The sequence below is a fragment of the Microbacterium sp. Ag1 genome (assembly GCF_001005635.1).
GTDB classification, from domain to species: Bacteria; Actinomycetota; Actinomycetes; order Actinomycetales; family Microbacteriaceae; genus Microbacterium; species Microbacterium oxydans.
In genome coordinates, this window is record NZ_LBCR01000033.1 from 337,931 (window position 1) to 381,965 (window position 44,035).

Below are 44,035 nucleotides of genomic sequence, written 5' to 3' on the forward strand. Positions count from 1 at the left end.
GTCGGTGTCGTCCCCGAACGACCGCCGAATGCGGAGCATCTCGACCATGGCTTCACGCAACCGCGGGGTGAAGCTGTCGAACAGGTCGAGGAGCACCGGGTTGTGCGCGGCGGCCACGATCGTCCGATGAAAGGCGGTGTCGGCGTCGACGTGTGCCTCGATATGGGAGCGGTGCGCGGCGCGATCGGCGAGAGCACGGCGGATGCTGCGCAGATCCGCGGGAGTGCGTCTCGCGGCGGCGAGCGCGGCGGCCTCCGTCTCGATCGCGATGCGTGCCTCGATCACCGCGACGATGTCGGCCTTGCGCAGGACAGCATCCCAGTCCTCCGGGGCTTCGAGCGCGGTCACATAGACTCCAGCCCCCTGTCGCGAAGCCAGCACTCCGCGCCCGGCGAGCTGCCGGATCGCCTCGCGCACGGTGGATCGACCGACGCCGAGCTGCAGGGCGAGCGTCGTCTCGCCGGGGAGCTTCTCCCCCAGCGCCCATTCCCCGTCCGTGATGCGTCGCCACAGCAGCTCGGCCGCCTGGTCCGCCAGCGGCGCCCGTCTCACCTGTGCCATTCGCGTGGCCTCTCGTCTACTTGTCTGAGGAGTTCTGCTACAGTCTAGCCATGTTCTCGTCAGAGCACCTCCTTCTTCGCCGCCACGGCGGGGTGTAGCCGGACCGGCACCCCGCCGTGGGGTCGAGTGTGCCGGTCGCCCCTCTCCGAGAAGGACGCCGCATCACCATGACCACGACATCGCCCATCCATGACTCCGCCGCCGGCATCGACGGCGCTCCCGCCTGGAACCGACAGAAGAACTCGCCGATGCCCTCGCACCGCTACCGCGACGTCTACTCACGCGTCGAGGTGCCGCTTACCGAACGGGACTGGCCCACCCATCGACTCACGGCCGCCCCGCTGTGGGTGCCGGTCGACCTGCGCGATGGCAACCAGGCTCTCGCCGAGCCGATGGATCCAGCCCGCAAGCGCCGGTTCTTCGAGCTGATGGTGCGGATGGGGTACAAGGAGATCGAAGTGGGATACCCGTCGGCGTCACAGACCGACTACGACTTCGTGCGGCTGATCGCGGACAGCGACATCGCGCCGGAGGACGTGACGATCGTGGTGTTCACCCCCGCGCGCCGCGATCTCATCGAACGGACGGTCGACTCGATCCGCGGCATCGCCAACCAGGTCGTGATCCACATGTACACCGCGACAGCCCCCGCGTGGCGCAGCCTGGTGCTGGGGCACGAGCCCGAGGAGCTGAAGCAGCTCATCCTCTCCGGCGGCCGCGACGTGTGGGAGCTCGCCGGGCATCTGCCGAACGTGCGCTTCGAGTTCTCCCCCGAGGTGTTCAACCTGACCGAACCCGACTACGTGATCGACATCTGCGATGCGATGACCGAGCTGTGGCAGGCCACCCCCGAGCGGCCGGTGATCCTCAATCTGCCGGCGACGGTCGAGATCGCCACCCCGAACGTGTACGCGGATCAGATCGAGTACATGCACAAGAACCTCGCACGCCGTGACTCCGTGATCCTCTCCGTGCATCCCCACAACGACCGCGGGACGGGTATCGCCTGCGCCGAGCTCGCGGTGCTGGCCGGAGCGCAGCGGGTGGAGGGCTGCATCTTCGGAAACGGCGAGCGCACGGGCAACGTCGACATCGCGACGCTCGCGCTGAACCTCCACGCGCAGGGCGTGGATCCCATGATCGACTTCTCCGACATCGACGAGATCCGCCGCACCGTCGAGCACTGCAACCGGATCGAGGTGCACGCCCGCCACCCCTACGTCGGCGATCTGGTGCACACGGCGTTCAGCGGCACGCACCAGGATGCGATCAAGAAGGGCTTCGCCGAGCACCGCGCCCGCGCCGCCGCGGAGGGCCGCGATGAGCGGGAGATCGAGTGGCGGGTCCCCTATCTGCCGATCGACCCCGCGGACATCGGTCGCGACTACGACGCCGTGATCCGCGTCAACTCGCAGTCGGGCAAGGGAGGTATCGCATATCTGCTGGAGAGCGAGTACGGGGTCGAGCTGCCTCGGCGCCTGCAGATCGACTTCGCCCGGCACGTGCAACGGCACACCGACGCGACCGGAGCCGAGGTCACGGCGGCAGAGTTGTGGGACGTCTTCGAAGCGGTCTACCTCCGCGCCGTTTCGGGCAGTGATTCCGGGATCTGCCTCATCTCCTACGACTCCGCCGACGGCGAGGGGAACCCACGCACGCGCATCACACTCCAGGTCGAGGGCCGCGAGCACACGACGGTCCACCGTGAAGGCGGCCCGATCGAGGCTCTCACTGCGGCGCTCTCCGCCCATGGCGTGCGCGTGAACATCGTCGGGCTCCACCAGACGAGCGTCGGATCGGGGGCGGAGAGCGATGCTCTGACATTGCTCGAGCACCGCACCTCGGCGGGAAGCTCGTGGTCGGCCGGCCGCGGACGGTCCGTGCTCTCCGCGAGTCTGTCCGCAGTCATGGCGGCAGTCGCCCGCTCCGGAAGCTGACTCCTGCCTCGAAGCTCAGTCCTGGTCACCGACGTGGCCGGGTGCCGTGAGGGAGAGCACGCGTTCGACGAAGGCGGCGTACTCCTCCATGTAGTGCTCGAGGAACTTCTTCGTGCCGGCATCCTCGACCGTGCCGTCGGGGCCGAACATCTCAGGACGGTAGGTCAGATACGCCTCGGGGGCGTTCAGCTGAGGGGCGTTGAGGAAGCTCAGCACACTGCGCATCGAGGACTGCATCACCGCGGTGCCGATGGCGCCGGTGGAGGCTCCGATGATGCCGGTGGGCTTGCGGGCGAACGAGTTGTGACCCCACGGCCGCGACCCCCAGTCGATCGCGTTCTTCAGGGCGCCGGGGATCGAGCGGTTGTACTCCGGCGACACGATCAGGAGCCCCTCCGCGCGCTCGACCGCGTGCTTGAACGTGGTCACAGCGGCGACCGGATCGAGTTCGTCGTCACGGTTGTACAGCGGCAGATCGCGGATCGGGATCTCGACCATCTTCAGGCTTGGCGGGGCCAGCTTCACGAGCGCGGTCGCGACGACGCGGTTGATCGAGTCATGGGCGAGGCTTCCGATGAGGTAGCCGATCCGGTGTGCCATGCGGATACTCCTTGCTTGTTCGGATGTGCTTGTGCGGATGTGTCCGTCGGATGTATTCGCGTTCAGGCTAACCCTGTGCCACGCCGGCGCAACCCCCTCCTGGGGCGATGAAGTGCTCGATTTCTGCTGAACACTCCGCGCGGCGACGGGTCGAGATCCCCGCGAGGGGCGACCCGGACCGCTACATTCGAAGGTATGAATCCCCGTCGCCCCACACGTCTGATCGCGGTCGTCGCACTCTTCGGCGCTCTGGCCACCGTTGCCGCCGGGTGTGCTGCGGAGCCGACAGCACCGACGTCCACCGCCACTCCCACCCCCACCGCCACCGCGACCTCGACCTCGACCCCCCAGCCCGAGCCGACCGGCGACCCCACCAGCACTCCGACGCCGCCGACCGATGACGCGGACTACGGGGCCTTCACCTACGACGAGCTGGCTCAGATCTGTGTCGATGCGACCGTGTCGACGTTCGCTCCCGACGTCCGGTTCGACCTCGACAGTGCCCGGATCGAACACCGCACGGTCGACCCGGAGTGGCTCGTGATCGTCCCCGCTCACACTGGAGGAATCGACGGGCACTCACTGTGCACGATCGGCGGCACCCCTTCCGCTCCCGTGCTCGAGCTCTCTTCCGGATCCATCACCGACCTGCCCGAAGACCAGATCCAGCGGCTGATCCGAGGCGAGAACGAGGGAGGCGACCGCTAGTGTGCGGCACGGACGCAGATGACTCGCCACCGACACCGCGACCACAGCCGACCCTCTCCCGGCGCGCCATGCTCTTCGGGGCGGGCACCCTGCTCGGCGCAGCCGCGGTCAGCGCGGACGTCCTCTCCCCAGGGCTGAGCGCCACCGCCGCCGGAACCTATCTCCGCCCCTGCGGCGATGTTCGCATCTCCGATTCGTGGCAGGGACACAAGAACCGCAATCCCCCGTCCGCGGAGCCGGGGACGGACTACGCGGTCGAGGTCGGCACCGCCGTCAGGGCCGCGACGGACGGTGTGATCATCGACCGCAAGGACTCCACGTCGACGGCGACCGGTCGATACCTCGCCCTTCGCGCAGACGACGGAAACTATCTCCGGTATCTGCATCTGTTGTCGAGCATCGTTGCCGTCGGGACACGGGTCACGCGCGGGCAGGTCATCGCATACTCCGGCGCCTCCGGATTCGGCAGCGAGAACGGGTACGGGGCCCATGTGCACGTCTCACTCTGGGTCAACGGCACACCGTCGCAGCAGGGGTTCGCCGCGTCGGTGGACTTCGAGAACTACGTGGTGGGTCCCACACAGCCCAGCGAGCCCGTGAAGTACTACGTCACGAGGTACGACAACACCGTGTGGGCCGTGACGCCCTCGGCGATCATCCCGCTGACCTTCGCCCAATGGCAGGCGGCCGGCTCTCCCCCTCCGTTCTCCGCACCGACCGACTACGTCAGATACCCCTGGTCGACGACGATCAGCGCCGTCACGATGTTCGGCACGCCTCAGTCGCGCTGGATCTGGCGGCACCTCACACTCGACGAGTGGAACAGGGTCGGGCGCCCAACTCCGCGAATCGCCGGCTGGATCAAGGACTCGGTCTACTACCAGTGGGCCGGGTCGTCGCAGATCTTCGTCCAGGACGCGGGCGGGGTGAAACACGCGCTGACCTACGCGGAGTGGCAGGCGTCCGGGTTCCAGCCGTTCGAGAAACGCTCGACGCAGGGCTTCGTGAAGCTCTCCTGGGATGGGAACATCGCCTTCCTGACAGACTTCGCTGCGGGCAAGGGCGGGCCGATCACTCAGAAGCAATGGGCGGCTGAGGGGTATCCGACTCCGACGGTCGCGATGCGCTTCCCCGGAGATCAGCTGTACAAGTTCAATGGCGACCCCACCATCTGGTACGCGGGCCCCACCGTGAACAGGCCGATCACCTACGCGGAATGGGGCATGCTGGGCTACCCCACTCCGACCATCCGTCGCTGAGGTCCGAAAGGGTCCGCTACTCGTGCGGAGCGAAGCTGATGCGCTCCGCTCCCCCCAGCCGCAGGGAGAGAATCGCGGCAGGGGAACGGGTCTGCCGCTTCGTCTCAGTTGCCTCTCGGCGCACAGAGGTTCACAAGAACGCTCACGCCTCCACTAACCCGCAAGGTCCGCGGCCGTCAGCGTGGGAGGCAGATCGTCGCCGCTGCCTCGATCGACGTGGGTGTACGTGACATCGCCGCCGCGCGCACCAGCGGAGCTCTCCGTTCGATAGATCCCTGCAGACACGCCTGTGACGTAGAACTGGGAGGCAGCGTCGCCCTCGAGCTTCGTCGAGGTGATGAAGAGGAGATATCGGTGTCCGACTTCCAGAAGCGGCGCAGGAACTTCCTCTTCGTCGACGGATCCCATCTGCCGGATGACGATCTGCTCCTCTGGAGTCACCTCTGCCGCCGCCTCCCTGTTCGAGGCGAGACCCTTGGGCCGGAGAGGTGCGATGACCGTTACCGTGGAGAGCGTGTACGGGATCTCTTCCTGCACGACCTCCTGGCTCTTCACGACGACGTCGACGATCGCCTCGCTGTCTCCCGAGAGCACGGACACATCCGAATAGAGGGTGTGGCGTGAACTGTCGATCGTCGTCGTCGTGGAGCACGCCACCATCGCGAGGGACAGCGAGACGAGCGCTACGAGAACGGCAGTCCGGCATCCAGCGTTTCGCATCTTTCTTATAAGCCCTCCGCTGATGGATCGTACCCCCGTTGTCACCAACCTAGGGAACACAGCGACCACCGTATGTAGGCCGTTCGGCGGACGCGCGAACGAGGTCATCGACGCCGCTGAGACGGCATGAAGAAAGCCCCGGAGTCCCGCGTGTTCTTGCGGTCCTCCGGGGCTTATCGGTCGGGCTGACAGGATTTGAACCTGCGACCCCTTGACCCCCAGTCAAGTGCGCTACCAAGCTGCGCCACAGCCCGTTGTTCTGCACTCTCGCGCAGGCAACTCCCCTATCTTAGCCGTATCCGCACCCCCTCCGCGAACCGAGGCGTTGCGAGTGTCGGATGCCCCGCGTAGCGTCGCGTCATGGCGACGATCACGACCGAGCTGGCGACGACGGCACGCTGGGATGATGTCCAGCACGCGCTCACGGGTGGCGGGGACGGCGCCAGTTGCCAGTGCATCTGGCCCGTACTGAGCAACAAGGACTGGAGCGCGACCACGACGCCGCAGCGCACCGAGATGTTCCGCACCGAGATCGACGAGGGGCCGCCTCCGGGGATCGTCGCCTACGTCGACGGCGAGGCTGCCGGTTGGATCCGCATCGGCCCCCGCACGCGCCAAGCCAGGGTTGCTCGCACGCGCATCATCGCGGCGGCGAGCACGGAGCCGTTCGATGACGAGTCGGTCTGGGCGGTGACGTGCTTCGTGGTGCGTCGAGAGCGCCGTGGCGGCGGGCTCAACCTGGAGCTCTTGCGCGCGGCCGTGGAGTACGCCCGAGAATCCGGGGCGCGCCTCATCGAGGGGTATCCCGTCGATACCCGCGGCGAGAAGCAGCGCTCCAACGACCTCTTCCACGGCACGCTCGGAACGTTCCTCGCGGCCGGCTTCATGGAACGGGTCGAGCTCAAGCCGGGCCGCACGCTCGTGGCACTCTCCTTCGATGACGACGGATGATCGCAACCGATGAGAAGCCGCTAGCGTGAAGTCATGAGCAACGAGACTCCGACCATCGACGATCCCGAGCTCGGCACGTTCACGCGTGCACGTTCGGAGCTCACCGATGGGACGGTGCTGACACACGATTGGTTCGTCGGCACGATCTCGGTCCACGGCACCGACCTCGAGTTGATGATGGAAGGCACGGCCCCTGATGAGGTCGAACCTCTGCTCCCCCGACTGCGCGACACGGTGAAGCGACTCGACATCGTGCGACGCATCGCCACGGATGCCGTCGTCACGAAGTTCAGCGCCGGCGAACCGGGAAGTCTCGAACTCGACGAGGCCAGCACAGACCTCGCCGTCGAGGCCATCGAAGCGGCCGCCGACGGCACGGTCGTTCTCCATCTGACCGACGGCTGCGGCGAGCACTTCCCCGAGGGATACTGGCCGGCTGTGCATCTCGATGTCGACGACAGCGTCGTCGAGGTCACCGTCGAATCGTGAACAGCAGCGCCATGAGGGACAGGTCGCAGGCCCCGTCGGTGCCGCGACACGACGACGAGTTCGAGCGGCGCCGCGTACTCTTCGCCTCCGCGTTCCTCCCCTACACCGTCGTGTCTCTCCTCCACGTCGTCCTGCTGGCGGTCGACAGCCCGCTCGCCGCACCCACCAAACTGCTCCTGATGCCACTGCTGGCCGTTCCGGTCGTGGTCTCTGCGCGACGCCTCGTTCCGCGCTCCGCGCTGATCCTGCTGCTTGCCGCCGTGTTCTTCTCCTGGCTCGGCGACGGAGCCGGGACATTCTTCCCCGGCGGCCCCGAACTGCCCCTGATGCTGCTGTTCTTCGGCATCGCCCACGTGGCCTACATCCTGCTCTTCGCACGTCACCTGTCGACCCGGCGCATGCCCTGGTGGGCTCTCGTGTACGCCGGCTGGTGGGTCGCCATGATCGCCGTGCTCGGTCCGCACACCGGTGGCCTTCTCGTCGCCGTCGCTCTCTACGGACTGGTGCTCGCGGGGACCGCCGCCTTGTCCGCGCGCTGCCATCCCGTCATCGCCGTCGGAGGGTCGTTCTTCCTCGCGAGCGACACGATCCTCGCTTTCCGACTCTTCCTCCCCGATTCCCTGCCGCCCTGGAGCAGCCCCGCCGTGATGCTCACCTACACGATCGGGCAGGGACTGATCGTCGCCGGCGCTCTCGTGGCACTGAGGAAGAGGAGTTCCTGATGGATGCCGCACGCATCGACAGCTGGCTCTGGGCGATCCGCGTCTACAAGACGCGCTCGGCGGCGACGACGGCATGCCGCGCGGGGCATGTACGCGTGAACGGAGACAGGGTGAAGGCCGCGCAGCAGATCCGGGTGGGCGACGAGGTCCGCATCAGGATCGCCGGGTTCGATCGAATCCTCTTCGTCCGCCAGCTGCTCGTCAAGCGTGTCGGCGCTCCCGTCGCCGCTCTCGCCTACGACGACCGGACGCCCGAACGAGAGCCTCAGGCAGCACTGGGCGTACGCGACCGCGGAGCGGGGCGACCGACCAAACGCGAACGACGCGACATCGATCGGTTGCGCGGCCGCAACGACGATCTCCCGAGCTGATATCTCGGCATGCATCGCGGCCGCACCTTCTCGTTTTCGAAGCTTTGTTCTAAACTGAGTGCATGGCGAACGATAAGAAACCCGACCTCGACCTCGATCTCGAGGAACGTCGTCGAGTTCTCGACGCCTGGGTCGCGACCCGTCGCCGCATCGCCGCACTCGAAGCTGAGGCAGCCGAGCTGCTCACGGAGCAGATCGCCATCCACGATGCCGATGTCGCCTCGAGCCCGTTCCACCGCGAGGCGATCTACCGGTCGATGGTCGCGGAGTTCTCGGCCGCCGGCCGCCTGCCGAAGGGGTCCATGGAGTTCGCCTTCGCAGACGCCCAGGCCCTGGTCGGCCATCTCCCCGCGACCCGCTCCTCGTTCTCGCGCGGCACTGTCAGCGCTGGACACGTTCGCGAGATCGCCAGGGCCAGCGCCATCGTGGCCGAGGCCATCCGCAACCGCAAGATCGATCCGGCAGTCATGGAGCTGTTCGAGACGGCGGTGCTGGTGGTCGCCGAGCAGGACACCGCAGCGCGCACCAAGGCGCACGCTCGACAGGTCGTCGCCGCCCTCGTCGGCGAGACGCTCGTCGACAGACACCGACGTGCGGCCGAGGAACGGTGCGTGACGGTGAAGTCGCTCGACGACGGGCTCGCGCTGCTCACCGCCGTGCTGCCCGAGTGGATCGCCACCGCCATCGCCGACCGACTGAATCAGATGACACGAGCGGTCGTACGCGCCCGGGATGACAGAGATGTCGTTCCTCCGCCCTGGTGGTTCGACGACGGGCGTGAGGGCATCAGCCCCGAGGACATCCCCCTCGACGATCCGGTGTTCGACATCCTCGATGACCGTGTGATCCGTGGCATCGACGTGAGCACGTTCACGGCCGACCCCGACGTCGTGCGTTTCCCGGCGGACACCCGTACGTGGGCACAGACCCAGGCCGACCTCTTCGCTGATCTGCTCCTCACGGCAGACCCGAGCGCCGCCCACGGGGACGGCCTCGACGGCATCCAGGCCCGCGTGCAGGTGACGATCGCAGCCAGCACCCTCACCGGCGCTGACGACGACCCGGCGGAGCTCGACGGGCACGGAGCGCTGCACCCCGACGTCGCGCGCGAGCTCGCAGCGCGCAACACGGGCTGGAGCCGCCTGTTCCTCGACCCGTCCGGCATGGTCGTGGAGACCGACACCTATACGCCGACCGAGGGCATGCGGCGTTTCCTCCGCGCGCGCGACCGACACTGCCGGTTCCCGGGATGCCGGATGCCGGTGCACCGCTGCGAGATCGACCACAACCACGATCATGCGAAGGGCGGCACGACCGCGCTCGACAATCTCGCGCACTTCTGTCGGAATCACCACACGCTCAAGCACCCGGACATTCCGGAGGCGCATCGGTGGACCGCTCAGCAGGAGAAAGACGGCAGCGTCACCTGGCACAGCCCACTGGGCCGGGACTACGCCGATTCGCCCCCTCGAAGGGTGATATTCGTCTGACGCCGGGCTTCCGGGTCGACGGTGACCGGACCGCGACGCAGGGACTCGACGTCAGCCCTGCGCGTCGAGCAACTCGAGCAGCCATCCCGCCGATCTGATGTACGCGGCACCCGCGTGCTCGGCCCGTTCCCGGAGGCCGCGGTCGCTGGTGACGGCGACGACGGATTCCTCGCCCGCGACCCGACGCTCGATCTCAGCGACGATCGCGTCGTCGCCCTCAGCCTCGGCACGTACCAGGCTGACGGGTCCCGGTTCGTCGGGGAGGCCTCGCGCCTGTCCCTCGACCACCAGCGAGACCTCGGGGAACCACGCATCTCCCCCGAGCTCCAGCTCCTCGGCGGGAACAGCCAAGCGTTCGAGACGGCCGCGAAGTCGAGCCGCCGCTCCGGCGCGGTCCTTCCACCAGCCGTCCGGGACCGAACCGACGACGTTCGCCGCATCCACCACGATCGCAGGACGCGTCCCGAGCAGCGCCCGCAGCGCAGGCCACGACGCCCCGAACCCCGGGTGCAAAGGGCGGGCGTCGACCTCATCCACCGGCACCCATTCCAGGGCGACGCTCTCGGGGTCGCTGATCACCGGCTCGAACGGCACCTGCACGTCGGCGATGACGGTCGTGTACGACCAGATCCCGAGGTCGAGCACGCTCGTGAACCGGGCGCGCACAGCACCGTCGGGCACGCCGGCCTCTTCCTGGGCTTCGCGGACGGCTCCGTCGATCGCGCTCTCCCCCTCGTGCAGCGCCCCGCCGGGAAGCCCCCACGTCCCCCCGAAGTGGCTCCAGGAGACGCGGTGCTGCAGCAGGATCCCGCGCGCGGGATCGTACGCGAGAAGACCGGCGGCGCCGAAGCGCCCCCAGTACTTCTCCCCCGACTCCGAGATCACCCAGGCATCGCCGGGATTCCGCGGCCCCTCGGGGCGACGCGGCTCACCGGAAGCAGGAGGTACGACAGTCACACACTCAGCCTTTCACAGCATCGGGGCGACGGCACCACGGCGCGACATGCGCCGGAACAGATCAGCGCTGACGCTTCTCGCGCACGCGCATGTTGATCACGATCGGCGTGCCCTCGAACGAGTAGAGCTCGCGCAGACGCCGCTGGATGAACCGGCGGTACCCGGGGTCGAGGAAACCGGTCGTGAACAGCACGAACGTCGGCGGGCGCGTCGATGCCTGCGTACCGAACAGGATGCGCGGCTGCTTGCCTCCACGCAGCGGGTGCGGGTGCTCCGCCACGAGTTCCGCGAGGAACGCGTTGAACTTGCCCGTCGGAATACGACGGTCCCAGTTCTCCAGCGCGGTCTCCAAGGCGGGAACGAGCTTGTCGAGGTGACGCCCGGTCTTCGCGGAGATGTTCACGCGCGGGGCCCAGGCGACGTGTGCGAGGTCCTGCTCGATCTCCCGCTCGAGGTAGCGACGACGATCGGCGTTCTCGAGATCGTCGTCGTTGAGGCGGTCCCACTTGTTGAACGCGAGGACCAGTGCACGACCCGACTCCAGCACCAGGTCGATGATGCGCACGTCCTGCTCGCTGATCGACTCGGAGACGTCGAGCACGACGACAGCGACCTCCGCCTTCTCCAGCGCAGCGGAGGTGCGCAGCGACGCGTAGAAGTCCGCGCCCTGCGCCATGTGCACGCGACGACGGATGCCGGCGGTGTCGACCAGACGCCACATCTTGCCGCCCAGCTCCACGACCTCGTCGACCGGATCGCGCGTGGTGCCGGCGAGATCGTTGACGACCACCCGCTCCTCGCCGGCCGCCTTGTTCAGCAGCGACGACTTGCCGACATTCGGGCGACCGAGGATGGCGACCCGGCGGGGTCCGCCGATCTCCTGCTTGGCGACCGCCGAGACCTCGGGAAGCTTCTTCATCACGGCGTCGAGCAGATCGGCGACACCGCGTCCGTGGATGGCGGACACCGGGTGCGGTTCGCCGAGACCGAGGCTCCACAGAGCTGCGGTCTCCGGCTCCTGCCGGGCGTCATCGATCTTGTTGGCGACCAGGAACACGGGCTTGCCGCTCTTGCGCAGCAGCTTCACCACGTGCTCATCGGTCGAGGTCGCACCCACCATGGCGTCGACGACGAACAGCACCAGGTCGGCGAGGTCGATCGCCACCTCCGCCTGCATCGCGACAGAGCGGTCGATGCCGCGAGCGTCCGGCTCCCACCCGCCCGTGTCGACGAGCGAGAAGCGACGGTCTCCCCACTCCGCCTTGTACGTCACGCGGTCGCGGGTCACACCGGGGGTGTCCTCCACGACGGCCTCACGGCGACCAAGGATGCGGTTCACGAGCGCGGATTTGCCCACGTTCGGCCGTCCGACGATCGCCACCACGGGAAGTGCGGGACTGTAGTGGATGCCGTCCTCGCCGAGCGTGATGCCCGCGAGGAGCTCCGCGTCCTCGTCGTCCAGCTCGTAGTCGGAGAGGCCGGCGCGGAGGGTCTCCGCACGCTGCTCGGCGAGATGCTCGTCGAGCTGGTCCATCTTCTCGGCGAGCTGGTCGGGGCCGCCTTCGTATTCGTCGTCAGCCACGGGGTGCTCCTTGGATTCGTTCGATCACCGTGAGGACGGCGTCGATGGTCTGGGGGAAATCGAGCTCCGTCGAATCGACGACCTCGACGCCTTCTGCAGCGTTCAGGAAGTCGACGACGGCACTGTCTGAGGCATCGCGCTTGTGCAATGCCGCGGCGACAGCAGCCGCATTCTCGCCGGCGAGTTCACCGGCACGTCGCGCAGCCCGCACTTCGGGGGCTGCGGTGAGAAGGATCCGTACAGGGGCGTCCGGTGCCACCACGGTCGTGATGTCACGTCCCTCCACCACGACGGCGGGGTACGACGACTCGGCTACCAGCCGGCGGAAGAGCTCGTTGACCTGTGCTCGCACCTCGGGCACGCGCGCCACGCCGCTCACCGCTCCGGAGACTCGCGGGTCGCGGATGGCCTCGGTGACCTCCACGTCTCCGACGAGCACCGTGCGGTCGTCGGGGTCGAGGCCCAGTCGCACGGGGAAGTCGGTCGCCGCAGCGAGGACGGCCTCGGAGTCGTCCGTGTCGGCCCCGCGGTCGAGCACATGCCAAGCGAGCGCACGGTAGGCGGACCCGGTGTCGAGGTACCCGAAGCCGAGCTTGCGCGCCACAGCCTTGGAAACGCTGGACTTGCCGGAGCCGGCGGGGCCGTCGATCGCGATGAACTTGTGCGCGTCGGTCACGTGCGCCTCCGCGGCGGAGAATGAGATGTCAGTCATTGGTGCTCCCCGCGATACGCCAGCCGCGTTCCTGGAGCCCGGTGATCGCGCCGTGCAGAGCCGCCGGGTCGACGCTGATCTCGGCGAGGCCAAACTGCGCTCCCGGCGAATGCTCGAGGCGCAGGTCCTCGACGTTGACTCCGAGTTCACCCAGCTCGCCGAAGAGCCGCCCGAGTTGCCCGGCGGTGTCGTCGATCATGACGACGAGGGTGTCGAAGCGCTGGTTCTGTCCATGCTTGCCGGGAAGACGCTCGACCCCGTCGTTGCCCTGGCGGATGGTCTCGGCTACCGTGCGGCGGGCGCCGGGGGCGGCCGGATCGCGCAGGGCGTCGGAGATCTCACCGAGGTCGGAAGCGAGGGCATCGAGGATCTCGACCACCGGTTCGGCGTTCGCCCCGAGGATCTGCACCCAGAGTTCCGGTGCCGACGCAGCGATGCGCGTCGTGTCGCGGACGCCCTGGCCCGCGAGACGGAGCGCCCCTTCCTCGGCCTCTGCGAGGCGACCGGCGAGCAGACTCGCCACCACCTGCGGCACATGCGAGATCAGCGCGACAGAACGGTCGTGCTCCTCCGGGGTCATCTCGAGCGGCGTCGCTCCCACATCGAGGGCGAGGGCCTCGACGAGCGCGAGATCGGAAGCTCTCGTCTCCGCGTCTCGGCACACGACCCAGGGGCGACCGATGAAGAGGTCAGCGCGGGCGGAGATCGCCCCACCGCGCTCACGGCCGGCGAGGGGATGCGAGCCGATGTAGCGGGCGAGGTCCACGCCGCGCGTCTGAAGAGTGCGGAACGGCTCGAGCTTCACACTGGCGACATCGGTGACCACCGCCTGCGGGAACCGGTCGAGCTCGGCCTGGATCACGTCTGCCGTGACATCGGGCGGAACGGCGACCACCACGAGAGAGGGGGCGTCGTCCTCCGCCGCGATCCGGCCGGCGCCGTAGTCGACCGCGAGGCGCAGTTGGGCCGGCGAGGCGTCGGACAGCACCACGTCGACCCCCTTCGCACGGAGGGCATGACCGATGCTCGCGCCGAGGAGGCCCGCGCCGACGATGCGGACGGTCCCGGAGAGACGCGGCGCGACGAAGCCCGCTCTCCGCCCCGCGGGCGCACTCGTCGTATCGGTCATTCGCTCTCCTGCTCGCCTGGCGCCTCGGCGACACCGGAATCACGGCGCGACAGGGTCAAAAGCGCGCCGAGTTCGATTTTACTCAGTTCCCGCGTCTTTCCGGCCGGGAGGGTTCCCAGGTGGAGCGGACCGAACTGTCGGCGGACCAGTTCCGTGACCGGGTGGCCGACGGCCGCGAGCATCCGACGGACGATGCGGTTGCGACCGGAGTGCAGTGTCAACTCCACCAGGCTCGACCCTCGTGAGGTGTCCAGAAGCCGCGCCTTGTCGGCGGCGATCGGTCCGTCCTCCAGTTCGATGCCCTTGGTGAGCTTCGAGATCGTCTGTGGCAGCACCGTTCCCTCGACCTTCGCGATGTACACCTTGGTCACGCCGAACGACGGGTGCGCCAGCACATGAGCGAGCGCGCCGTCGTTGGTCAGGATGAGCAGACCGCTCGTCTCGGCATCCAGCCGTCCGACGTTGTACAGCCGCTCCTCGTAGTCGGCGGTGAACCGGCGCAGATCGGGGCGGCCATTCTCGTCCTTCATGCTGCTCACGACACCGGTGGGCTTGTTGAGCATGACGTAGCGCTTCGAGACGTCGAGCTGCACGGCGGTGCCGTCAACGTCGACGAGGTCGTTCTCCGGGTCGATCCGTCTCCCGAGTTCGGAGACCACGATGCCGTTGACGCGGATGCGGCCTTCGGTGATGTACTGCTCGACCACGCGGCGTGAAGCGACTCCTGCAGCGGCGAGCACCTTCTGCAGGCGCACGCCTTCGGGTGCAGCCCCGGAATCGTTCGAGGCTGCGTTCGAGGCTGCGTTCGAGGCTGCGTTCGAGGCGTCGTGGCCGGTCATCGGATGGTCCCTTCGTCGAATCCGTCTGCACCATCGTCGAGCAGCGGGGAGATCGGGGGCAGCTCGTCGAGGGAGTTGATGCCCAGATGCTGGAGGAGCGCGTCGGTGGTTCCATAGTTGATCGCACCGGTCTCGGAGTCTGCGAACAATTCGGTGATCAGTCCGCGAGCGACGAGCGTGCGGACGACGGAGTCCACGTTCACCGCGCGGATGGAGGCGACCTGGCTGCGCGTGACCGGCTGCTTGTAGGCGATGACGGCCAGGGTCTCCAGGGCGGCCTGCGAGAGACGTGCAGGAGCCTGACCGCCGATGAATGCCGCCACCACGTCGTCGAGCTCTTCCCTGACGTAGAGACGCCACCCGCCGCCGACCTCCCGAAGCTCGAAGCCGCGTCGCGGCCCCTTCCCGCGCCCGTCGTAGTCCTCGACCAGCATCTCCAGGGTCTGGCGCACGGCCGGGACCGGCGAGCCGACCGCGGCGGCCAGGGCGACGAGACCGATCGGCTCATCCACGATGAAGAGGATCGCCTCGATCCGCTCGGTCAGAGGAATCTCCTCAGCACCGGCCAGGTCGGCGTTCGTCTCGTCCGTCACGTCATCGGTCATAGTCGGCTCCCAGGGTCGCCAGCGTCTCATCCGACCAGGAGTCGGCTGCCCAGCGCAGCGTCAGCTCGCCGAGCGGTTCCAGTTGTTCGAACGACAGCGCCGCGTGCCGGTAGAGCTCCAGCACGGAGATGAACCGTGCCACGACGATGCCCGGCTCGGTCACGCCGGCCACGAGTTCGCGGAAACTCACCGACTCGGTGCCGCGCAGCAGCGTCACCACGATCGCCGCCTGTTCGCGGATGCTGACCAGGGGCGCGTGCAGGTGATCGAGCCCGACGTGCGGGATCTCCTTCGGGGCGAAGGCCAGGAGGGCGAGAGCGGCGAAGTCGTCCACACTCAAGGACCACACGAGCTCCGGCGTCTGACGTCGGTGCTTCTCCTCCAGACGGACAGCGCGCACGTGACGACGGTCTTCGCGCTGCAGACAGCGGGCGAACCAGGTCGAGACCTCCTTGAAGGCCCGATACTGCAGCAGGCGCGCGAACAGCAGGTCGCGTGCCTCGAGCAGAGCCACCGCCTCGGCGTCGACCAGCTCGCCCTGAGGGAGAAGACCGGCGACCTTCATGTCGAGCAGGGTCGCGGCCACGACCAGGAACTCGGACGCCTGATCGAGGTCCTCGTCGTCGTCGAGTTGGCCGAGGTACGCGATGAACTCGTTGGTGACCGCGCTCAGCGATACCTCGGTGATGTCCATCTCGTGCTTCGAGATGAGGTTCAGCAACAGGTCGAAGGGGCCGTCGAAGTTCGACAGCGAGACCGTGAAGCCGCTGGCTTCGGCGGACGCTCCTTCGTCTGCGCTCTCCTGGAGCGACGGGTCGACGGGTGCTTCGTCAGGCGACGGCGCCACGGGCGACCAGCTCCCGCGCCAGCCGCAGATACGCCTGAGCGGCGGCATGCTCGGGGGCGAACTCGGTGATCGGCACGCCCGACACGGAGGCGTCAGGGAACTTCACGGTGCGGCCGATCACGGTTTCCAGCACATCGTCGCCGAATGCCTCGACCACACGCTCGAGCACCTCACGGGAGTGCAGCGTGCGCGGGTCGTACATCGTCGCCAGCAGGCCGTCCATCGTGATCGAAGGGTTGAGCCGGTCGCGGACCTTGTCGATCGTCTCGATCAGCAGCGCGACCCCGCGCAGGGCGAAGAACTCGCACTCGAGCGGGATGATCACACCGTGGGCCGCCGTCAGCGCGTTCACGGTGAGGATGCCGAGCGAAGGCTGGCAATCGATCAGGATGACGTCGTACTCCCCCGCCACCTGGCGCAGGACGCGGGCGAGGATCGTCTCTCGCGCGACCTCGTTGACGAGGTGCACCTCGGCAGCGGAGAGATCGATGTTCGCCGGCATGACATCGAGGCCCTCGACGCTCGAGTGCACGATCGCATCGTGGGCGTCGCGCTTGGTGTCCAACAGCAGGTCGTAGATCGTCGGCACGTCGTGGGTGGGGATACCGAGGCCCGCAGAGAGCGCGCCCTGGGGATCGAAGTCGACCGCCAGCACCTTCCGGCCGTATTCGGCCAGCGACGCGGCGAGGTTGATCGACGTGGTCGTCTTTCCGACGCCGCCCTTCTGGTTGCACAGCGCGATGATGCGTGCAGGGCCGTGGGACTTCAGCGGCTCGGGGATCGGGAAGCCGTGATACGGACGGCCGGTGGGTCCCATGGGGGTCTCGTCGGCCTTCTGCGCCTTCGCCCTGGACTTCGCCACTTTCTCAGCCACCCGTTCTCCTGCTCCGTCGTGCTTGGTCGATTGTACCGGCCATGCGGTTCTCCGGCCGCCTCGGCACGCGGCAGAGCGATCGGCGCGCGGCAGAGCGATCGGGCCGGTGCGGCACCCCTCATCGGGCGCGCGGGTGCGACGTCGCGTAGATGTCGCGGAGCGCGTCGACGGAGACGTGGGTGTAGATCTGCGTCGTCGCGACCGATGAATGCCCGAGGAGCTCCTGGACCACGCGCACATCCGCCCCACCCTGCAGGAGATGCGTCGCGAACGAGTGCCGCAGGGTGTGCGGGGAGACGTCGACCGTGATCTCCGCTCTCTCGGCGGCAGCGCGGATGACGAGCCAGGCGCTCTGGCGTGAGAGCGGGGCGCCCCGAGCGCCGAGGAACAGTCGGGCAGAGGCACGTCCCTTGGCCGCCAGTCCCGGACGCACGCGCGTCAGGTACGCGTCCACGGCGGCGCGCGCGTAGGAGCCCACCGGAACGATGCGCTCCTTGGCCCCCTTCCCCCGCAGTCGCAGCACGTCGCCGTGTGCCAGGTCGTCCACGTCGAGGTCGATGGCCTCCGACACCCGGGCTCCGGTCGCATACAGGAGTTCGAGCAGCGCGCGATCGCGGATGCCGAGCGGGTCCTCGGGCGATGGCGCGGCGAGAAGGCGCTCGACCTGCTCGATGGTCAGGGCTTTGGGGAGCCGTCGCGGCGCCTTGGGCGGGCGGAGCCGGCCGCTGGGGTCGTCAGCCTCGATGCCCTCGCGTGCCAGGAAACGGTGCCAGCCCCGGACCGACGACTGCAGGCGCGCGAGGCTCGTCGAGGCGGGCGGCGGCTGGGCAGATGCCCGCTCCGCGATGAACCGGTCGATCACGGCAGGGGTCACTTCAGCCGTGTCGGCGATCCCTTCTGCGACCAACCACTCCTGATAGACGCCGAGGTCACGCCGGTACGCCGCGACCGTGTGGGCACTCAGGCCCCGCTCGACCGTGACATGACGCAGGTAGGCGTCCAGGGCGCGCTCGAGCTGCATCGTCAGTCCCGGTCGCGCAGCCTCTGCGATGCCGCGAGCACCCCGATGGCGAGGATGCCGTTGCGCATCCGCCCCTCGAGCACCGCCGAGACGGCGTCCGAAAGCGGCACCCACGCAACCCGGATGTCCGCCTCCTCGTCCTCCCGGTCGTGTGCCGCGTCAGCCGAGGAGACCCCGGTCGCGAGGAACACGTGGATGATCTCGTCGTTCCCGCCCGGAGTCGTCCAGGAGGAGACCAGGGGTTCCCAGCGCTCGGCAACGAGGTCGGCCTCTTCGGCGAGCTCCCGCCGGGCTGCGGCAAGAGGCTCCTCCCCCTCCACATCCAGCAGTCCTGCAGGGAGCTCCCAATCCCGATGCCGAATCGGGTGACGGTACTGCTGGATCAGCAGGACGCGCCCCTCATCGTCCAGGGCGACGATCGCCACCGCGCCGGTGTGATCGACGTACTGTCGGACGATCTCACCGTCTCCGTAGCGCACACGGTCGGAGCGGACGTCCCAGACCCTGCCGCGGTATACGAGGTCGCTGTGAAGGACCTCCGGTTCGAACGGCTCGTCGCGGAGGTCCTGCGGCGACTCAGTCATCCGCACTGACGTCGAACAGCTCGCTCGCGCGGTTCCGCTCGATCGCTGCGCCGACCAGTCCGCGGAACAGCGGGTGCGGAGCGGTCGGACGCGAGCGCAGCTCGGGGTGCGCCTGAGTGGCGATGTAGTACGGGTGCACGTCGCGGGGAAGCTCGACGTACTCGACGAGGTCGAGCTCCGGGTTGAGACCGGAGAACACCAGTCCGGCCTCCGAGAGACGGTCACGGTAGGCGTTGTTCACCTCGTAGCGGTGACGGTGGCGCTCGGAGGCTTCGGGCGCACCGTACAGTTCACGGGCGAGCGATCCTTCGGCGAGGGCGGCCTGGTACAGACCGAGGCGCATGGTGCCCCCGAGGTCGCCTCCGTCGAGGATGTCGACCTGCTCGGCCATAGTGGCGATGACGGGCTCCGCCGTCTCCGGGTCGAACTCGCTCGAGGACGCGCCTTCGATGCCGGCGACGTCGCGTGCGTACTCGATGACCATGCACTGCAGGCCGAGGCACAGGCCGAGCGTCGGGATGCCCTGCTCACGCGCGAACTTCAGCGCGCCGAGCTTGCCCTCGATGCCGCGGATGCCGAAGCCTCCCGGCACGCAGATGCCGTCGAGCTGGGCCAGCTGCTCCCTGGCGCCCTCCGGGGTCTCGCAGAGGTCGGAGGGGATCCAGCGGATGTTGACCTTGGTCTCCTGTGCGAAGCCTCCGGCCTTGAGAGCCTCGGTCACCGAGAGATAGGCATCGGGGAGGTCGATGTACTTGCCCACCAGGCCGATCGTCACCTCGTGCTTGGGGTTGTGCACCGCGTGCAGCACCTTGTTCCAGCGTGTCCAGTCGACGTCGGCCGCCTTCTGGTCGAGGCCGAGGCGGCGCACGATGTACGAGTCGAGTCCCTGCTCGTTCAGCGTCGAGGGGATGTCGTAGATGCTCGGCAGGTCGACGGTGTTGATGACGCCCTCGACATCGACGTCGCACATCAGCGCGATCTTGTTGCGGTTGCTCGCGCTGACCGGGCGGTCGCTGCGGAGCACCAGGGCGTCCGGCTGGATGCCGACCTGGCGCAGGGCCGCCACGGAATGCTGCGTCGGCTTGGTCTTCTGCTCCCCCGAGGCGCCCATGAAGGGCACGAGCGACACGTGCACGAAGAACACGCTGTCGCGGCCGAGCTCGTGACGCAGCTGGCGCGCGGACTCGAGGAACGGCTGCGACTCGATGTCGCCGACGGTGCCGCCGACCTCGGTGATGATCACGTCGGGACGCGGGTCTTCCGACGCCTGCAGGCGCATCCGGCGCTTGATCTCGTCCGTGATGTGCGGAATGACCTGCACCGTGTCGCCGAGGTACTCGCCGCGACGCTCGCGGGCGATCACCTGCGAGTAGATCTGGCCAGTGGTGACGTTGGCCGCCTCCGACAGGTTGATGTCGAGGAAGCGCTCGTAGTGGCCGATGTCGAGATCGGTCTCGGCGCCGTCGTCCGTCACGAACACCTCGCCGTGCTGGAACGGGTTCATCGTGCCCGGATCGACGTTCAGGTACGGGTCGAGCTTCTGCATCACGACGCGCAGGCCGCGGGCCGTGAGGAGGTTTCCGAGGCTGGCCGCCGTCAGTCCCTTGCCCAAAGACGAAACGACACCACCAGTCACGAAGATGTGCTTGGTCGTGTCGTTCTTGGGTCCCGCAGAAGAAGAGTTCATCACGGGCTTCGATCCTATCAGGCGGTGGGCACTCGGAGGCTGAGAAGTTCACGCGCGTGGGTCAGAGCGGCGTCGGAATCGGTGAGCCCCGACAGCAGACGTGCCATCTCGGCTTCGCGCTCCTCCCCCTCCAGACGCCGCACGCTGGAGGCCGTGACCGCGCCGTCATTGGCCTTCACGACCGACAGGTGGTTGTTGGCGAAAGCTGCGACCTGCGCGAGATGTGTGACCGCGATGACCTGCGACTTCTCGGCGAGTCGGGCGAGTCGGCGTCCGACCTCGATGGCCGCAGCGCCACCGATGCCCGCGTCGACCTCGTCGAACACGAACGTCGGAACCGGGTCGGTCGCGGCGATCACGACCTCGATGGCCAGCATCACACGGGAGAGCTCGCCGCCAGAGGCTCCCTTCGAGACCGATCGCGGCTCGGCGCCGGGGTGGGGCGCGAGGAGGATCGCGACATCGTCTCGGCCGTGGGCGCTCTCGGTGCCCTCGGAGACCGCGACTTCGAGGCGGGCGTCCGGCATGGCGAGAGCGTGGAGCTCCTCCGTCACAGCGGCCCCCAGACGAGAAGCCGCCTCGGTGCGCACCGCAGTCAGTGCATCGGCGTGCGCGTCGAGCTCGACCCTGGCCGCATCGCGCTCGGCGATCAGCCTTTCGATGCGGTCACCGTCGTCGTCGAGCTCGGCCAGCCGCGCGGATCCGGTCTGCCAGAGAGTCAGAGCCTCATCGAGCGAGCCGTGGGCACGGATCAGGGTCCCGAGCGCCGCACGCCGCTCTTCGACCGCCGCGAGCTCATGCGGACCGGTCTCGTCGAGGTCGGCGAGATAGGCGGAGAGGAGCCCCGCCGTGTCGGCGATCCGGTAGCCGATGTCGGCGAGGTTCTCCCCGATCTCGGTCAACTTGGCATCAGAGGCTCGTTCGAGCACGCGACGTGCCTCCGCGACGAGCGCCGCGGCATCGGGCTCACCGTCTTCGCTCGACAGCGCGGCGTGGGCGAGAGATGCTGCGAGACGCAGCTCCTCGGCGTTGGCGAGACGCTCGGAGCGCTCGGTGAGCTCCTGGTCCTCCCCCGGCTCCGGCGCGGTCGCCTCGATCAGTGCGATGGCCTCCCGCAGTCGCGTGGCTTCCTCGGCCCGCCGATCCCGGTTCTCGGTGATCTCCGAGATCTCGGCGTCGAGCGCACGCCAACGAGCGAAAGCGGCCGCATAGGTGTTCACGGCTTCCGCGATCGGAGCACCACCGAAACGATCGAGCGCATCGCGCTGGGCGGTCGCTGATCGCAGCCGCAGCTGCTCGGACTGGCCGTGGACCACGACAAGCTCTTCCGCGAGCGAAGAGAGTACTCCCGCCGGAGCGGCGCGGCCACCCACACTCGCGCGGGAGCGCCCTTCCGCGCTCAGCGTGCGCGACACGTAGAGTTCGGCGCTGCCGCCACCCGCGGGCTCCAGCTCTCCGCCGGCGTCGGCGACGATCTCTGCGACGCTGCCCTGTTCGGGGACGATCCACACGCCGGCGACCGATGCCTGCGACGCACCGGCGCGCACCGCCCCGGAATCGGCGCGCTGGCCGAGGAGCAGCCCGAGTCCGGTGACGACCATGGTCTTGCCCGCACCGGTCTCACCCGTGACCGCGGTGAAGCCGGGGCCCAGCGGCAGAACGGCATCGGCGATGACGCCGAGCCCCTGCATCCGCATCTCCTCGATCATGACGACCTCTCGCTCACGACGTCGCTTCCGTCGCCTGGCCACGCCACCCGGCGACGGGCAGCTGGAACTTGCGCACGAGACGGTCCGTGAAGGCCGTGGGGTGCAGGCGCGCGAGCCGCACGGGACGTGAAGAACGACGCACCACCACACGAGCGCCCGGCGGCAGTTCGTGCGAACGGCGTCCGTCGCACCACAGGATGCCGGAGCCGTCCGTGCGCTCGAGCATCTCGATCGCGACCGACGCGTCCGGGCTGACCACCAACGGCTTGGCGAACAGCGCGTGCGCAGACAGCGGCACCACGGCGATCGCTTCCACACTGGGCCAGATCACGGGGCCTCCCGCCGAGAAGTTGTAGGCGGTCGATCCGGTCGGAGTGGACACGACCATGCCATCGCAGCCGAAGCTCGACAGGGGGCGTCCATCGATCTCCAGCACGATCTCGATCATCCGCTCACGGCTGGCCTTCTCGACCGTCGCCTCGTTGAGCGCCCAGGTCTCGTAGACGACCGTGCCATCGACATCTTTCACCCGCACCGACAGCGCGAGCCGTTCTTCGACCTCGTAGTCGCGATCGATCACACGGCGCACCGCTTTGTCCATGTCATCGCGGTCGATCTCCGCGAGGAAGCCCACGTGCCCCATGTTGATGCCGAGCACGGGTGCGCCGCTGTCCCGCACCAGTTCCGCGGCACGCAGGATCGTCCCGTCCCCGCCCAGCACGATCGCCAGCTCGAGGTCGGCCGGGTCGACGGAACGCCCGAGCACGTCGGTGTCGACGAAGAACGGGTCGACGGCCGCGAGGTCCTCGTGATCGTCGACGGCCAGAACGGGTCGCGCTCCGGCCTCTCGAAGAGCGTCGATCACCCGACGGGCGGCCTCGACGGTGTCGACACGGCCCGCGTGAGCGACGACCAGGATGCAGCGCTCGTTCATCGTCCTCCTGCCAGTCGGTTGATGGTGTCCAGCCATTCTGTCGGTGTACACTCAGAGGTACCAAAACCCGCGTGATTCCGGGGTTTTTCGAGGGCTTGAGACAACTTGTGCCCACGACGTGCCCACGAAATCTGAGGAGTAATCACAACACCGAGCGTACTAGGGCGTGTCTCTTAAAGCCTTGAGCCAGATGGTGATGGCGCGTAGGACGACGCCGCCGCGATAGGTCAGGGCGAGTTTGTCGTAGCGGGTGGCCAAGGCGCGCCATTGCTTGAAGATGTTGAATCCGCGCTCGACGACGTTGCGGCGCTTGTAGGCCTCGGTGTCGTAGGTGACCGGGCGACCACCCTTGGCGCCGCGGCGCTTGCGGTTGGCGATCTGATCATCGCGTTCGGGGATGACGGCCTGGATGCCGCGCCGGCGCAACAGCTTGCGGTTGGCCCGGGAAGAGTAAGCCTTGTCACCCAGCGCCCGGTCGGGCCTGGTGCGTGGCCGGCCCCCACCCAGGCGCGGTACCCGCAGGGCGTTCATCACGTGCTCGAACATCGGGGAGTCCCCGCCCTGCCCGGGCCCGAGCAGCATCACCAGCGGCCGCATGTTCCCGTCGCACAGGTGGTGGATCTTCGTCGACAGGCCGCCGCGGGAGCGGCCGATGGCGTGATCAGGCGGCTCGATGCGCAGATTCGTGTAATTCGTCAGGTCCCCCTGTGTCCCGGGGCAGGTTGGTGGCGTGCTGATGGGCGCGGTTGATCGTGGAGTCCACCGAGACTTCCCAGTCGATCAGCCCGGCGGCGTCGGCATGGGCCAGCAGGACGCTGTGGATCTTGTCCCACGTCCCATCACCGCTGAAGCGGCGGTGCCGCTTCCACACCGTCTGCCACGGCCCGAAGCACCCGGGTAAGTCCCGCCACGCGATCCCGGTCCGGTAGCGATAGATGATGCCCTCCACCACGGTGCGATGATCGGCGAACGGCCGACCACGACGCCCCTGCGAGGACGGCATCAACGGAGCAATCAGCTCCCACTGCGCATCAGTCAGCAACTCCGTTCGAGACACACACCGAGCGTTCCAGCGACCAGCCCAAACCTTTGGGAGACACGCCCTAGGAGACCCGACATGCCAAGGAAGACAGCATCCGGGAAGTGGCAAGCAAGAGTTGTAGACCCCATCACCCGAAAGAGGCTGGCACTCGGAACCTTCAACACCGAGAAGGAAGCCAAGGTTGCTGAGGTCACCGAGTACGCCCGGATCAAGAGCGGCGAGATTGTCGGCGGAGGACGCATCTCCTTCGAAACGTTCGCGTTGCAGTACCTAGAGACACGGAAGATCGACCTGGCTCCCGACAGCTACAGGAACTCTCTGTACAACCTCAACAACTGGCTCCTCCCCACGTTCGGCAAGAGAGAGCTTCGCAAGATCACCCCCGCCGCTGTGCGCGCATGGTTCCTCACGCTCCCTGAGACACCTGGACGTAAGGCCATCTACTCGCTGATGAGTCAGATCATGAAGCAAGCTCTGTACGACGGCGAGATAAACCGGAACCCCGTCCTCATCCGTGGGGCCATGAAGGACACCAGCACGCCGCGTGAGTACGTGCCACCCGCTGACATCCACATGTTGCGCACCATGGCCGGGGACTCCTCACAGATGGGCGTACTTCTTCTTCTTGTCATGGGCGGCGCTCTCCGCATCGGGGAAGCCCTCGCGCTGAACTGGGAGGACGTGGACCTGACCAACGGCACAGTCCATGTCTACAAGCACCTGGTGCCCAACCACGGGATGCAGAAGGGCACGAAGCATGATCCTGAGGGGGATCGCACGATTGCAGTTCCTGAGGCCGTCACAGCCGCCTTGAAGGGCTTGAAGAACACCAGGACGACGGAGCACGACACGCCTGTGTTCATCAACACCAAGGGGACGCGCTACTCCTACAACTCATTCCACCGCGAGTTCAACAAGCTGAAAGCCAGCATTGGCCTGGACCATGTGCACGTTCACGACCTCCGTCACACGGGCCTGACACTCTACGCACAGACCGGGGCAACCCAAGGCGAAATCATGAGCCGAGGTGGCCACCGGGATCACCGAAGCTCTATGCGCTATCAGCACTCCAACCTTGAGCGAGATAAGGCCAATACCGAGCGAATGAACATGAGCTAATGAGACAATAGAAGGATGCTGAAACGTGAGCTTGAAACGATAGTGAATGAAGCGCGGCACGCCTTCTCCACCGACACCGCGTATGCAATCGAGATAGCCAAAGCAGGAACGCAACTCCTTCACTTGCGCTCTCAGGAGGCGTACACCGCTCCCGAGAGACTGACACCCCCTCAATGGTCATTGAACTCAATCGGCGTCCGCGCAAGCCAGCGGAACGCACGTAGAGGCGGAAGAAGGCCGTCAGTGAGCCTTGAGGACCATCTTCGAACTAAACACCTCAGTAAAGAAGAACAGGCACGCACTCTGAACGTTTCAAGAAGTGCCATTCAGCGCGCAAGAGTTCGTTATCGTGTTGTACAATAGAATTACCTCTTGTGGTGAGAGATACCTAAGCCCTTCACTTCCGTAGTCCAATCCGGAAGTGAAGGGCTTTTCTATATACCCCTTAGTGGATTCACAGCTAACTAACAGCAATACAGCCCCACCTAACATGAGGCCAATGATTGCAACGAAGCATATAGCACAGCTCGGAACTCACATATCACAAAGACCATGAAAGCGGGAGAAGATCAGTTGCGCGAAGGTGGCCAATGAACGATAGTGGCTTTAAAGAAGTTCTTCGAACGAAGTGAGATGAACTCTTATCGAATTATCCCTTTATCTTTATCTCCTTATTGTGATTGGACACACATCATGGGAACTCAGAAGCAAGCTGATGCCCTTATCAAGATCGCTCGCCAGACTGGACGAGTCTTCACCCCTGAACAACTAGAGATGGCCAAGGCTCAAGTGCTCGCTATGGATCATGCATCGATCCAAGCAATGTTCGCTGAGTACAACGCCAAGACCGGCTTCAACCGCGACTACGCGAACGCCTCAGACTCTCAGCTCCTTCTGATCGGACGCCTTGAGAAGAAGCTCTATGGCACGGTCACTCCTTTCAAGGAAAAGAGGCACTTGACTTTCACCGAAGCTGACGCCAAGATCAAGACCCTTAACTCACTCCTACAGATGGAGAAGGCGGCATGAAGAAGCTACTGGCCATAGGAGCCGTTCTAACGGCCTCTCTTCTCTTCGCCGGGTGTGCACCTACTCCTGAGACAGATACGCGCGTAGAGCGCACGGCAGCCATGCTGGAGGGGCTTGTCTCAGCCGAGAGTGAAAGCATCGCGGAAGCGTACAAGGCAGATGGCCTCTTCCTCTCAACAGCAGAAGACCTTGTAGAACTCTGCGACTCGGGTGGATCACTCACGGCCTATGCATCGGCCATGGCTGACGTGGGTATGGAAGACCACATCTACGCAGTGAGTAGCATCGCGTGCCCTAGCTAACCAAGAACAAGAACTACAGGCCCCGCTCAATGGCGAGTGGGGCCTTTTTCGTGCCTTGACGCGAATCTGAGTGTTTCCTGAATGTGTCGATAGTAATTGCAGGAGGACACATCATGTCTGAAGCAATCAAGGCACTAGAAGAGTATCGAGACCGGCTCATCAGTGAAGCCGCGATGTCTGCGAAAGACGTTGACGAGGCCATTCGCCTTCTCACTGAATGGAACTCCAAGTGAGTCTTCTGGAAGCGGTGGACTATGAGCACCCGCGTGTGAAGTGGATCAACAGAAGCTCAGGCATCAAGACCTACGTCACCGCACATCGAAAGGTGCGCCGCTGGTATGGCCGTCCCTCCGAATACCTCTGTGCCAGTGGCTGTGGCAAGCCAGCAGGGGACTGGAGCTATGACGGCCTTGACCCTCACGAGATGGTCGGGACTGGACGGCTAGGCACATTCATGAAGTTCAGTCCTGATCCACGCCACTACCAACCACGGTGCCGTGCCTGTCATCACGAATATGACAAGGCGCTACGTAGATCATGACTTCCTATCACGCTGGAGCCGAGTGGAAGCGATTCACCTCTAAGGCTCGCCCCATCATAAAGGCACAACTCCCCCTCCCCTGTGTCAACAGATGCGGACACCTGGTCTATCCAGAACAGAAGTGGCATGTGGGCCACCTTCCCGGCCATGACCGTGCACTCACGCACGAGCGCCCCTCACTCGAAACAGTGGGGCCATCGCATCAGAGATGCAATACCCAGGCCGGTGCACAACTGAAGCATCAGCTACAAACCAAGCGCACAACGCGCAATAGCAGAGACTCTGCACGACTAGCAGACAGGTAATCCCCATGACCGTACGTATGACCATCACTCCCCGAGAGGGAGTAAGCCTCACCATCGAGGTGGCCAAGATGTCCCAGCTACTCAAGGAGCTAGGCACCGCTGGTCTGACCAGTGCTCTACCTGCACAGGGTGACAGCGATGAGTAACCCAACAGACACGTACCGCTATCCGATCACCGTCGATGGGATCACGTTCATCTATCACAGTGCTTCGCCTATGAACACAGAAGAGCTAGAAGCCCTAGTCATCGAGCAAGAGAGCACGAACGAACTCGAACCGTGAAGCTTCTTTGACTGAAACGCCGGTAACCCCAGCGTATGCCATGAAGCTTTTCTATTCGTTTCCGACAGAGATTATGAAATGACAGCCGATCTAAGCACGCAGAAGGCGTGGACAGCGCTACGCAAGAAGGCGCTAAAACCACGTCAAGTGAGCACGTTGAAGACGACGCAGAAGGATCGGGACGAGTTCCTGAGGGGAGCAGAGCTTTTGCGCTTCTACGGAGAAGCGGCCATGCCAGGACGCTCCCCTCAGGCTCAACAGCTTGTAGTGGCTGACACTCTCGCGTGTGGTCATCAGCGAAACGTCATCCTCCTCCCCCGCCGTAGCTCCAAGTCCACATCGGTCATCGCTGTAGGGCTAGGACGTGCAGAAGCTCGCGAGGACTACCGCGTAGGCATCCTCACGCTCACTTCTGGAAAGGCAGGACGAAGCCGCTTCCTCAAGGACGTTGCTCCCGCTATCGAGCGCCTGTATCCAGACAAGACCACACGACCGCTCAAAATCGTTCGGAGTGCCGGTCAGGAGCGTGTGGAGTTCCCGTCCGGTGGGTCTGTCTCCTGGCTCTCCAGCATGGATGACCTACGAGGCGAGGCATTCGACCTGGTGATTCTGGACGAGGCAGGAGAGCCAGACCCCGAGAAGGTTCTAGAAGTTCTCGCCGCCGCTCTCCCGACCTTGGACACCCGCCCTGGCGCTCAGATCATTGCGGCGGGTACGGCTGGCCGGTACCGCGCCGGGAACCTCCTGTGGACATGGCTCGCGCTTGCCCGCTCCGGTAGCTCCGGGGTCCTGGACTACTCCGTTGACGACCAAGACGTGACGGACGCTCAACTTGCCGCGTGGGAGCCGACAGCCGAGCACCCGGAAGGCAACGTCAAGAATCTTGTTCTCGCCTCTCACCCCGGCGTCGGCACCCTCACGACGCTGGAGAGCATCAAGAACAACTACGAGACCTTGCCCATCGAGAAGTTCGCACCTGAGTACCTAGGAATCTTCGGAGACAGCGGCAACGCGGGTCTCCTCATCAAGCCGAAGACGTGGACCAACGCCGGTTCGAGCGCTCCCCTTCCCTCCCCCGAGCACTACGCCCTGGGGCTGGTCTGTCACCCCGACCAGCAGAGCGCCGCGTTGGTAGCCGCATGGCGCGACGAGAACGGCATAGCTCACATCCTTGTTGACCGTCACGATCGTGGCACCGACTGGGTAGCGCCGTACCTCAAGAAGCACGCGAAGGACCGTGTGCCCATCGCCTACGACTCCTTTAGCGCGGTCACACAGGTAGAGGTCAACAAGGCCGAGAAGAGCGCCCCTAGACCCCGCACAGAGCCGCAGAGAACCGCCTTCATCAAGCAAGCCGCTGCTCTGTTGATGGATGACCTAAACAACGGTCGCGTCATTCATTACGACCAAGGCCCGCTGAACCGAGCCGTCGAGGTTGCTGTGAAGCGCAAGGTCGGAATGTTCGGGTGGGCCTTTGGGCGCTCCCTCGCAGAAGACGACATCACGGCCTTGGAAGCTGCCTCTCTCGCACTCCGTCTATTTGACGAGATGCCTAAAAAGAGAGAGTTCATGTCGATGGTCGCATAAACGTACCACGTTGCATTTGCAACCCGGCCGATTGTAGAGGTAACGGCAATCGGAGTACGTATATGTGGCCTTTCAACAAGCAAGGGAAGCTAGAAGAGTTTCTAGCCAATAACCCTCGCTCCCTCAGCATCGCTGAGGTGGAATCGCCATACTTCACATCTAATGCTTCGATAGTCGCCTGGTCTGATCACTTCAAGGGATATGACGACGTAGTTACCCGTGAAACCGCGGTACAGATTCCTCCTGTAGCCAAGGCCGAGAAGGTTCTAAAGACCCTCGCTGATGTGCCGCTAGTCGCGTATCGCGGCATTGATCCGGTCGCTACTCAGCCCGCCTGGCTACAGCGCACGGACGGTGCCGTGTCGCCATGGCACCGCATGGCCTACACGATCACCGACCTCTTCTACGACGGCTGGTCCGTTTGGTATGTCGAGCGGGGAGCCGCTGGCCAGATCATGCGCGCCGCTCACGTTCCGAAGAGCCGCATAGAGGTTGTTGACGGTGGCTTGAAGATCGACGGCGAACCGATGAAGCGGGAAGATGTCATCTTCTTTGCCGGTCCTGATCGCGGTCTCCTCTTCGAGGCCGCCGACACCATTCGTGGAGCACGCGCCATCACTAAGGCGTGGGTGGGCCGCACGCAGACTCCTATCCCCCTCACGGTCATCAAGGAAGCGCTTGAGAACCACGGACTCACCAAGGACGAAATCAAGACCGTCATTGACGACTGGGTAGCCGCGCGACAGTCCCCCACGGGTGCGACGGGCTTCCTGCCGTACGGCCTAGAACTCGAAACTCACACAGGCGTTGACGACGCCCTTCTCTTCACAGAAGGCCGGAACAACATCCGCTTGGACATCGCGAACTTCGCGAACATTCCCGCCGCCATGTTGGACGGCTCCACGGCTACCGCCTCCCTCACCTACGTCACGCAGGAGGGACAGCGCTCCACCTTCAACGAGCAAAGCGTCCGCTACTGGCTCGCCCCGATTGAGCACCGCCTGTCACTGGACGACTGCGTACCCGCAGGTCAGCGAGTCCGCTTCGACATCGCGTATCTCAACAACTCCCCGCAGGAGGTCACAAGTGACTGACGCAATCGAGACCACCGGCGCACTCTTCGCCAACGTCGAGGACCGCACCGTAAGGGGACGCCTCTTCACCTGGGGCGAACAGTCCCGCACATCGCAGACCGGGCATCAGGTCGCCTTCGCCAAGGGCACGCTCAAGACCCCTCGCGATATCACGGCGCTGAACGCCAATATCTCGCACGACCACTACAAGCCCGCCGCTCGCTTCACGTCAATTGAGGACGACGGTATCGGCCTTGTAGCGGAGTTCAAGATTGCGGATTCCGAGGAAGGCGACGAGCTCCTAGCTGGCATCGCCTCAGGACGCCTGGCCCGCCTTTCTGCCGAAGTCTCGCGCCTCATCACGCGCGGCAAGGAAGCCGTGTCCGGCGTGCTCAGCGGAGCCGCGTTCGTGGAAGAAGGCGCATTCGCTAGTGCCGCTCTCTTCGCCATCGGCGATGTCACCGAGGCCGACGAAGAGGAACCGCAGGCGGTGGAAAAGACGCCCCTGGCTCAGGCAATCCAAGAGGCCGTACAGGCCGTGGTGGACGAGTACACGGACTCCACGAACGCCGACGCAGAACCAACGGTCGAGGTAGTCACCGACGCCGAAACAGACGCTTCTGAGACTCCCTCAGAAGAAACCCAAACAGAGGAAACGATTATGACTGACGTTGTAATTCCTGAGGGAGTCCAGGTACAGACTCCAGAAGACAAGAAGGCTGACACTAGCGCCGGTGCGCTATTCGCCGCACTTGCCTATGCAAAGCAAAGCGGCGACCAGAGCGTACTTGCTCCGTTCGCTGGCGGTAACGCCAACTTTGCTATTGCGAACATCCAGCAGAGCGGTCCTTCCGCCGTCACCATTGGTGCCGATACCGGAGTACCCGCCTTCCTTGGTGAGATGTGGACCAAGAAGAGCTACAGCCGCAAGTATTGGAACCTTGTCCAGAACGCTCCGCTCACGAGCTTCAAGGTCACTGGCTGGAAGTGGGACGCTGGCAAGGAGCCTGTAGTTGCCGCTTACGCCGGTAACACCGCTGAGGTTCCTTCCAACGCCGTTGACACTGTGCCAGTCTCCGCCGATGCCCGCCGCATCGCTGGTGGCCACCGTATCGACCGTAAGTTCTTCGATTTCAACGATCAGGAAGTTATCGCTTCCTACTTCCGTCAGATGACGGAGAGCTACGCCCGCGTATCCGACCTTGACATTCTCGCCAAGATCGTAGCCGCCGCGACCACCACGACACCCGGCACCGTTCCTTCTGGAATCGCCAAGGGTCTAGCCGCTGTCATCGACGGTGCCCTAGATGTCATCCAGACCGAGAACACCCCGTCATTCGCCATCGTCTCCCCCGAGCTGTGGCGCGACATCGTTCTCACTGGCAAGAACGACGTTCTTGGATTCCTGTCCGCTGGCTTCGGTCTTGAAGAGGGTTCACTTTCGGGCTTCTCCATCATCCCTGGCGCTGTCGGTACCGGAAAGGTTGTTGTTGGCGCTCGCGAAGCCATGACGGCTTTTGAGCTTCCTGGCTCGCCTATCCGTGTTGAAGGTCTCGCACCGCACAACGGCGCGATTGATCCTGCCCTTTACGGATACATCGCGGACATCACCAACAACGCCGCCGCTATCCGCATCGTCACCACGGCTTCCTGAGGACGAGGGAGCGTAGGCAATGGCTGAGTGGCACACAATCTCTAGCATCCGGGCTGAATGGCAGGATGCAGAGCAGATTGACGACGCCCTTCTAGAGGAACTTCTAGAGGTCGCTCAGGATGCCGTCATTGCCTACGCTCCCGCCCGCCCTTCCGGGGGTCCGCCGCCGACCAACTATCGCGTAGCTCAGATGATGCACGTTCGCAATCTATGGAACGCGGCACGAGTAGCCGCAGATGGCACAGCCGGTGGCGAGACCTTCGAGCTAGCGGCACGCCCTCTGGATTGGCACGTAAAGCAGGTTCTGCGCCCGCTCAGAGCGCTTTGGCAGGTGGGCTGACATGTCGGTACGCGAGTTCCTAAATGAGAGCCTACGGCCACTTCTTCCGAGTAGCTGGGTTGTTTACGACTTCGACAAGACCATAAGCAACATCGCGAAGGTCACCGTCCTCTACGTGCACAAGAGCGTAGAGCCAGGGCCACAGGTGAACAGCCTCAGCCATGTGGTTTCGATTCTTGTTCTTGATCCGACGCAGGCCGAAAAGACCGCGGACGATCATCTCGACGACCACATGGAGGACTTGATTCCTGCCATGCGCAATGTACCCAACATTCAGTTCCTTCGAGCTGAGAAGGGCACCCGCGATGGGTTCCCTTGCTGGGACATCCAACTTCAAATCCAGACCACTTCCTAAGGAATCATCATGGCAACTATCGCCGTAAACCCCTTCATCTTGAAGGACGTTCTACTCACTCTCGATGCTGACAACTACGAGGCTCACGTTTCGCAAGTCGAGTTCACGCCTTCCTCAAGTCCTCAGACCTGGCAGGGTCTCACCCCTACCGCCACTTTCACCGACGTGACCACGGCTACGTGGACATGTGTCCTGAACTATGCACAGGACTGGTCCAACCCGGACAGCCTCAGCTACAAGCTCCACGCCGAAGAGGGCGCGGAATGGCCTGTGGTCTTCAAGCCTGTATCCGGCTCCGGTCCGACTGTCACGGCCACGCTCATCGTCAGCCCTGGTGCCATCGGTGGAACGGTCAACAGCTACGCCACCGCCTCCGTGACGCTAGCCGTCAAGGGCAAGCCCGCTCTCGTACCTGCCGCCTGATTCTGATGGTTGTCCAGATCGATGTTTCTGAGAGCCGGGAGATGCAAGCCGCCCTCCTGGCTCTCAAGACCGTCGGTAAGGAAACCAAGGCTCAAGTACGCAAGTACACCCGGCCAATGGTTCAGCAGGAGTGGAAGAAGGGTCTTGAAGCTAAGTCCTCTTCCAAGCTGGATCAGAAGGTACTAGTCAAGTCCGCGTCCGTCACCGTTCGAGATACCAACGTTGTTCTCAAGTCCGGTGCCAAGGGCAAGCTCAAGGAATTGACGAAGCCGGTTGAGTTCGGTTCAGACCGTGACTCCTGGCGTGAGTATCAAGGCCGCTCCCCTAAGGGCAAGTCCTACAAGGTCAAGCGCCATACCCGCCGCCAGTTGGCGTGGCACAGGCGAGAAGGACGACTTGTCTACCCGACAGCTAACGACCTCATCCCCCGCATTGCATCGCTCTGGGTGCAAACCGTCATCAAGACGTTCTACGAAGCTCTCGAAAGGAAGTGAGCCATGGCTGATGGAATCAACATCCCCATCAACGGTGATGCTTCTAAGTTCGTCAACGCCGCTGGCGATGCTGAGAGCGCCCTTGAGAAGGTCAGCGACTCTCTCGATGACATGGCGAGGGACACCAAGAAGGGTGCCGACAAGGCCGAGGACGCAGTAGACAAGCTGGCTGACTCGTTCGATGACGCACGCCGCGCGGTCAAGAATCTGGAGGACGCCGGCGACAAGGCCGGCGACTCTGTACGCAAGTCCATGAAGCACGCCGAAGAAGGCGTTGATGAGTTCAAGTCCGAGGCCGCACAGACGGCCAAGGAATCCGCCGCTTCGTTCGATGGCTCCTTTGAGTCCATCGGTGACGTAATTCAGGAAGTAGCCGCCAACGCTTTTGCTGGCTTTGGTCCAGCTGGTGCCGCCGCTGGTATTGCTGTCGCTGCCGGTGCTGGTGTGATGATCGAGGCCATCACCAAGGTTGGTGAAGCGTTCGACGGTGCTCGCGAAGCCGCCTTCACCATGGCCTATGACGTAGGTGGCGCTCTCACACAGGCGGGTGTGCAGGCCCGTATGGCTGAGTGGACCAGCGACACCGAGAAGTGGAAGCAGGTCACAGACCTTTCCGTTGCTTCTGGCTGGGAACAGATCGACGTGCTCAAGGCACTGGCCAACGGTGGCGATGACCTAGACCGCCTATCCACCGCGTTCGCCAAGAACGGCGCACAGTCCATGCTCACGCAAGGACGCCTCTGGGAGCTAGAAGCCGCCATCGCGGGAACCAAGGACGGATACATGTCCGGCTCTCAGGCCGCTGAGGTCAACGCGGCGGCTCTCTACGACTATGCACAGTCGGTGGGTACCGCGACCGGTGAAACCGACGCTCTAGGTAACGCCATCTACGCATTGCCTGATGGCACGGAAGTTGTAGTGAACGCCGAGACAAAGCGTGCTTCTGACAACATCAACGCCTTCCAAGGTCGCGTCAACGCCGTCACCGGAAAGACCGTTGGTGTGAATGCGGATACGTCTGCCGCGTCCGCTGGACTCAATAACTGGATCAGCCAGAACAACGGCAAGACGATCAAAGTCTACGGAAAGTACATTTCCCCGGCAGGAAGTAACGTGCCATGACCTCTGCAATCACTGTAAATGATGGATTGGGGTTCACGCTCAATCCCTCCCTCGTACTGGGCTACCAGACCTCCCGTGAGTCTCTGAACACTATTCACGACCTCATCGGCGGAGGGATCGCCGTCACGCTCGTTCGTCCGCGTCCCCGCTCGGGCACGTTGGCTCTCTTCTTTCCCACAGAAGGCGGGGCGTTCTTCGCGCTTGAGAAGCACGCGCTGGAAACCACGTTCACACTGACTGACACTGACCGTCCTTCAGTGAACATGACCTACGTAACGCACGGCTCCACAGACCTCGCTCTCGATCCAGAGACCCGTAACCGCTGGGTACTGACCGTGGGCTATCAGGAGGTCGAGACCTCATGACAACCGCGCTCGTAAGGCCAGAGGCCAAGGCAACAATCACGGTCAAGGAACCGGTAGTTGTTGTGCCTTCGGTTCCCGTCTACACAAACGATGGCACGTCATCGTCAGGATGGACCGTCTCCTTTAGCGCGAACGGCTCTGGCGCAACTGGGGCATCCATCGCGCTTTCGTCCGGTGGCTCCACGCCTTCCAGGCTCTATCTATTCACTCAAGGAGGCGTGACGACAGTAAACCCCACGCCGTCTGTAACTGCGTCGCGCACGATCACGGGGTTTACTGTCGGTCGCGCCGCCACGTTGTCCGGCGTCGTGCAGGCGTCCGGGGCCGCGCGCATTCGGTTGCGCATCGGATCGAACGCCACGCCGTGGCACGCCCTCACAACCGAGGGAACAGTAAGCGTGGCCTTCACGCCCGCTACCACCTCACTGGTCTTGTATATCGAGATTGAGGACAACCCATCCTCAAGCTCTAGCTCTACGGCGGCGACTGGCTATATCGACAACATTCGCATTGAACATTCTCCGATCACGACCCTGACACCTGAATTGACCATTACTCAAGGCAAGGTGTCGCTGGACGAGAACTACTCGCCTTATGCGATGGCGCGTGTCACGGTCCCGATGACCTCCGAGGAAGTCCTAGAGCAGATCGATCCTCGCGACAATCAGCGCATCACCATTGCCACGACTGAGGCAACCAGCGGCGTTACCCGTGAATACGATCTACAGCTTCGCTCTCGCTCTGCCGATCACAAGGCTCTGTCTATTGACCTGGAGCTTGCTTCTGACGAGTTGATGCTTCACGACCGCGTGAATGTATCGACCTCAGTAGACAACTCACCGCGTCAATACGAGTCGAGCCTTCGAAGCGTCTGCGAGTGGGCGCTAGGCAAGATTCCAAGCGTCGTCCGTAACCTCATCGCCAATCCTCGCGGCAACGTCGCCACCAACTGGGCCGCGACTGTGGGAAGCGGAGCCGCATCAGCGGTGACCACAGCGACGACGGTAGGTATGAACGTCGGCGGTCTGGGAATCGATACGTTCCTCCGCGCCGAGGCCACGAGTGCCGGAACCTACATCGACCTCCGCAACCCGACACAGGACGGTGTGCTGACCGGTGCTGGAGGAAGTGTGACGGCTTCCGCGTGGGTACGTCCATCAAGCATTTCCGGCGTCACGGGACGCGTATATGTGCAGTTCTACAACGCGAGCAACACGCTCATCAGCACCATCACTTCAGACCCCTTCACGCTCACGTCTGGAGCCTGGACCCGCATCTATGCAACCGGGGCCATCCCTACCGGAGCTACCCGGACTTACAACGTGTTCCGCGCAGTGGGGACCGTCACCAGCGGCTCACGTCTGGATGCTACGGCGTTCCTTGTCGAGGAGTCTCCACGGCTAAACCCCTTCAAGGAGAAGGTGTTGGTAGCGGGCACAGCCGACGCGGACGTGACCGCGCGTTGGTCCGCTGAGAATGCGATCTTGAATCCCAATGTGGCGAACCTCACTGGGTACGCGGGAGCAGGAAACTGCAACCTCACACACGGCACCACAGCCAATGCAGGCGTTGAAGGCACCACCGGTTTCGCCATCGCAACGGCTCCCGCTGCCGGGCAATCCTTCGTATCTGCGCCTCAGACGGTGAGCACTCGCAAGGGTGACATGTGGACCTTCAGTTGCTACATGTTCCGAGGCTCCGGGATGCCCGCCGTCAACGGCATTCTCCGTGTCTACGAGATGGACAGCAGTAGCGGAATCCTTCGCAAGATCGAGTCCACACCAAAGGTCATTCCACTAGGTGGGTCACTCCCCTATACCTGGGATCGCTACTCCGTCACGTTCACGGTCCAGAACCCGAACACCTCCAAGCTCGCCGTCTACGGCTCCTACATGGCGACCGCCGCAGGGCAGTCAGTCGGCATGGACGGATTCATGTTGACAGAGGGTCCGCTACTCCTGCCGTTCTTCTCAGGTTCGACCGTTCCATCTGGGTACGTCACCAACTGGACCGGAGCCACGCCGGTTGCCAACAACTCCGTTAGCGAGCGACGACCATCAGACGGCATTGAACGTCTTCCCGAACTATTCGACTGGAAGCCAGGACAGAGCCTCTTCGACTTCCTACAGCCGCTCATCAACGCATCCGGCCTTCGTCTCTTCTGTGATGAAAGCCGGGTGTGGAGATTGGTCAACCCGAACGAGTACGAGGTTCCTGGCTACGTAGTGGCACAGGCGAAGTTCAACGCAACTGAGGGTGAAGACCTCATCACGCGCAATGAAGACACATGGGCAGACGCCGTTGTCGTCATCTACTCGTGGAGCGACAGCGGCGGCGAGTCCAAGACCGCATACGACGTAGCCGGAGACCCAACGGGCAAGGCCGTGGTTCGCGAACTGAGTCGTGAATATCCGGGACCAGGAGCGGCACAGCACATCCTCAATTCGCTTCAGGGACGTGGACGTACGCAGACCGTCACCGTGCTTGGACAGTACGGCGCGACGCCCGGTCAGGACGCGACTATCTCGCTTCCCGGCACCTACCCACAGACCGGAAAGGTGCGCCGGGTGACCTTCGATCTTTCCTCCGGATTGATGGATGTCGAAACACGAGGACTTACCGACGCTCTACCCGGCTCATGGGCCACATGGAACCCATCTCAGAAGTGGGTAGACGTCACACCAACTCTCAAGTGGAAGGACGCTTGACATGGCACTTGGAGACCAGACGCTAGCCGCAGGCTGGACAACTGTTAACCCCAACACCGACCTTGTAAAGGACGGTGCCGACGAGATTACGAAGACCCGAGACATGGCGGCATCGGTGAAGCTGGAGACCCGTCCAGTGAACCGTGGCGGTACTGGAGCTACCTCAGCTACCGAAGCCCTTAAGAACTTGGGTATCTACGTTCAGGCCGCTGATCCCGGACATGCCAACGGGCGTGTGTGGATCAAGATTCCGGCGTGAGTCATGACCACTATTGGAAGTGCTACCACCGGTTCAGGTGGAACACTCATCATTGATGATGATGGAACGAACCTCCGTTTCTACCTCTCGCAAAGTCAATCCGCTACGTTCATCGGTAGCCCTGGCGCGAACTGGTCTGGAGTCATCAACGGCGTCAACGTGGGCGGTAAGTGGACGTGGGGATCGGGGGGAGGCACACGCCTCATCGCGGGACCGTGGGCTGTCGGATACACACAGAACGTGTCATTCAGTATCGGCGCAACAGGCACACAAGGTTTTGGTGGAGGAAACACGGCCTATGCCACGCCTTTCCGTGCCACCGCGCCGGGTGCGCCAGGCCAGCCGTCAGCCTCTCAGATCACCCCAACATCTATGAGGATGTCCTGGAGCATCCCCGGTAATGGTGGCTCTGCCATTGACCAGATGCTTCTTCGACGTTCCACAAACCCCGGCTTCGTGGGCTACGTCGATTACACCTGGAGCGGGTCTAGTGTGACCTCCTACGTTGCCACCGGCCTTGATCCTGCAACCACCTATTACTGGAGGGTCTACGCGCACAACTCGGTTGGCTACTCCTCACCATCTGCCACCACTCAAACGCTCACCGCCTCCGGAGCGTACGTATCAGTGAACGGCACATGGGTGCCAGTGCCGGTCTACACGTCCAACGGCAGTGCTTGGACAGCACTTGCGCCACTCATCTCCAACGGCACAACCTGGAACGGAGCGGTCTGATGCTGACCAACTATCCGAAGACTCGACTCGGAATCTATCTCCTCGCCATCGCCGCGCAGGTCGCATCGTTCTTCGTGACGATCTACTCTCCGGAGTTTGCTCAGGCCTTCTCTCAGACCTCAGATGTTCTCGGAGCGCTGGCACTCGGCACAGCCGCTTCTAACCTCTCAGAGAAGCGCACAGAGCTTCCTAGTGCCCAATTTCGAGGAAGCGGGTATGACGGATGAATCCCGAAACATCATCTATCGACCTAACTAGCATCGCCGTAGCGCTTGGACGCATCGAATCTGAAGTGATGAGCATCCGAGGCATGGACGAACGACTACGCAAGGTCGAGACCGACCTAACTGAGCTAAAGGCTCGACAGTCCCCCAAGACTCCTTGGTACGTCGTAGTTGGTGGAGTCGCCGGTATCGGGTCAATCATCATCACTGCCGTGGCCGTACTGACGATAGTCGTGAAGGCGATTCCGTAGGGTATCTTCTTTGCCATGGCGCAAACAATCACTATCACTGATGACCTTGATGGCAAGCCGAACGCTGAGAAGGTCTCCTTCTCCTTCGATGGCACGGACTACTGGCTTGACCTGACACCCGAGAACAAGAAGAAGCTGGAAGCCGCACTCTCTCCGTTCATTGATCCAGCCGTCGAGTTGAAGAACACGAAGAAGAGCAACACCGGCGACTCAGCCAAGGCGACGCGACCGAAGGTGTCGGCCAAGGTGATTCGCGCCTGGGGCAACCAGAACGGCTACGTCACCGAGCGCGGTCCACTCCCCCAGGAGTTGAAGGACGCCTACAACACGCAGTTCGGTACCTCCGTCTGACATGGCACGAACCAAGGGCGCGACCAACCGCACGCCGCGCGAACTCAGAGCAGAGGCCAAGCGCCTGAATGAGAAGGCGAAGGACCGGGAGAGGATCGCCAAGCTCAAGAAGAAGCTTGAAGAGAAGTCCAAGAAGAAGAAGTAAGCGCAGACTCTCTCAAACGATCAAGGCTCATCCGCCGTGGATGGGCCTTTTTCGTGCCCACGCCGTGCCCACGAACTGGGGCAAAGACACCCGGAATCACGCGGAAGTCAGCCGAAAATCATGAATTACACGCGGCATCGATTCGACTAAGCCATTCTGTCGGATTGCTGCCCCGCCCCGGGGCGAGGTGCACGAGATACTCCGCGTTCCCGTGTGTACCGAGAATCGGGGAGGGAAGGATCCCGAGCATGCCGAGTCCCAGATCCCACGCGCTCCACACCGTTCTGGCGACGGCGTCGGCGCGCGTTGCGGGGTCGGTGACCAGACCGCCGCGGACGGCTGTGCGCCCGACTTCGAACTGGGGTTTCACGAGCAGGAGGATGTCCGACTCCGGCACTGCCACGGCGGCGACGGCCGGAAGCACGAGTTCGAGGGAGATGAACGAGAGGTCGCCGACGATGAGATCGGGTGCCGCCGTCTCGCCGGTCGCCGCGGTGAGGTTCTCGCGTGTCATGTGACGGACGTTGTAGCCCTCGACGGCGATGACGCCGGGGTCGGCGGCGATGGACGGAGCGAGTTGCCCGTGCCCGACGTCGACCGCGAGGACCGTGCGCGCGCCGCGTTCGCGCAGCACCTGCGTGAATCCGCCGGTGGATGCGCCCATGTCGAGCGCGAGACGCCCCTGCACCGGGACGGCGAAGCCGTCGAGACCCGCGATGAGCTTGTGCGCGGCCCTGCCGACGTAGTGGTCGGCTCCGGCGATCGTGATCTCGGCCCCCTCGCCGACCGACGTCGACGCCTTCACGACCGGTCGGCCATCGACACTGACGAGCCCCTCTGAGATGAGGGTCGCCGCGTGGGTGCGCGAACGGGCGAGTCCTCGGGAGGCGAGGGCGGCGTCGAGTCGCGTCATCGGGATCCCGACGTCTCCCGCTGCTCGACCTTCGCACCGGTCTCGAGGCGACGGGAGAGCTCGTCGTGCAGCGCAGAATACGCGTCGGCACGGGCGGGAAGCGGCTGACCCTCGATCAGGCGCAGCCGACTCCACAGACCATCGGTCGGTGCGCTCGTCGTCTCATCGCTCACGGTTCTACTGTACGCGGCCCCTCCGACGCAGGAGGGCGCCACGCGACGGCGTCAGGGGCGGTGGAACGGATCCTCGTAGAGACGCTCGGGAACCCGCAGCACGAACACGGGCGTTCCCGAGGCCCAGATGGCGGCAGCGCCCGCCCGCAGGAGATCGATCTGCTCTGCGGACTCCGCCACGATCTCGACATCGGCACCGGTGACACGCACGGCGGCGCCGTTGACACGGAAGATGCCGTCCTGCTGAGTCACTTCAGGGTACGGAAGATGCAGCTCGCGCAGGTCGCCGAGGATGTACGTAGGACGCGACCCCTCCGGTGCCGCCAGCACATGCTTGGGCCGATCGATGCCCGTGAGCACCAGAGCGGAGTCGATGCCCGCCCGGCTGGCGCCCATGATGTCGGTGTCCAGACGGTCACCGATGAAGAGCGCCTTCGTCGCACCGAAGCGTGCGAGCGCCTCCTGGAAGATCGGCTCCTCCGGCTTCCCCGCGACGGTCGCGAGCCGGCCGATCGCGGTGTGGACAGCGGAGACGAGCGTTCCGTTCCCCGGCGCGACGCCACGCTCCCGAGGAATCGTCCAGTCCGTATTGGTGGCGATCCACGGGATCCCGCCCTCGTCCTCCGGGAGCTTCAATGCGAAGGCCGCCTCAGCGAGATCGGTCCAGGCGACCTCGGGCGCGAAGCCCTGCACCACGGCGCTGGGTGCATCGTCCGCGCTGCGGGTGACCGTGTAACCCGCCTTCTGCACCTCGTCGACGAGCCCGTCACCGCCGATGACCAGGATCGTCGCCGGTGCGGGCACGATCTGGGCCATCAGACGCATCGCGGCCTGCGGGCTGGTGACGACATCCGTCGCCTCGACGTGGAGCCCGAGGCTGCTCAAGTGCTCAGCCACGGACGCGTCGGTCCGCGCAGCGTTGTTGGTGATGTATCCGAGCCGAGCGGACTTCGCCGCCTCGTTGAGACTCTCGACCGCGAACGGCAGTGCCCCGGGACCGGCATAGACCACCCCGTCGAGGTCGGCGAGGACAGTGTCGACACCGTCGAGCGGAGTAGGTGCCGACCGCTTCCGAGAGAACAGCGCCACTACGCCTCCGGCTCCGACTCGTCGTCCTCGTCCGCGTCCTGATCTTCGTCCTGATCCTCGCCGAGCAGCTCGCGCACCTCGTCTTCGACCGAGGGCTCTTCCTCGTCTGATGCGTCAGACTCAGCCGCATCGGACTCAGCCACATCGGACTCAGCTGCATCGGAGTCAGCTGCTTCAGACTCAGCTGCATCGGCGTCCGCTTGGGACGCCGCGGCCGAGGCGTCGTCCTCGTCGGGGAACTCGCCCTCGATGAGGCTGTCCTCGATGAAGATCTCTTCGTCGCCGGCTTCGTCGATCCCGAGTGCTTCCGCGGCGACCTCGGCACGGTGCGCCCAGAACTCCGCCTCGTCGGTGCGCCCGAGGTCTTCGAGCACGGCGGCGCGGGCAGCGAACAGAGCGGGGCTCCATTCGAACGCGCGATCAGGGTCGAGCTCGGGGATCTCCAGCTCACCGAGCGCGAGCTCGAGATCGCCCTGATCCAGCCGGGCTCCCGACATGGCGATGGCGAGTGCGACGCGGACAGGCGTTTCGAGGGCGGAGCGATCCACTGCACGCCCGGTCTCGAGCGCACGGTCGGAGCGACCGATACCCCGCTCACTGTCAACCATCAGAGCGATCTGATCGTCCTTGCCGGAGATGCGACGGTAGGTGCGCAGTTCGCGCAGCGCGAGAGCGAAGTCCTCCGTGGCGTACGCGGTGATGCCGAGGGTCTCCCGGACGATCGCGATGCGACCGGCGCGTCGGGAGGCGGCCAGTGCGTGCTGGTGGGCGAGCGCAGGATCCTCATCGATGAGCCGTGACGCCATCGCGAGGTGACGGGCGACGTGCTCGGCATTCTCCTTGCTCAGCGTCTTGAGCTCGTTGCGCGCCGCCCCGTTGAGGTCACGCGCGGTAACATCGTCGGGGATGTGGGGTTCATCGAACCGCGGACGCTCGTTGGCGGCCTGCGCCGGCCGCTCCCGACCCGCTCCCCCGCGCTGCGGGAAGGAACGCCCAGCGGAGCGGTCGCCGCCCTCGCGGTTGTAGCCACCTTCACGACGGGGTGCACCGCCATCACGGTTGTATCCGCCTTCACGACGCGGGGCACTACTGTCGCGGTTGTATCCGCCTTCGCGACGAGGGGCACCACTGTCGCGGTTGTACCCGCCTTCACGACGGGGCGCACCACTGTCACGGTTGTATCCGCCTTCACGACGAGGCGCACCACTGTCACGGTTGTATCCGCCTTCACGACGCGGGGCACCACCGTCACGACGCGGGGCACTACTGTCGCGGTTGTATCCGCCTTCACGACGCGGGGCACCACCGTCACGGTTGTATCCGCCTTCACGACGCGGGGCACCACCGTCACGGTTGTATCCGCCTTCACGTCGCGGGGCACCGCCATCACGGTTGTACCCGCCCTCACGACGCGGGGCACCACCGTCACGACGGGGAGCACCGCCATCGCGGTTGTAGCCGCCCTCACGACGGGGGGCGCCACCATCGCGGTTGTAGCCACCCTCACGACGCGGGGCACCACCGTCACGACGGGGAGCACCGCCATCGCGGTTGTAGCCGCCCTCACGACGGGGGGCGCCACCATCACGGTTGTACCCGCCCTCACGACGCGGGGCACCACCGTCACGACGGGGAGCACCGCCATCGCGGTTGTAGCCGCCCTCACGACGGGGCGCGCCATCATCGCGGCTGCTGTAGTTGGGGCGTCCGCCAGAAGCGCGGTTCCCGCGCGGTCCGTTGTCGTCGTTGCGACGCGGACGGCGCTGTTCCTCTTCTGGCATGATGCTCCCTGTTCTCTTCGTGTAAACGCAAAATGGCCACCCAACGATGGGTGGCCATTTTGTCTAAAAGGAGTCCGGCGGTGTC

General features: G+C 64.5%; 46 protein-coding genes and 1 tRNA gene (1 of these 47 only partly in view). 25 read left to right on the forward strand and 22 right to left on the reverse strand.

The annotated features are described in order from the left end of the window. Positions 1-561, reverse strand: the 5' portion of a protein-coding gene (locus tag AAY78_RS16510) for a FadR/GntR family transcriptional regulator (RefSeq protein WP_046749359.1). Its footprint begins 108 nt before the window's first position; the window shows 561 of its 669 coding nt (coding positions 1-561); the start codon lies at positions 559-561; its stop codon lies beyond the left edge, outside the window. A 167-nt stretch (positions 562-728) separates the two neighbouring features. On the opposite strand from AAY78_RS16510, the gene AAY78_RS16515 reads away from it, so the two are divergent. Next, on the forward strand, positions 729-2,498 hold the full coding sequence (locus AAY78_RS16515) for a 2-isopropylmalate synthase (RefSeq protein ID WP_046749360.1): 1,770 nt from the start codon (positions 729-731) through the stop codon (positions 2,496-2,498). 15 nt (positions 2,499-2,513) lie between these two features. On the opposite strand, the gene AAY78_RS16520 is transcribed toward AAY78_RS16515, so the two are convergent. After that, positions 2,514-3,098, reverse strand: a complete 585-nt coding sequence (locus AAY78_RS16520; RefSeq protein WP_046749361.1) for an NADPH-dependent FMN reductase — start codon at positions 3,096-3,098, stop codon at positions 2,514-2,516. Between the two features lie 195 nt (positions 3,099-3,293). Here AAY78_RS16520 and AAY78_RS19960 point away from each other — a divergent pair, with 195 nt between their 5' ends. Together AAY78_RS19960 and AAY78_RS16530 are read left to right on the forward strand one after the other, a co-directional pair. Beyond that, positions 3,294-3,806 (forward strand): hypothetical protein, encoded by a 513-nt coding sequence (locus AAY78_RS19960; RefSeq protein ID WP_046749362.1) that lies wholly within the window; start codon positions 3,294-3,296, stop codon positions 3,804-3,806. Between the two features lie 68 nt (positions 3,807-3,874). Continuing rightward, the gene (locus AAY78_RS16530; RefSeq protein ID WP_046749363.1) at positions 3,875-5,065 is read left to right on the forward strand and encodes a M23 family metallopeptidase; all 1,191 of its coding nucleotides are present in this window, start codon (positions 3,875-3,877) and stop codon (positions 5,063-5,065) included. A gap of 153 nt (positions 5,066-5,218) precedes the next feature. Here the strand turns inward: AAY78_RS16530 and AAY78_RS16535 are convergent, their stop codons facing one another. After that, positions 5,219-5,854, reverse strand: coding sequence for a hypothetical protein (locus AAY78_RS16535; RefSeq protein WP_156172671.1), 636 nt, complete (start codon positions 5,852-5,854; stop codon positions 5,219-5,221). Between the two features lie 111 nt (positions 5,855-5,965). Then, positions 5,966-6,039 (reverse strand) — tRNA-Pro (locus AAY78_RS16540). A 106-nt stretch (positions 6,040-6,145) separates the two neighbouring features. Between AAY78_RS16540 and AAY78_RS16545 the strand changes: the two genes are divergently transcribed. The 5 genes from AAY78_RS16545 to AAY78_RS16565 all read left to right on the forward strand — a co-directional run bounded on the left by AAY78_RS16545 (position 6,146) and on the right by AAY78_RS16565 (position 9,808). Next, on the forward strand, positions 6,146-6,736 hold the full coding sequence (locus AAY78_RS16545; protein WP_046749365.1) for a GNAT family N-acetyltransferase: 591 nt from the start codon (positions 6,146-6,148) through the stop codon (positions 6,734-6,736). Positions 6,737-6,769: 33 nt separating this feature from the next. Then, positions 6,770-7,225 carry a hypothetical protein gene (locus tag AAY78_RS16550; protein ID WP_046749366.1) on the forward strand — a complete coding sequence of 152 codons (456 nt, stop codon included), beginning with the start codon at positions 6,770-6,772 and terminating at the stop codon, positions 7,223-7,225. Beyond that, complete coding sequence (locus AAY78_RS16555; protein ID WP_231589737.1) at positions 7,222-7,947, forward strand: lysoplasmalogenase; 726 nt, start codon at positions 7,222-7,224, stop codon at positions 7,945-7,947. The genes AAY78_RS16550 and AAY78_RS16555 overlap by 4 nt, the downstream gene beginning before the upstream one ends. Beyond that, positions 7,947-8,318: an RNA-binding S4 domain-containing protein gene (locus AAY78_RS16560; protein WP_171011041.1), complete on the forward strand. Its 372-nt coding sequence runs from the start codon at positions 7,947-7,949 to the stop codon at positions 8,316-8,318. Before AAY78_RS16555 ends, AAY78_RS16560 begins: the two co-directional genes overlap by 1 nt. 62 nt (positions 8,319-8,380) lie before the next feature. After that, positions 8,381-9,808, forward strand: a complete 1,428-nt coding sequence (locus AAY78_RS16565; RefSeq protein ID WP_046749367.1) for an HNH endonuclease signature motif containing protein — start codon at positions 8,381-8,383, stop codon at positions 9,806-9,808. A 51-nt stretch (positions 9,809-9,859) separates the two neighbouring features. Here the strand turns inward: AAY78_RS16565 and AAY78_RS16570 are convergent, their stop codons facing one another. From AAY78_RS16570 to AAY78_RS19795, 14 genes are all read right to left on the reverse strand, one after another. Then, positions 9,860-10,765, reverse strand: coding sequence for an NUDIX hydrolase (locus tag AAY78_RS16570; RefSeq protein WP_046749368.1), 906 nt, complete (start codon positions 10,763-10,765; stop codon positions 9,860-9,862). A 61-nt stretch (positions 10,766-10,826) separates the two neighbouring features. Further along, the gene (gene der, locus AAY78_RS16575; RefSeq protein WP_218867908.1) at positions 10,827-12,299 is read right to left on the reverse strand and encodes a ribosome biogenesis GTPase Der; all 1,473 of its coding nucleotides are present in this window, start codon (positions 12,297-12,299) and stop codon (positions 10,827-10,829) included. Positions 12,300-12,339: 40 nt separating this feature from the next. Beyond that, positions 12,340-13,059 carry a (d)CMP kinase gene (cmk, locus tag AAY78_RS16580; protein ID WP_156172672.1) on the reverse strand — a complete coding sequence of 240 codons (720 nt, stop codon included), beginning with the start codon at positions 13,057-13,059 and terminating at the stop codon, positions 12,340-12,342. Then, entirely contained in the window at positions 13,052-14,188 is a 1,137-nt protein-coding gene (locus AAY78_RS16585) for a prephenate dehydrogenase (RefSeq protein ID WP_046749370.1), read from the reverse strand. Before AAY78_RS16585 ends, cmk begins: the two co-directional genes overlap by 8 nt. Further along, complete coding sequence (locus AAY78_RS16590; protein ID WP_046749371.1) at positions 14,185-15,027, reverse strand: pseudouridine synthase; 843 nt, start codon at positions 15,025-15,027, stop codon at positions 14,185-14,187. The genes AAY78_RS16585 and AAY78_RS16590 overlap by 4 nt, the downstream gene beginning before the upstream one ends. Continuing rightward, complete coding sequence (gene scpB / locus AAY78_RS16595; protein WP_046749372.1) at positions 15,024-15,632, reverse strand: SMC-Scp complex subunit ScpB; 609 nt, start codon at positions 15,630-15,632, stop codon at positions 15,024-15,026. The genes AAY78_RS16590 and scpB overlap by 4 nt, the downstream gene beginning before the upstream one ends. Beyond that, positions 15,622-16,479, reverse strand: coding sequence for a segregation and condensation protein A (locus AAY78_RS16600; RefSeq protein WP_046749373.1), 858 nt, complete (start codon positions 16,477-16,479; stop codon positions 15,622-15,624). The genes scpB and AAY78_RS16600 overlap by 11 nt, the downstream gene beginning before the upstream one ends. Next, complete coding sequence (locus tag AAY78_RS16605) at positions 16,463-17,296, reverse strand: ParA family protein (protein WP_168441067.1); 834 nt, start codon at positions 17,294-17,296, stop codon at positions 16,463-16,465. Before AAY78_RS16605 ends, AAY78_RS16600 begins: the two co-directional genes overlap by 17 nt. Positions 17,297-17,471: 175 nt before the next feature. Further along, positions 17,472-18,374, reverse strand: coding sequence for a site-specific tyrosine recombinase XerD (xerD, locus tag AAY78_RS16610; protein WP_046749374.1), 903 nt, complete (start codon positions 18,372-18,374; stop codon positions 17,472-17,474). Between the two features lie 2 nt (positions 18,375-18,376). Then, the gene (locus tag AAY78_RS16615; protein ID WP_046749375.1) at positions 18,377-18,958 is read right to left on the reverse strand and encodes an NUDIX domain-containing protein; all 582 of its coding nucleotides are present in this window, start codon (positions 18,956-18,958) and stop codon (positions 18,377-18,379) included. After that, positions 18,951-20,645, reverse strand: a complete 1,695-nt coding sequence (locus AAY78_RS16620) for a CTP synthase (protein WP_046749376.1) — start codon at positions 20,643-20,645, stop codon at positions 18,951-18,953. The genes AAY78_RS16615 and AAY78_RS16620 overlap by 8 nt, the downstream gene beginning before the upstream one ends. 17 nt (positions 20,646-20,662) lie before the next feature. Beyond that, complete coding sequence (recN, locus tag AAY78_RS16625) at positions 20,663-22,354, reverse strand: DNA repair protein RecN (protein WP_046749377.1); 1,692 nt, start codon at positions 22,352-22,354, stop codon at positions 20,663-20,665. Between the two features lie 13 nt (positions 22,355-22,367). Beyond that, positions 22,368-23,288, reverse strand: coding sequence for an NAD kinase (locus tag AAY78_RS16630; protein ID WP_046749378.1), 921 nt, complete (start codon positions 23,286-23,288; stop codon positions 22,368-22,370). Positions 23,289-23,447: 159 nt separating this feature from the next. Then, a protein-coding gene (locus tag AAY78_RS19795; RefSeq protein ID WP_241186004.1) for an IS5 family transposase occupies positions 23,448-24,291 on the reverse strand; the annotation gives its coding sequence in 2 pieces (ribosomal slippage) (positions 23,448-23,984 and positions 23,986-24,291; 843 coding nt in all). A gap of 114 nt (positions 24,292-24,405) precedes the next feature. Here AAY78_RS19795 and AAY78_RS16645 point away from each other — a divergent pair. The 17 genes from AAY78_RS16645 to AAY78_RS19810 all read left to right on the forward strand — a co-directional run bounded on the left by AAY78_RS16645 (position 24,406) and on the right by AAY78_RS19810 (position 39,994). Further along, positions 24,406-25,449 carry a tyrosine-type recombinase/integrase gene (locus tag AAY78_RS16645; RefSeq protein ID WP_046749379.1) on the forward strand — a complete coding sequence of 348 codons (1,044 nt, stop codon included), beginning with the start codon at positions 24,406-24,408 and terminating at the stop codon, positions 25,447-25,449. Positions 25,450-26,142: 693 nt separating this feature from the next. After that, positions 26,143-26,478: a hypothetical protein gene (locus tag AAY78_RS16650; RefSeq protein WP_156172674.1), complete on the forward strand. Its 336-nt coding sequence runs from the start codon at positions 26,143-26,145 to the stop codon at positions 26,476-26,478. Further along, the gene (locus AAY78_RS16655; RefSeq protein ID WP_156172675.1) at positions 26,475-26,780 is read left to right on the forward strand and encodes a hypothetical protein; all 306 of its coding nucleotides are present in this window, start codon (positions 26,475-26,477) and stop codon (positions 26,778-26,780) included. Before AAY78_RS16650 ends, AAY78_RS16655 begins: the two co-directional genes overlap by 4 nt. A 1,275-nt stretch (positions 26,781-28,055) precedes the next feature. Beyond that, positions 28,056-29,495, forward strand: coding sequence for a hypothetical protein (locus tag AAY78_RS16665; RefSeq protein WP_156172676.1), 1,440 nt, complete (start codon positions 28,056-28,058; stop codon positions 29,493-29,495). A gap of 137 nt (positions 29,496-29,632) precedes the next feature. Then, entirely contained in the window at positions 29,633-30,589 is a 957-nt protein-coding gene (locus AAY78_RS16670; protein WP_197077714.1) for a phage portal protein, read from the forward strand. Then, the gene (locus AAY78_RS16675; RefSeq protein ID WP_046749384.1) at positions 30,582-32,222 is read left to right on the forward strand and encodes a phage major capsid protein; all 1,641 of its coding nucleotides are present in this window, start codon (positions 30,582-30,584) and stop codon (positions 32,220-32,222) included. The genes AAY78_RS16670 and AAY78_RS16675 overlap by 8 nt, the downstream gene beginning before the upstream one ends. Positions 32,223-32,563: 341 nt before the next feature. After that, complete coding sequence (locus AAY78_RS16680) at positions 32,564-32,917, forward strand: hypothetical protein (protein ID WP_046749385.1); 354 nt, start codon at positions 32,564-32,566, stop codon at positions 32,915-32,917. Between the two features lie 9 nt (positions 32,918-32,926). Next, positions 32,927-33,340 (forward strand): hypothetical protein, encoded by a 414-nt coding sequence (locus tag AAY78_RS16685; RefSeq protein WP_046749386.1) that lies wholly within the window; start codon positions 32,927-32,929, stop codon positions 33,338-33,340. Positions 33,341-33,345: 5 nt separating this feature from the next. Continuing rightward, positions 33,346-33,834 carry a hypothetical protein gene (locus tag AAY78_RS16690; RefSeq protein WP_046749387.1) on the forward strand — a complete coding sequence of 163 codons (489 nt, stop codon included), beginning with the start codon at positions 33,346-33,348 and terminating at the stop codon, positions 33,832-33,834. A gap of 3 nt (positions 33,835-33,837) precedes the next feature. Continuing rightward, positions 33,838-34,956 carry a hypothetical protein gene (locus AAY78_RS16695; RefSeq protein WP_046749388.1) on the forward strand — a complete coding sequence of 373 codons (1,119 nt, stop codon included), beginning with the start codon at positions 33,838-33,840 and terminating at the stop codon, positions 34,954-34,956. Beyond that, positions 34,953-35,321: a hypothetical protein gene (locus AAY78_RS16700; RefSeq protein WP_046749389.1), complete on the forward strand. Its 369-nt coding sequence runs from the start codon at positions 34,953-34,955 to the stop codon at positions 35,319-35,321. Before AAY78_RS16695 ends, AAY78_RS16700 begins: the two co-directional genes overlap by 4 nt. Next, positions 35,318-38,029, forward strand: coding sequence for a hypothetical protein (locus AAY78_RS16705; RefSeq protein ID WP_156172677.1), 2,712 nt, complete (start codon positions 35,318-35,320; stop codon positions 38,027-38,029). Before AAY78_RS16700 ends, AAY78_RS16705 begins: the two co-directional genes overlap by 4 nt. A 1-nt stretch (position 38,030) precedes the next feature. Further along, positions 38,031-38,288, forward strand: a complete 258-nt coding sequence (locus AAY78_RS19800; protein ID WP_156172678.1) for a hypothetical protein — start codon at positions 38,031-38,033, stop codon at positions 38,286-38,288. A gap of 3 nt (positions 38,289-38,291) precedes the next feature. Further along, on the forward strand, positions 38,292-39,023 hold the full coding sequence (locus AAY78_RS20290; RefSeq protein ID WP_082108730.1) for a fibronectin type III domain-containing protein: 732 nt from the start codon (positions 38,292-38,294) through the stop codon (positions 39,021-39,023). Further along, entirely contained in the window at positions 39,023-39,250 is a 228-nt protein-coding gene (locus AAY78_RS19805; RefSeq protein WP_156172679.1) for a hypothetical protein, read from the forward strand. The genes AAY78_RS20290 and AAY78_RS19805 overlap by 1 nt, the downstream gene beginning before the upstream one ends. A 263-nt stretch (positions 39,251-39,513) precedes the next feature. Further along, positions 39,514-39,849 carry a histone-like nucleoid-structuring protein Lsr2 gene (locus tag AAY78_RS16715; protein ID WP_046749392.1) on the forward strand — a complete coding sequence of 112 codons (336 nt, stop codon included), beginning with the start codon at positions 39,514-39,516 and terminating at the stop codon, positions 39,847-39,849. A gap of 1 nt (position 39,850) precedes the next feature. Further along, positions 39,851-39,994 carry a hypothetical protein gene (locus AAY78_RS19810; RefSeq protein ID WP_156172680.1) on the forward strand — a complete coding sequence of 48 codons (144 nt, stop codon included), beginning with the start codon at positions 39,851-39,853 and terminating at the stop codon, positions 39,992-39,994. Between the two features lie 118 nt (positions 39,995-40,112). Here AAY78_RS19810 and AAY78_RS16720 read toward each other — a convergent pair whose 3' ends face one another. Genes AAY78_RS16720 through AAY78_RS20135 form a run of 4 tightly spaced genes read right to left on the reverse strand, consistent with a single transcriptional unit; the run spans position 40,113 to position 43,950 of the window. Further along, the gene (locus tag AAY78_RS16720; protein ID WP_046749393.1) at positions 40,113-40,907 is read right to left on the reverse strand and encodes a TlyA family RNA methyltransferase; all 795 of its coding nucleotides are present in this window, start codon (positions 40,905-40,907) and stop codon (positions 40,113-40,115) included. Continuing rightward, a complete protein-coding gene (locus tag AAY78_RS19965) occupies positions 40,904-41,080 on the reverse strand; it encodes a hypothetical protein (RefSeq protein WP_164734087.1) in 177 nt (58 codons plus the stop codon). Before AAY78_RS19965 ends, AAY78_RS16720 begins: the two co-directional genes overlap by 4 nt. Before the next feature lie 51 nt (positions 41,081-41,131). Then, positions 41,132-42,169: an HAD-IIA family hydrolase gene (locus tag AAY78_RS16725; protein ID WP_046749394.1), complete on the reverse strand. Its 1,038-nt coding sequence runs from the start codon at positions 42,167-42,169 to the stop codon at positions 41,132-41,134. Next, positions 42,169-43,950, reverse strand: coding sequence for a primosomal protein (locus tag AAY78_RS20135; protein ID WP_231589738.1), 1,782 nt, complete (start codon positions 43,948-43,950; stop codon positions 42,169-42,171). The genes AAY78_RS16725 and AAY78_RS20135 overlap by 1 nt, the downstream gene beginning before the upstream one ends. Positions 43,951-44,035: the final 85 nt, after the last annotated feature.

What these genes read in the sequence shown, in the direction of transcription:
- xerD (WP_046749374.1), bottom strand. Translation starts at nt 18,374, where the DNA reads ATGCAGCTCGAGCGCGCCCTGGACGCCTACCTGCGTCATGTCACGGTC.
- AAY78_RS16720 (WP_046749393.1), bottom strand. Translation starts at nt 40,907, where the DNA reads ATGACGCGACTCGACGCCGCCCTCGCCTCCCGAGGACTCGCCCGTTCG.
- AAY78_RS16650 (WP_156172674.1), top strand. Translation starts at nt 26,143, where the DNA reads ATGGGAACTCAGAAGCAAGCTGATGCCCTTATCAAGATCGCTCGCCAG.
- AAY78_RS16585 (WP_046749370.1), bottom strand. Translation starts at nt 14,188, where the DNA reads ATGACCGATACGACGAGTGCGCCCGCGGGGCGGAGAGCGGGCTTCGTC.
- AAY78_RS20135 (WP_231589738.1), bottom strand. Translation starts at nt 43,950, where the DNA reads ATGCCAGAAGAGGAACAGCGCCGTCCGCGTCGCAACGACGACAACGGA.
- AAY78_RS16685 (WP_046749386.1), top strand. Translation starts at nt 32,927, where the DNA reads ATGGCAACTATCGCCGTAAACCCCTTCATCTTGAAGGACGTTCTACTC.
- recN (WP_046749377.1), bottom strand. Translation starts at nt 22,354, where the DNA reads ATGATCGAGGAGATGCGGATGCAGGGGCTCGGCGTCATCGCCGATGCC.
- AAY78_RS19800 (WP_156172678.1), top strand. Translation starts at nt 38,031, where the DNA reads ATGGCACTTGGAGACCAGACGCTAGCCGCAGGCTGGACAACTGTTAAC.
- AAY78_RS16560 (WP_171011041.1), top strand. Translation starts at nt 7,947, where the DNA reads ATGGATGCCGCACGCATCGACAGCTGGCTCTGGGCGATCCGCGTCTAC.
- AAY78_RS16565 (WP_046749367.1), top strand. Translation starts at nt 8,381, where the DNA reads ATGGCGAACGATAAGAAACCCGACCTCGACCTCGATCTCGAGGAACGT.
- AAY78_RS20290 (WP_082108730.1), top strand. Translation starts at nt 38,292, where the DNA reads ATGACCACTATTGGAAGTGCTACCACCGGTTCAGGTGGAACACTCATC.
- AAY78_RS16715 (WP_046749392.1), top strand. Translation starts at nt 39,514, where the DNA reads ATGGCGCAAACAATCACTATCACTGATGACCTTGATGGCAAGCCGAAC.
- AAY78_RS16630 (WP_046749378.1), bottom strand. Translation starts at nt 23,288, where the DNA reads ATGAACGAGCGCTGCATCCTGGTCGTCGCTCACGCGGGCCGTGTCGAC.
- AAY78_RS16680 (WP_046749385.1), top strand. Translation starts at nt 32,564, where the DNA reads ATGTCGGTACGCGAGTTCCTAAATGAGAGCCTACGGCCACTTCTTCCG.
- AAY78_RS19960 (WP_046749362.1), top strand. Translation starts at nt 3,294, where the DNA reads ATGAATCCCCGTCGCCCCACACGTCTGATCGCGGTCGTCGCACTCTTC.
- AAY78_RS16645 (WP_046749379.1), top strand. Translation starts at nt 24,406, where the DNA reads ATGCCAAGGAAGACAGCATCCGGGAAGTGGCAAGCAAGAGTTGTAGAC.
- der (WP_218867908.1), bottom strand. Translation starts at nt 12,299, where the DNA reads ATGGACCAGCTCGACGAGCATCTCGCCGAGCAGCGTGCGGAGACCCTC.
- AAY78_RS16620 (WP_046749376.1), bottom strand. Translation starts at nt 20,645, where the DNA reads ATGAACTCTTCTTCTGCGGGACCCAAGAACGACACGACCAAGCACATC.
- AAY78_RS16690 (WP_046749387.1), top strand. Translation starts at nt 33,346, where the DNA reads ATGGTTGTCCAGATCGATGTTTCTGAGAGCCGGGAGATGCAAGCCGCC.
- AAY78_RS16530 (WP_046749363.1), top strand. Translation starts at nt 3,875, where the DNA reads ATGCTCTTCGGGGCGGGCACCCTGCTCGGCGCAGCCGCGGTCAGCGCG.
- cmk (WP_156172672.1), bottom strand. Translation starts at nt 13,059, where the DNA reads ATGACTGACATCTCATTCTCCGCCGCGGAGGCGCACGTGACCGACGCG.
- AAY78_RS16515 (WP_046749360.1), top strand. Translation starts at nt 729, where the DNA reads ATGACCACGACATCGCCCATCCATGACTCCGCCGCCGGCATCGACGGC.
- AAY78_RS16605 (WP_168441067.1), bottom strand. Translation starts at nt 17,296, where the DNA reads ATGGGACCCACCGGCCGTCCGTATCACGGCTTCCCGATCCCCGAGCCG.
- AAY78_RS19810 (WP_156172680.1), top strand. Translation starts at nt 39,851, where the DNA reads ATGGCACGAACCAAGGGCGCGACCAACCGCACGCCGCGCGAACTCAGA.
- AAY78_RS16700 (WP_046749389.1), top strand. Translation starts at nt 34,953, where the DNA reads ATGACCTCTGCAATCACTGTAAATGATGGATTGGGGTTCACGCTCAAT.
- AAY78_RS19805 (WP_156172679.1), top strand. Translation starts at nt 39,023, where the DNA reads ATGCTGACCAACTATCCGAAGACTCGACTCGGAATCTATCTCCTCGCC.
- scpB (WP_046749372.1), bottom strand. Translation starts at nt 15,632, where the DNA reads ATGACCGATGACGTGACGGACGAGACGAACGCCGACCTGGCCGGTGCT.
- AAY78_RS16590 (WP_046749371.1), bottom strand. Translation starts at nt 15,027, where the DNA reads ATGACCGGCCACGACGCCTCGAACGCAGCCTCGAACGCAGCCTCGAAC.
- AAY78_RS16655 (WP_156172675.1), top strand. Translation starts at nt 26,475, where the DNA reads ATGAAGAAGCTACTGGCCATAGGAGCCGTTCTAACGGCCTCTCTTCTC.
- AAY78_RS16705 (WP_156172677.1), top strand. Translation starts at nt 35,318, where the DNA reads ATGACAACCGCGCTCGTAAGGCCAGAGGCCAAGGCAACAATCACGGTC.
- AAY78_RS16695 (WP_046749388.1), top strand. Translation starts at nt 33,838, where the DNA reads ATGGCTGATGGAATCAACATCCCCATCAACGGTGATGCTTCTAAGTTC.
- AAY78_RS16550 (WP_046749366.1), top strand. Translation starts at nt 6,770, where the DNA reads ATGAGCAACGAGACTCCGACCATCGACGATCCCGAGCTCGGCACGTTC.
- AAY78_RS16520 (WP_046749361.1), bottom strand. Translation starts at nt 3,098, where the DNA reads ATGGCACACCGGATCGGCTACCTCATCGGAAGCCTCGCCCATGACTCG.
- AAY78_RS16545 (WP_046749365.1), top strand. Translation starts at nt 6,146, where the DNA reads ATGGCGACGATCACGACCGAGCTGGCGACGACGGCACGCTGGGATGAT.
- AAY78_RS16615 (WP_046749375.1), bottom strand. Translation starts at nt 18,958, where the DNA reads ATGACTGAGTCGCCGCAGGACCTCCGCGACGAGCCGTTCGAACCGGAG.